Annotated in this window: 49 protein-coding genes (2 of these 49 cut by a window edge); 15 read left to right on the top strand and 34 right to left on the bottom strand. The window is 65.4% G+C overall.

Going from position 1 to position 57671, the window contains the following annotated elements:
* From rpe to ACZ5Z2_RS15435, 4 genes are all read left to right on the top strand, one after another.
* Positions 1–607, top strand: partial view of a ribulose-phosphate 3-epimerase gene (gene rpe / locus ACZ5Z2_RS15450; protein WP_464759449.1) — the 3' portion only. The gene continues 62 nt to the left of window position 1, outside the view; the window shows 607 of its 669 coding nt (coding positions 63–669); its start codon lies beyond the left edge, outside the window; the stop codon is at positions 605–607.
* 909 nt (positions 608–1516) lie between these two features.
* A complete protein-coding gene (gene pdsR, locus ACZ5Z2_RS15445) occupies positions 1517–2206 on the top strand; it encodes a proteobacterial dedicated sortase system response regulator (protein ID WP_464759448.1) in 690 nt (229 codons plus the stop codon).
* Entirely contained in the window at positions 2203–2775 is a 573-nt protein-coding gene (locus ACZ5Z2_RS15440; RefSeq protein WP_464759447.1) for a hypothetical protein, read from the top strand. The genes pdsR and ACZ5Z2_RS15440 overlap by 4 nt, the downstream gene beginning before the upstream one ends.
* Positions 2772–4799 (top strand): ATP-binding protein, encoded by a 2028-nt coding sequence (locus tag ACZ5Z2_RS15435; RefSeq protein ID WP_464759446.1) that lies wholly within the window; start codon positions 2772–2774, stop codon positions 4797–4799. The genes ACZ5Z2_RS15440 and ACZ5Z2_RS15435 overlap by 4 nt, the downstream gene beginning before the upstream one ends.
* A gap of 127 nt (positions 4800–4926) precedes the next feature.
* Here the strand turns inward: ACZ5Z2_RS15435 and ACZ5Z2_RS15430 are convergent, their stop codons facing one another.
* Both ACZ5Z2_RS15430 and ACZ5Z2_RS15425 read right to left on the bottom strand, forming a co-directional pair.
* Positions 4927–7854: a TonB-dependent receptor domain-containing protein gene (locus tag ACZ5Z2_RS15430; RefSeq protein WP_464759445.1), complete on the bottom strand. Its 2928-nt coding sequence runs from the start codon at positions 7852–7854 to the stop codon at positions 4927–4929.
* Between the two features lie 257 nt (positions 7855–8111).
* Positions 8112–10154 carry an alpha/beta hydrolase family protein gene (locus ACZ5Z2_RS15425; RefSeq protein ID WP_464759444.1) on the bottom strand — a complete coding sequence of 681 codons (2043 nt, stop codon included), beginning with the start codon at positions 10152–10154 and terminating at the stop codon, positions 8112–8114.
* A 366-nt stretch (positions 10155–10520) separates the two neighbouring features.
* On the opposite strand from ACZ5Z2_RS15425, the gene trpE reads away from it, so the two are divergent.
* Positions 10521–11996 carry an anthranilate synthase component I gene (trpE, locus tag ACZ5Z2_RS15420; protein WP_464759443.1) on the top strand — a complete coding sequence of 492 codons (1476 nt, stop codon included), beginning with the start codon at positions 10521–10523 and terminating at the stop codon, positions 11994–11996.
* Between the two features lie 4 nt (positions 11997–12000).
* Complete coding sequence (locus tag ACZ5Z2_RS15415) at positions 12001–12657, top strand: hypothetical protein (RefSeq protein ID WP_464759442.1); 657 nt, start codon at positions 12001–12003, stop codon at positions 12655–12657.
* 19 nt (positions 12658–12676) lie between these two features.
* On the opposite strand, the gene ACZ5Z2_RS15410 is transcribed toward ACZ5Z2_RS15415, so the two are convergent.
* The 6 genes from ACZ5Z2_RS15410 to ACZ5Z2_RS15385 form a co-directional block, all read right to left on the bottom strand.
* Entirely contained in the window at positions 12677–14239 is a 1563-nt protein-coding gene (locus tag ACZ5Z2_RS15410) for a PepSY-associated TM helix domain-containing protein (protein ID WP_464759441.1), read from the bottom strand.
* Positions 14240–14251: 12 nt separating this feature from the next.
* Positions 14252–14506 (bottom strand): hypothetical protein, encoded by a 255-nt coding sequence (locus ACZ5Z2_RS15405; protein WP_464759440.1) that lies wholly within the window; start codon positions 14504–14506, stop codon positions 14252–14254.
* Entirely contained in the window at positions 14503–14769 is a 267-nt protein-coding gene (locus tag ACZ5Z2_RS15400; RefSeq protein ID WP_464759439.1) for a hypothetical protein, read from the bottom strand. Before ACZ5Z2_RS15400 ends, ACZ5Z2_RS15405 begins: the two co-directional genes overlap by 4 nt.
* On the bottom strand, positions 14766–14933 hold the full coding sequence (locus tag ACZ5Z2_RS15395; protein WP_464759438.1) for a hypothetical protein: 168 nt from the start codon (positions 14931–14933) through the stop codon (positions 14766–14768). The genes ACZ5Z2_RS15400 and ACZ5Z2_RS15395 overlap by 4 nt, the downstream gene beginning before the upstream one ends.
* Before the next feature lie 207 nt (positions 14934–15140).
* A complete protein-coding gene (locus ACZ5Z2_RS15390) occupies positions 15141–16880 on the bottom strand; it encodes a hypothetical protein (RefSeq protein WP_464759437.1) in 1740 nt (579 codons plus the stop codon).
* Positions 16881–16897: 17 nt separating this feature from the next.
* The gene (locus ACZ5Z2_RS15385; RefSeq protein WP_464759436.1) at positions 16898–19228 is read right to left on the bottom strand and encodes a TonB-dependent hemoglobin/transferrin/lactoferrin family receptor; all 2331 of its coding nucleotides are present in this window, start codon (positions 19226–19228) and stop codon (positions 16898–16900) included.
* Between the two features lie 376 nt (positions 19229–19604).
* Here ACZ5Z2_RS15385 and ACZ5Z2_RS15380 point away from each other — a divergent pair, with 376 nt between their 5' ends.
* From ACZ5Z2_RS15380 to ACZ5Z2_RS15355, 6 genes are all read left to right on the top strand, one after another.
* On the top strand, positions 19605–20579 hold the full coding sequence (locus ACZ5Z2_RS15380; protein WP_464759435.1) for a PA3715 family protein: 975 nt from the start codon (positions 19605–19607) through the stop codon (positions 20577–20579).
* A 360-nt stretch (positions 20580–20939) separates the two neighbouring features.
* Entirely contained in the window at positions 20940–22175 is a 1236-nt protein-coding gene (locus ACZ5Z2_RS15375; RefSeq protein WP_336806208.1) for a tyrosine-type recombinase/integrase, read from the top strand.
* 307 nt (positions 22176–22482) lie between these two features.
* Positions 22483–22974, top strand: coding sequence for a hypothetical protein (locus tag ACZ5Z2_RS15370; RefSeq protein ID WP_336806209.1), 492 nt, complete (start codon positions 22483–22485; stop codon positions 22972–22974).
* Positions 22955–25951, top strand: coding sequence for an HsdM family class I SAM-dependent methyltransferase (locus tag ACZ5Z2_RS15365; RefSeq protein WP_336806210.1), 2997 nt, complete (start codon positions 22955–22957; stop codon positions 25949–25951). The genes ACZ5Z2_RS15370 and ACZ5Z2_RS15365 overlap by 20 nt, the downstream gene beginning before the upstream one ends.
* A gap of 13 nt (positions 25952–25964) precedes the next feature.
* The gene (locus ACZ5Z2_RS15360; protein WP_336806211.1) at positions 25965–26699 is read left to right on the top strand and encodes a hypothetical protein; all 735 of its coding nucleotides are present in this window, start codon (positions 25965–25967) and stop codon (positions 26697–26699) included.
* A gap of 441 nt (positions 26700–27140) precedes the next feature.
* Positions 27141–27761 carry a cation efflux transmembrane domain-containing protein gene (locus ACZ5Z2_RS15355; RefSeq protein ID WP_336806212.1) on the top strand — a complete coding sequence of 207 codons (621 nt, stop codon included), beginning with the start codon at positions 27141–27143 and terminating at the stop codon, positions 27759–27761.
* A gap of 107 nt (positions 27762–27868) precedes the next feature.
* Here the strand turns inward: ACZ5Z2_RS15355 and ACZ5Z2_RS15350 are convergent, their stop codons facing one another.
* On the bottom strand, positions 27869–28747 hold the full coding sequence (locus tag ACZ5Z2_RS15350; RefSeq protein WP_464761725.1) for a cation diffusion facilitator family transporter: 879 nt from the start codon (positions 28745–28747) through the stop codon (positions 27869–27871).
* On the opposite strand from ACZ5Z2_RS15350, the gene ACZ5Z2_RS15345 reads away from it, so the two are divergent.
* Entirely contained in the window at positions 28649–28867 is a 219-nt protein-coding gene (locus tag ACZ5Z2_RS15345) for a hypothetical protein (RefSeq protein WP_464759434.1), read from the top strand. The genes ACZ5Z2_RS15350 and ACZ5Z2_RS15345 overlap by 99 nt on opposite strands.
* Before the next feature lie 63 nt (positions 28868–28930).
* On the opposite strand, the gene ACZ5Z2_RS15340 is transcribed toward ACZ5Z2_RS15345, so the two are convergent.
* The 9 genes from ACZ5Z2_RS15340 to merT all read right to left on the bottom strand — a co-directional run bounded on the left by ACZ5Z2_RS15340 (position 28931) and on the right by merT (position 37386).
* The gene (locus ACZ5Z2_RS15340; RefSeq protein ID WP_336806214.1) at positions 28931–29254 is read right to left on the bottom strand and encodes a P-II family nitrogen regulator; all 324 of its coding nucleotides are present in this window, start codon (positions 29252–29254) and stop codon (positions 28931–28933) included.
* On the bottom strand, positions 29251–32385 hold the full coding sequence (locus ACZ5Z2_RS15335) for an efflux RND transporter permease subunit (protein WP_336806215.1): 3135 nt from the start codon (positions 32383–32385) through the stop codon (positions 29251–29253). Before ACZ5Z2_RS15335 ends, ACZ5Z2_RS15340 begins: the two co-directional genes overlap by 4 nt.
* A complete protein-coding gene (locus tag ACZ5Z2_RS15330; protein ID WP_336806216.1) occupies positions 32385–33482 on the bottom strand; it encodes an efflux RND transporter periplasmic adaptor subunit in 1098 nt (365 codons plus the stop codon). Before ACZ5Z2_RS15330 ends, ACZ5Z2_RS15335 begins: the two co-directional genes overlap by 1 nt.
* Positions 33479–34654, bottom strand: coding sequence for a TolC family protein (locus ACZ5Z2_RS15325; protein ID WP_464761724.1), 1176 nt, complete (start codon positions 34652–34654; stop codon positions 33479–33481). Before ACZ5Z2_RS15325 ends, ACZ5Z2_RS15330 begins: the two co-directional genes overlap by 4 nt.
* A gap of 209 nt (positions 34655–34863) precedes the next feature.
* A complete protein-coding gene (locus ACZ5Z2_RS15320) occupies positions 34864–35178 on the bottom strand; it encodes a hypothetical protein (RefSeq protein ID WP_336806218.1) in 315 nt (104 codons plus the stop codon).
* Between the two features lie 277 nt (positions 35179–35455).
* Positions 35456–36169: a ZIP family metal transporter gene (locus ACZ5Z2_RS15315; RefSeq protein ID WP_336806219.1), complete on the bottom strand. Its 714-nt coding sequence runs from the start codon at positions 36167–36169 to the stop codon at positions 35456–35458.
* A gap of 189 nt (positions 36170–36358) precedes the next feature.
* Entirely contained in the window at positions 36359–36733 is a 375-nt protein-coding gene (locus ACZ5Z2_RS15310; RefSeq protein ID WP_336806220.1) for a carboxymuconolactone decarboxylase family protein, read from the bottom strand.
* Positions 36734–36746: 13 nt separating this feature from the next.
* On the bottom strand, positions 36747–37025 hold the full coding sequence (gene merP, locus ACZ5Z2_RS15305; protein WP_336806221.1) for a mercury resistance system periplasmic binding protein MerP: 279 nt from the start codon (positions 37023–37025) through the stop codon (positions 36747–36749).
* Between the two features lie 10 nt (positions 37026–37035).
* Complete coding sequence (gene merT, locus ACZ5Z2_RS15300; protein ID WP_336806222.1) at positions 37036–37386, bottom strand: mercuric ion transporter MerT; 351 nt, start codon at positions 37384–37386, stop codon at positions 37036–37038.
* Positions 37387–37453: 67 nt separating this feature from the next.
* On the opposite strand from merT, the gene ACZ5Z2_RS15295 reads away from it, so the two are divergent.
* Complete coding sequence (locus ACZ5Z2_RS15295; RefSeq protein WP_336806223.1) at positions 37454–37885, top strand: MerR family transcriptional regulator; 432 nt, start codon at positions 37454–37456, stop codon at positions 37883–37885.
* Between the two features lie 17 nt (positions 37886–37902).
* Here ACZ5Z2_RS15295 and ACZ5Z2_RS15290 read toward each other — a convergent pair whose 3' ends face one another.
* The 7 genes from ACZ5Z2_RS15290 to ACZ5Z2_RS15260 all read right to left on the bottom strand — a co-directional run bounded on the left by ACZ5Z2_RS15290 (position 37903) and on the right by ACZ5Z2_RS15260 (position 46689).
* Positions 37903–38247: a copper-binding protein gene (locus tag ACZ5Z2_RS15290; RefSeq protein ID WP_336806224.1), complete on the bottom strand. Its 345-nt coding sequence runs from the start codon at positions 38245–38247 to the stop codon at positions 37903–37905.
* Positions 38248–38251: 4 nt separating this feature from the next.
* The gene (locus ACZ5Z2_RS15285) at positions 38252–41422 is read right to left on the bottom strand and encodes an efflux RND transporter permease subunit (protein ID WP_336806225.1); all 3171 of its coding nucleotides are present in this window, start codon (positions 41420–41422) and stop codon (positions 38252–38254) included.
* Entirely contained in the window at positions 41419–42747 is a 1329-nt protein-coding gene (locus tag ACZ5Z2_RS15280; RefSeq protein WP_336806226.1) for an efflux RND transporter periplasmic adaptor subunit, read from the bottom strand. The genes ACZ5Z2_RS15285 and ACZ5Z2_RS15280 overlap by 4 nt, the downstream gene beginning before the upstream one ends.
* The gene (locus ACZ5Z2_RS15275; RefSeq protein WP_336806227.1) at positions 42744–44021 is read right to left on the bottom strand and encodes a TolC family protein; all 1278 of its coding nucleotides are present in this window, start codon (positions 44019–44021) and stop codon (positions 42744–42746) included. Before ACZ5Z2_RS15275 ends, ACZ5Z2_RS15280 begins: the two co-directional genes overlap by 4 nt.
* 740 nt (positions 44022–44761) lie before the next feature.
* Positions 44762–45835 (bottom strand): ACR3 family arsenite efflux transporter, encoded by a 1074-nt coding sequence (gene arsB / locus ACZ5Z2_RS15270; protein WP_336806228.1) that lies wholly within the window; start codon positions 45833–45835, stop codon positions 44762–44764.
* Entirely contained in the window at positions 45832–46350 is a 519-nt protein-coding gene (locus ACZ5Z2_RS15265) for an arsenate reductase ArsC (protein ID WP_336806229.1), read from the bottom strand. Before ACZ5Z2_RS15265 ends, arsB begins: the two co-directional genes overlap by 4 nt.
* Positions 46351–46374: 24 nt before the next feature.
* Positions 46375–46689, bottom strand: coding sequence for an ArsR/SmtB family transcription factor (locus ACZ5Z2_RS15260; protein ID WP_336806230.1), 315 nt, complete (start codon positions 46687–46689; stop codon positions 46375–46377).
* Between the two features lie 49 nt (positions 46690–46738).
* On the opposite strand from ACZ5Z2_RS15260, the gene arsH reads away from it, so the two are divergent.
* Positions 46739–47542, top strand: coding sequence for an arsenical resistance protein ArsH (gene arsH, locus ACZ5Z2_RS15255; RefSeq protein ID WP_336806231.1), 804 nt, complete (start codon positions 46739–46741; stop codon positions 47540–47542).
* Between the two features lie 49 nt (positions 47543–47591).
* Here the strand turns inward: arsH and ACZ5Z2_RS15250 are convergent, their stop codons facing one another.
* The 9 genes from ACZ5Z2_RS15250 to ACZ5Z2_RS15210 form a co-directional block, all read right to left on the bottom strand.
* Positions 47592–48053, bottom strand: coding sequence for an undecaprenyl-diphosphatase (locus tag ACZ5Z2_RS15250; RefSeq protein ID WP_464761723.1), 462 nt, complete (start codon positions 48051–48053; stop codon positions 47592–47594).
* 167 nt (positions 48054–48220) lie between these two features.
* On the bottom strand, positions 48221–48838 hold the full coding sequence (locus tag ACZ5Z2_RS15245) for a cation efflux transmembrane domain-containing protein (protein WP_336806233.1): 618 nt from the start codon (positions 48836–48838) through the stop codon (positions 48221–48223).
* Positions 48835–50694 (bottom strand): FTR1 family protein, encoded by a 1860-nt coding sequence (locus ACZ5Z2_RS15240; protein WP_336806234.1) that lies wholly within the window; start codon positions 50692–50694, stop codon positions 48835–48837. The genes ACZ5Z2_RS15245 and ACZ5Z2_RS15240 overlap by 4 nt, the downstream gene beginning before the upstream one ends.
* Positions 50695–51052: 358 nt before the next feature.
* Positions 51053–52462: an NADH-quinone oxidoreductase subunit N gene (locus ACZ5Z2_RS15235; RefSeq protein WP_464759433.1), complete on the bottom strand. Its 1410-nt coding sequence runs from the start codon at positions 52460–52462 to the stop codon at positions 51053–51055.
* A 2-nt stretch (positions 52463–52464) separates the two neighbouring features.
* Entirely contained in the window at positions 52465–53952 is a 1488-nt protein-coding gene (locus tag ACZ5Z2_RS15230) for a complex I subunit 4 family protein (RefSeq protein WP_181303085.1), read from the bottom strand.
* Between the two features lies 1 nt (position 53953).
* Positions 53954–55849: an NADH-quinone oxidoreductase subunit 5 family protein gene (locus tag ACZ5Z2_RS15225; protein WP_464759432.1), complete on the bottom strand. Its 1896-nt coding sequence runs from the start codon at positions 55847–55849 to the stop codon at positions 53954–53956.
* Between the two features lie 8 nt (positions 55850–55857).
* On the bottom strand, positions 55858–56163 hold the full coding sequence (nuoK, locus tag ACZ5Z2_RS15220; RefSeq protein WP_336806238.1) for an NADH-quinone oxidoreductase subunit NuoK: 306 nt from the start codon (positions 56161–56163) through the stop codon (positions 55858–55860).
* Complete coding sequence (locus ACZ5Z2_RS15215) at positions 56160–56858, bottom strand: NADH-quinone oxidoreductase subunit J family protein (protein ID WP_464759431.1); 699 nt, start codon at positions 56856–56858, stop codon at positions 56160–56162. The genes nuoK and ACZ5Z2_RS15215 overlap by 4 nt, the downstream gene beginning before the upstream one ends.
* Positions 56852–57671 carry the 3' portion of an NADH-quinone oxidoreductase subunit H gene (locus ACZ5Z2_RS15210; RefSeq protein WP_464759430.1) on the bottom strand. 110 nt of this gene lie beyond the right edge of the window, so 820 of the gene's 930 nt are visible here — the last part of the coding sequence; its start codon lies beyond the right edge, outside the window; the stop codon is at positions 56852–56854. Before ACZ5Z2_RS15210 ends, ACZ5Z2_RS15215 begins: the two co-directional genes overlap by 7 nt.

Here is a 57671-nt window from a genome sequence, read left to right as displayed (position 1 = left end):
CGAGGACACCGCCGCGGCGCTGGCCGCGGGCGCGGACTGGGTGCACTTCGACGTGATGGACAACCATTACGTGCCCAACCTCACCATCGGCCCGATGGTGCTGCAGTCGCTGCGCAAGTACGGCATCGCCGCGCCCATCGACGTGCACCTGATGGTGAAGCCGGTGGATCGCATCGTGCCCGACTTCGCCAAGGCCGGCGCCACGCTGATCAGCTTCCACCCCGAGGCCAGCGAGCACGTCGACCGCACCATCGGCCTGATCAGGGATTCCGGCTGCAAGGCCGGTTTGGTGTTCAACCCGGCCACCTCGCTGGACTGCCTGGACTACGTGCTGGACAAGCTCGACCTGGTGCTCATCATGTCGGTGAACCCCGGCTTCGGCGGGCAGAAGTTCATCCCGATGGCGCTGGAGAAGCTGCGCCGCGTGCGCCGGATGATCGACGAGTGCGGCCTGCCGGTGCGGCTGGAGGTGGACGGCGGCGTTACCGCGGAGAACATCGGCGCCATCGCCGCCGCGGGCGCGGACACCTTCGTCGCCGGCTCGGCGATCTTCCACGCGAAGGATTACCGCGCCGAGATCGCCGCGATGCGCGCGGCCATAGGCTGAGTTCACCGCAGGCAAAAAGCCCCGGCACAGGAGGGCTGCGCCGGGGCAAACGTCATTGCATGACGTGCGAGGAGACACCATTGACCGGCGCCTTGGCGCGGATGCGGCCACTGGGGAGGGGAAGCGCCGTATCCGCGCCATCCACGGCAATGGATGGGCGCCAGTCGGTAGATCAGACAGGCCTCCGCCGGAATGGTTCCCGGGGAAGTCGCATGGGGTGATGCTGGGTTCTTGTCGCCATCCTGGCGAAAGCGCGGGATCCAGCACCTATTGATCCGGCTCGCAAACACGATACATCCACCGTTCGTCCTGAGCGTAGCGAAGCGGAGTCGAAGGACATCGGCGGAAGCGATTTGCGGGCCGGATCAAGAAGGTCTCTTACTGGAGGATCTGCTTGGCCGTGGTGAGGTGCCGCCGGCTCCGTGCCGGAATCACGAAGCGGGAGGATCGCGCGCAAAAAAATCCCCTCGCGTGGAGGGGATCGAAGGAACCACCAGCATGAAGGAAAGGTGGGGGAACCGGCCGTCGCATGGGGCTTGCCTGCCCCGCGACCGGCGCGCCTCCCTGCGCACCGGCCGCACTCCGGCCTTCCACGGGATGGTGTCAGTGCAACCCCAGCAGCAGGCCGAGCAGCAGCGCCCCCAGCGCCAGCGTCACGCGCAGCGGCTCGAAGCCGCGCAGTTCGGCGTTGGGGTCGCGGTCGGCGGCATCGTTGCGGGTCATGGCGGCATTCCGGCGGGCGTTGGATGCATTCCACGCCCGGGCGCGGCCGTACGAGCGGCGGACTCGGGGCCGCTTGCCGCCCATTCGTGGCAAAACGCGGGCAGTGCAGGCATGCGGCTTGCGCCATCGGCGCGCACATAGCACGCTGCGCCCATCGCATCGCAACATCGAAACAGGGAGCCGCCCATGGGCCGCAGCATTGCCATCGTCGAGGACGAACCGCTGATCCGCGCCAACTACGTCGAGGCGCTCAACCGCTTCGGCTACGACACCCGCGGCTACGGCTCGCGGCAGGAGGCGTCGAACGCGTTCGCGATCAGGCTGCCCGAGCTGGTGATCATCGACATCGGCCTGGGCGACGAGCCGGAGGGCGGCTTCGACCTGTGCCGCGAGCTACGCGCGAAATCCGCCACGCTGCCGATCATCTTCCTCACCGCGCGCGATTCGGATTTCGACGTGATCTCCGGCCTGCGCCTCGGTGCCGACGACTACCTCAGCAAGGACACCAGCCTGCACCAGCTCGCCGCGCGCATCGCCGCGCTGTTCCGGCGTATCGAGTCGCTGAAGGCGCCGATGGCCAGCGAGACGGTGATCGAGCACGGCCCGCTGAAGATGGAATCCGAGCGCATGCGCATCACCTGGAACGGTGCGGAGGTGCCGCTCACCGTCACCGAGTTCTGGATGGTGCACACGCTGATCCGCTTCCCCGGCCACGTGAAGAACCGAGACCAGTTGATGCGCGAGGCCGAGCTGGTGGTGGACGACGCCACCATCACCTCGCACATCAAGCGCATCCGCAAGAAGTTCATCGCAGTGGCACCGGAGTTCGACGCCATCGAGACGGTGCATGGCGTGGGCTATCGGTGGAGGCCGTGAGCGCGCGCCGCTGGCTGGCGCTGGCCTTGTCCGTTTCCTGCGTATCCGCCGCGGCGGCGCAAGCCAGCGACGACGTGCTGGCCCGCGGCGTGCGCGACGGCGATGCGCCGGCATGGGCCGTCGCGGTGGCGAGTCCGCCGGGCTGGACACGCGATTGCTGCATGTACGCCAAGGCCATCGGCGTCGACGCTGTGCTCTACCAGGGCGAATGGACGGGCAAGCCCGAGCGCGTGATGGTGCTCAACACCTGGCCGCGCAAGCTGGCCACGCTGGCCGATGAAGTCGCCGCCGACCGCAAGCAGTACCTGCAACGCGACGCCGGCGGCAAGGCCACCGACCTGCGCATCGGCAATCCGCACATGGCCTGCGCGGGCGTGCTCTACCAGGGCAGCGACCGCATCGACGACGTGGTGGTGTTCTGCGACCCGGGCCGGGCCAGCGGCATCCGTCTGAGCTGGTCGATGAGCTTCGCCGACGGCGACGCCGCGCGGCGCCCGCTGCTCGACGCCTTCATGCAGGTGGCGACCGGTGCGCGCTACGAGCGTGACGTCGAACCGAACAAGCGATGAACCTTCGCCGCAAGCTGCTGCTCGTCGCGCTGTGCACGCTGGCGTTGCCGGTGGCCGGATGGCTGTACGTGCGGCAGATGGAGGCGCTGCTGCGCGAGGGGCAGGCGCAGGCGCTGGTCGCCTCGGCGCGCGCGGTGGCGCGCAGCCTGGTGGTGACGCACGCCCCGCTGCCGCAGGGCGATGCGGCGTGGTACGTGGAGCAGGCGGTCGATCCGATCACCGTGGACGGCTACGGCGACGACTGGGCGCCGCTGACGCCATGGAGCCAACCGTTCGGCATGCGCGGCAAGCTGTTGCTGGCCGAGGATGCGAACAACCTTTACCTCTATGCCGAGGTGCGCGACACCCGGCGCACCCGCGCCGACACGATGGATGGCGCGAATGCGCTGGCTGCCGACCACCTCAACCTGGCGCTCGGCAATGCGTCCGGCATGCAGCATTACCTGCTGGAAAGCGACGCGCCCGGTGCGATCGTGGCCAGGGCGATGGGCGCACCCGTAGCCGGCCTGCCCGCGGAATTCCCCGCGCAATGGCAAGAGGACGGCAGCGGCTTCCGCGTCGAGCTGCGCCTGCCGCGCAGCCTGCAATTGCAGGCGCTGGGCATCGGCGCCTACGTGGCGGCGGACGGCGGCGACAGCATGGCGGCGGAAACGCGGCCGCTGCTGGATTATTCGGCCGCGCTCTCCGGCGAACTCGCCAACCTCGCGCCGGATCGCACGCAGGCGCGCGTGCTGTCGCCGCAGGGCTGGCTGCTGGCGCGCAGCGGCAGGCTCTACACGGCGCCTGGCGCGCAGGGGCAGCCGGGCTGGTTCGCATCCCTGGTCTACCGCTCATTGCTGGCGACGCGACTGGAAGACGCCAACCTGTGGGCGCAGGACGTGCCGCGGCTGGATACGCCGGAAGTGCTGCACGCGCGCGCCGGCCAGCCGGTGAGCGTGTGGCGCAGCGGTGAGGAACGCGGCAGCGTGGTGCTCTCCGCTGCCGTGCCCATCGAGCAGGACGGCAAACCTGCCGGCGTGCTGCTGCTCGAGCAGGCCAGTCGCGCGGTGCCGCTGCTGGCCAACCGCGCGCTGTTCGGCCTGCTGCTCACCAGCTTCGGGGTGCTGCTGGTGGCAGGCGCGATCCTGCTGTTCTTCGCCACCCGCCTGAGCCTGCGGCTGGGCCGGCTGCGCAACGCGGCCGAGCGCGCGCAACTGTCGGATGGACGTCTGGACGGCCTGTTCGCGCGCGGTCGCTTCCCGATGAGCGACGCGCCGGACGAGATCGGCGACCTCGCGCGCAGCTTCGAGAAACTGTTCGAGGCGGTGGGCGGCTATACCGACTACCTGCGCACGCTGGCCTCCAAGCTTTCGCACGAATTGAATACGCCGCTGGCCATCGTGAAGTCTTCGCTGGACAACCTGGAACACATTCTGCTGGAGCAGGGCCACCTGCCGCCGGACGCCCAGCCTTACCTCGCGCGAGCGCGCGACGGCGTGGCGCGGCTGGGCGCGCTAGTGCGCGCGATGAGTGAAGCCAGCCGGATGGAGCGCGCGATCGCCGCCGCCGAGCCCGAAGACGTGGATCTGCGCGAAGTGGTGCGCGGTTGTGCCGAGGCTTACCGTCCGCTGGTGGGAGCGCGGCGACTGGACTGCGTGCTGCCCGATGCGCCGTTGCGCCTGCACTGCGCACCCGAGCCCATCGCGCAGGCGCTGGACAAGCTGTTCGACAATGCGCTCTCGTTCACCCCGCTCGACGGCTGGCTGCGACTGGGCCTGTACGCCGTCGATGGCGGCGCCGAGATCGAGCTGGCGAACCAAGGCCCGCCACTGCCCGCGGCCATGCAAGGGCGCCTGTTCGATTCGCTGGTCAGCTTGCGCGACAAGGCCACCCCGGGCGATGCCCCGCACCTGGGCCTGGGCCTGTACGTGGTGCGGCTGGTGGCCGAGCGCCACGGCGGCATCGCCAGCGCGCGCAACCTCGACGACGGCAGCGGCGTGGCTTTCAGCCTGCGCTTGCATGGGATGCCGCGGCAAAGGCTCTGATTCTTTGCTTTTCGACCGGTGACATGATCGTCGGGACGGGACGGGATGAGCCGCCGCCGATGAGGATTCATGAAAAAGGGGGCGACATCATGTCGCCCCCTTCGCTTTCCGCAATGTTCGTTTGCCGTCAGAACTTGTAGTTCAGGCGGGCAAAGAACGTGCGGCCATACCAGTCGTACTGCGAGGCATACAGCGGCGTGTTGCCGACGGTGGTGCCTGCGCTGGGCGAGATGAGATCCGGCTGCTTGTCGAACAGGTTGCGGATGCCGAACAACGCACTCCAATTGCCATGCTCCCAGCCTACCGAGACGTTATGGCGGAGTTGCCAGCCAGCCTTGATGTCTCGCACGGCACCGGTGTAGCCGGCGTATGTGTAGACTCTGGCGTAGTCGTTTTGCGTGCTGCTGACGTACTCACCCTGCCAGCTGTAGATCCAGTCGCCACGCTTCAGGCTGAGGTCGGCGATCCCCACGGTTTTTGGTCGACCAATGAAGCCGACCTGATCCGACTTGCTGAAGCCACTGGCTTCGGAGGTATCGAACAGCTTGTAGGTATCTTCGATGGTGTAGGTTACCTGCGCATCGGCGCTCAGTTTGCCAAATGACGTATCTTGGTCGTAATTCACCTGCAAGTCGTAGCCGCGGGTGCGTTCCTGATTGATGTTGGTGTAGACGCTGTAGACATTGGTGATGTTGTAGGCATTTGCCGGGGCGTTGCCTGGGTTGCGGGTAAACATGGAACAGAACTGGTTCGGGTACACTGCTGACGCGTAGCAACCGTCTAGGATGTCGCTCGCATCGAGATCGGTGATTTCACCGCGCACGTCGTAGTCGAAATAGTCCACGGCGATGTTGATGTTGGCGAACGAAGGCGTCCAAACGAAGCCCAAGGTCTTGGCGCGGGAAGTTTCCGGTTTCAGATAACCCTTGCCGCCACCAGAATGGATTGTGGCGGATGCTGAGCCTTGCGCGTTGTAGTTTTGTGGGATGCCGGCTGCCGCGCAGTTGGCGCGAATACGGTCGTTGGTGCTCTCGCCCCATTGGTAGCAGGGGTCGATAGAGGCTTGATCTTGGAAACCAGTCTGGTCGCCCAGATACAGCTCGTACAGACCTGGTGCGCGGTAGGACGTACCCATGGTGCTACGTACGCGGAAGGTGGGTGTAATTTGCCAGTTCAGGCCTGCTTTCCACACGCTGTCGCGGCGTTCCACACTGCCGTACTTGAACATCCGGCCCGAAACGTTGGCCGACAACGACTCGATGACAGGGATACCCTTCAGCAGCGGGATGTCGATCTCGCCGAAGATTTCCTTGACGTTGTCAGTGCCTTTGGTGGTGTTGGCTGAGCTCTGGCCCCACAGACCACCCGACTTGGAGAGTTCATCAGGTTGATCGTTGATGGAGTAGTGGCGATATTCCATGCCGAACGCCGAAGCGACGTCGCCCGCCGGAAGAGTGAACAGATTGCCGGTTAACACCGCATTGATCGTGCCTTGGGTGTACACAGTGTTGCCCTTGGTCCAGGCGCCCACTGCGTCTATCAACTGGCTCATCTTGGCGCCGCTCAACACCCCCGGATCGAAATAGTCAACGCTGGATGGCGGCGGAGTGTCGACGTAAGCCAAGTCCCCGGTTTTGTCGGCAACGATCACGTTGCTACGGTAGTCACCGCTGGAGCGGCTGTAGCCTGCGTTGACTTCCCATGCCCAGCTATCGGTGGAAGTGAAGAGGCCTTCCAGCTTGGTGGTGCCGTAGAGATAGTTCACCGTTTGCTTGCTGTCGCTAAGATATGGCATGACAGGGCGATAGATTTTGCCATCGTCCCCGAAAACGTAAGGGAAGAATTGGCGGTAGCCGTGCACATTGGTTTCGCGACGGTTGTACAGGAACTGGGTCTTCCAGTTCACGCTGCCAAAACTGAAATCAGTTGCGGCGTATAGGCTCTCGCGCTGGCGCTTGTTGATGGCGTAGCTGCTGCCGTAAAACGGGAAGTTGTTTACCGATTCGTAGTACGCCTCACCGTCATCATGGTAGTTAGGGGAGGAGCTATAGCGTCCCGGCGTCGGATTGTATGGTTGTGGGTGGTAACCGGGAAACGGCCCGATGGTGCTGCCATCCTTCGAAGGCACGTAGCGAATATTCGGATTCGCATACGACATGATGGTATTGGCGTACAGGTTGTTGCAGCCAGCCAACGACGTACCCTGTAGGACTGAACGGTCTTCCGAGTCGATGAACTTGCCGTCTTTGCCCCATACACGATCCCGCTTGCAGTCAAGATAGCTACGATCACCCACCTTGAGAGGATCCAACTTGTCGACTTGGGCAGCAACGATGGCGCTGCCCTTGCTGAAATTCCAACCATCACCAAAGGAAACACTGTACTGATTGCCTCCACCGTGCTGGGTCTGGCTGGTGGCGAAGTTGATCTCCGGGCGATCCATGCTCTTCTTGGTGATCAGGTTGACCACACCAGAGAGCGCATCTGAGCCGTAGATTGAGGAGGAGCCGTCCTTGACGATCTCGATGCGCGAGAGTACGACCTGAGGAATCACATTGAGATCGAATGCGCCCACCTGGCCACGTGTGCCTGCCGGACCGGGACGCTGGCCGTCGAGAAGTACCAAGGTGCGGTTGGCACCCAGGCCGCGCAAGTTAACCGTTTGCACGCCGGTTCCGCCCTCCACAACGTAGCCGCCGAACTGGCCGTTGATCTGCGTGGAGCCAGCTGCGGCGGATGTGGTTTGCAGAATGCTGGCAGTGTCGATTAGGCCGGCGGCAACACTGGTCTTGATGTCGATCACCTGCACCGGCGAGGTCGTTTCGTATTCCGGGCGTTTCAGCAGGGAGCCAGTCACTGTGACCGCTTCGAGCTGCTTGGCCTTGTCGGTGTTCTTGTCGGCCGGTTTGGCGGCGTCGGTGGTGCTGGCGGCCTGGCTCGCGGGCGTGGCGGTGGACGATTGATCTTGTGCGAAGGCTGGTGCGACCTGCAGCGCGGCGATGACTGCGATGGCGAGCGGCAGACGCTGGATTCCCTTGTGGACAAGCTTGGACATGCTGGATTCACTCCCCTATGAGTGCAAAATGTTGCAACCGCATTATGTTGCGGTTAAGTGAATGTAGCTGCGCGCAATAGCTTGCGCAACCCGCCGTGAAAAGATGCGGATCATTGCGGTGCCGCTCGCCGCCATACGGCCGCGGACGGAACGTCACAGCAGACGCCTCGCCGGTTCCGGCAACACAAAAAGCGAACCCGGCGATGTGCCGGGTTCGCTTACCTTCAATTGCCACGCAGGTGGTTCCGGAATCCCTCTCAGGAATTGAGCGAACCGCAATCCTTGTCGAGATAGTTCACGATCAGGTTGAGGGTTTCGCGTTGCTGGCGCGGGTACCAGGGCATGCTGTGCGGCATGTCCGGGATCACGTGGTACTGCGCGGGTACCTTGCCTTTGACTGCTTCGTAGTAGTCATGTGGATGAAAGGGCGGAACGCGCACGTCGCGGTCGCCGCCGAACAGCATGATCGGCAGGTGCGCCTTGTCCGTGTTCTGCATGGGATCCATGCCTTTCACCGTGCGTCCCTGCATGATGCGCTGCAGGCGGTTGTCGCTCCACGAGGTGCCAAGGCGCCCGAGGTTGGCTACCGGGGCGCCGGCGATGGCGCACTGGAAGGGCGATGGCGAGCGCACGTCGGCGGCGATGGCCGCGAACCCGCCGTAGGAGTAGCCGAAGATCGCGATGCGGTTCTTGGCGGCGATGCCTTGCGACACCAGCCAGGCGGCGCCGTCGTCGAGGTCGTCGGACATCTTCAGGCCCCACTGGGCATCGCCAGCCAGCCACAGGCCGCGGCCCAAGCCCTCGGAGCCGCGGTACTGCGGACGCAGCACGGCATAGCCGCGCGAAGTGAGCAGCGGTACCCAGCCCGAGACATCCCAGCCAATGTAGTCGCGCGCCCAGGGGCCGCCATGCGGCAGCACGATGGCGCGGGTGGCGGCATCGCCTTGTTTCCATCCGGCGGGCAGGTCGAGAATGGCGGGGATTTCACGGCCATCGCGTGCCTTGTAGTTCACCCAGCTCTCGGCGCCGGTCTGATCGGCCGCGATGCCGCTGCGCGTGCTGCCCAGGTTCACCACTTGCTTTTTGTCCAGCAGCAGATGGTAGGCCGGCGGCACGTTGGCGCTCTCGGTAACGAACAGCACCCTGGAGAAATCGTCGGTATAGTCGACCAGGCTCACCTGCTGGCCTGGGAAGGCTTGCTTGATGCTGGCTTGGATAGACTTCAGCGCAGGATCGACGTAGACCGTTTCACGCTGCGGGCCGTCGATGACGAAACCCGTTACCTGGTTGAAGTTCGCCGGGCGCGCACTGAACAGCAGGCGGGCAATGGAATAGTTGGCGTCTGCGACCACGGGCTCGGGGTCGTATTGGTGCTTGACCGCGTCGTACAGACGTACCTGCACCATGTCGGAGAACTGGTCGGTGAGCACGTAGTACTTGCCGGTGGCGTCGTCGATGCCGACCGGATCCACGGTGTAGCGGTCGGACAGCTTGGTGGTCAGCGCCGGTTGCGGCTGAAACTGGCCGGATTTGGGATCGAGGAACAGGATCCTGCGCTCGTAGTCGCCGTCCTTGGGCTCGATCTCGGCCCGGGCCAGCACCTTGCCGGTGCGCGAATCGAACAGCGACGGCGAGGCGCGCATGTTGTCGCGGAACAGCAGCTCGGATTCGCCGGTCTTCAGGCTGTAGAGGTAATAGTTCGACGTGAGGCTGACGCCGCTGAGCTGCCTGATGATGACCTTGTCCGGATCCAGCGGCAGCATGTCGACGAGGGATGCGGTGCCGGCGAGCTCCAGGCATTCCTGGGTCTGCTTGCTGATGCCTGTCGCGTGGGTGTCCTTCGCGAAGGCTTCCTCGAAGCCTTTCTGGTCGTCACCGGTCATGTAGGCCTTGGTGATGAAGGTTCTGGTGGCGCCGGTGACTTTGCCTTCGCCGCAGCCGCCGAGCTGGCCGGTCCACTCCTGTCGCGCAATGGCGAGGATCTTGCCCGCTTTGAGCGCCGAGGCGGCGATGAACTTCATGTGCTCGCCGGACGGCGTGACCACCGTTGGCCCCTTGGCCAGCGCACTGGTGTCCCAGGTCGCCAGCGCGGTTTCGTCCGGATTCTTGGGCGAAGGGATGAGGGCCACGAGGTGCTTGCCGTCCGGACTCATGGAAACCGACTGCAAGGCCGGCAAGTGCGCCAGCGCCTCGATGGGAATGGGTTGGATGGCCGTCGGCTGGGCCGCCAGGGTCAAGCCTGGCGCCAAGCCGGCCATCAGCATGGCCGCCAAAAGAGACCGATAGAATGTGTTGCGCATGTGTCCGTTACCTCCCCTTGAGTCCATGGCCCGGCTTGTTTGCGCTTTGTGCGGGTTTGCCGGGTCGATTGCAATAATTTGCGAAATTAGCAGAAATTTGCGTCGAGCAAGAGGGCTGGCGCATGCTGCAGCGCGTTGTTTGAGACTTGCGGATGCGAGTGGGGCCGTCATGCGAGGCATGCCATTTCCGTCGGCGGCTCCCCTCCGAGGGAAAGGTGAAGCCCTTGTCGCCGGCCGAAAGCCGGACGCTGGTCGAAACTTCCCCAAAGCGCGCATGCGGCGCGTGTCGAGGTTTTGGACGTCCATACGGAAACAAGCGCCGCCCTGCTATCGTGTGCGGCCCATCCCCTGTGAAATGGTCAATCCGTGATCTCCCGTAGCGACTTCGACGCGCTGGCTGCGCAGGGCCACACCCGCATCCCGCTGGTGCGCGAGGTGTTCTCCGACCTCGACACGCCGCTGTCGGTGTACCTGAAGCTGGCCGATGGCCCGTACACCTTCCTGTTCGAGTCGGTCGAGGGCGGCGCCACGTGGGGTCGCTACTCCATCATCGGTCTGCCGGCGAAGCGCGTGTACCGCCTGCGCGGGCATGAACTCGAGGTCGAGGATTCAGGCGAAATCACCGAGCGCCGCCATCTCGACGATCCGCTGGGCGAGATCGAGAAGCTGCGCGCGCAGTACGACGTGCCGCGCCTGCCGCAGCTGCCGGCGTTCAGCGGCGGCTTGGTCGGCTACTTCGGTTTCGAGACCATCGGCTACATCGAGCCGCGCCTCGCGCAGTGGGATCGCGCCGATGAGCTGGGCACGGCCGACGTGCTGCTGATGCTGGCCGAGGAAGTCGCGGTGTTTGACAACCTCAAGGGCCGGCTGTACCTGATCGTACATGCCGACCCGTCGCAGCCGCAGGCCTACGCCGCCGCGCAACGCCGGCTCGACGCGCTGGTGCACCGCCTGCGCCAGGGCGGCGCGGCGTATCCGCAGCTCACCCAGTCGGTCGCGCTGGACGAGGGCGACTTCAAGTCCTCGTTCACCAAGGCCGAGTTCGAGGCGATGGTGGAAAAGGCCAAGGAATACATCCGCGCCGGCGACATCTTCCAGGTGGTGCCCTCGCAGCGGCTCAGCGTGGGCTTCAATGCGCGGCCGGTGGACGTGTACCGCGCGCTGCGCGCGCTGAATCCCTCGCCGTACATGTACTTCGTCGACCTGGGCCGCACGCAGATCGTCGGCTCCTCGCCGGAGATCCTGGCGCGCCTGAAGGACGGCAAGGTGGTGGTGCGCCCGCTCGCCGGCACGCGCAAGCGCGGTGCCACCGAAGAAGAAGACAAGGCGCTGGAGGCCGAGCTGCTGGCCGATCCCAAGGAGCGCGCCGAGCACGTGATGCTGATCGACCTGGGCCGCAACGACATCGGCCGCATCAGCGAGACGGGCAGCGTGGAGGTCAGCGATTCGTTCGCCATCGAGCGCTACTCGCACGTGATGCACATCGTCTCGCAGGTCGAGGGCAAGGTGCGGCCGGAAGCGAGCTACATGGACGTGCTCAAGGCCACCTTCCCCGCCGGCACGCTCAGCGGCGCGCCGAAGATCCGCGCGCTGGAGATCATCCAGGAGCTGGAGCCGTACAAGCGCAACATCTACGCCGGCGCGATCGGCTGGATCGGCTGGTGGGGCGACGCCGACACCGCCATCGCGATCCGCACCGCGGTGATCCAGGACGGCCGCCTGCACGTGCAGGCCGGCGCCGGCATCGTCTACGACTCCGACCCCGCCGCCGAGTGGGAGGAGACGATGAACAAGGGTCGCGCGCTGTTCCGCGCGGTGGCACAGGCGGCGCAGGGGCTGTAAGCACATGCGCCTGCGGAATCTTGCGGCGTGTGTCGTGGTGGCGCTGGCGGCTGCGCAGGCCGTTTCCGCGCGCGACGGCTGGCCGGACACGCCGCTCGCCCGCACGCAGGCGCTGGCCGAATTGCAGACGCTCAACGCCGAACTGCTGAGCCATCCCAGCGCCACGCTGACGCTGGAGCGCTGGTGTGGCGAGCATCACCTGGCTGCACAGGCGAAAATCGTGGCGCATCGCGTGCAGGGTGCGGACAAGCCGCTGCCGCCGGACGGCCGCGCCCTGCTCGGCATCGGCTCGGATGAAGCGGTGCGCTACCGCCGTGTGCAGCTGGCCTGCGGTAGCACGGTGCTTTCCGACGCCGACAACTGGTATGTGCCGTCGCGGCTGACGGCGGCGATGAACCGGCAGCTCGACACCACCGACGTGCCGTTCGGCAAGGTGGTGCAGCCGCTGCATTTCCGGCGCCAGACGCTTTCCGCCGAGCTGCTGTGGCTCTCCTTGCCGCAAGGCTGGGACAACGGTGCCGCGCTGCCGCCGGCAGGCAACCGGCCATTGGCGATCCCGCCCCACGTGCTGCAACACCGCGCCGTGCTGTATACGCAGGGCAACCAGCCTTTCAGCCTGGTGGTGGAGAGCTACACCGCCGCCGTGCTGGCCCGGCCCTGATCCCTTCCCCTGCCGCGAATCAGATCGTGTCCGGCGCGGGCAGCGCCCACACGCTGTGCGGATCGCCGTCGCGGCCGCGCCGCAGCGCTGCGCGCGCGAGTCCGGCGAAGGCGATGGCCAGCACGATGCCGGTGAGATCGACGCCCAGCACGGCACGCGTCGCCGGCGTCCACGGCTGCATCCAGTGGCCGGCGTTGCCGACCAGGTCGGCGATGGCGACGGCGGCGGTCAGCACGGCGGTGGCGCCCAGCAGCTCGGCGGCGGCACGCGCCACCGGTCGCGCGCAGGCCCAGGCGCAGGCGGCGAGGAACAGGCCGTAGCAGGCCACCCGCTGCGGCACCGCCGCGTCGATGCCGAGCTGCGAGCAGGCCAGCGCCGCGCCGAACGCGCCGGAGATGCCGAGGCAGCTGCCGATGCACACGCCCACCGTGGCGCGCGCCATCACCCGCGTGCGCAGCGGCTGGTCGGCGTGGCGCCGCTTGCGCCGCGACTCGACCCACAGCAGGTTGCCGGAATAGAACAGGAACGCGCCGGCCAGGCCCAGCACGAAATACAGCCAGCGCACGGTGTCGCCGCCGAAGTTGCCGAAATGCAGCGCATACAGCGCGGACCAGCTGAGCTGGTTGGCGTCCTGCGCGTCGCCGACGTGCATGGCGAGCACGCTGCCGTCGCGCGCCGACAACGCCACCGTGCCGTAGGTGCCCAGCGTGTGCTGCGACAGCCCGAGCACCTCGACCACCGCGTTGCGGTCTCCGTAGTGCGTGTAGTGCAGGTAGCTGGGGTCGAAGCGGGTGACGCCTTCGGCCAGCGCGGCGATGCGCGCGCGGGCGCGCAACTGTTCCGGCGGCAGCATCGCGCTGGCGACGCCGCTGGCGTGTGTCGCCGGTGCGGTGGCGGTGGCCTGCGCGAACAGGCCGAACAGCTTGCCGTCGAACGAGATCGTATTTAGCGCGAAGAGGGTGATGGCTGACAGGCAGAAGATCGCGCCGGTCAGCGCGAAGATCACGTGGAACGGCAGGCTGAGCACGCCGATGGCGTTGTGCGCGTCCTGCCACAGCCGCTTGAGGTTGCGCCCGGCGCGCAGCGCGAACAGGTCGCCCAGCAGTTGCGGCAGGTGGATCAGGAAGCCCGACACCAGCGCCAGGCCGTACAGCACGCTGACGAGGCCCATCAGGTACAGGCCGACCACCGGCAGGCCCAGCGAATCGTGCAGCGCGTACACGAAATCGGCGAGATTGCCGTCGCCCGCCTCGGCGGCGGGCGCGTCCATCTGGCTCGCGGTGGCGAAGCGCGCAGCGCCCTTGTCCAGCCAATAGGCGTAAGCGGAGCCGCCGCCGTCGGGCAGCACGATGCCGAAATCGCCGCGGGTTTCCGGATGGTGCGCGAGCAGGCTTTCGATCAGCGCGTCCGTCGACACGCGGGCATCCGGTGCGGCGCGCCACGGCGGGTTCTGCCACGCGACGATCTCGTCGTGGAACACGGTCAGCGCGCCGGCGTAGAACGCCACGAACAGCGCGAAGCCGGCGAGCAGGCCGGTCCAGGTGTGCACGGTCTGGAAGCGGCGGATGGTGGCGGCTTTCATCGTGCCGCTCCCTCAGGCGCCGGCATGCGGCAGCAGCCACAACGCGAGAAAGGCGAGCGCGTTCGCGCCGCCCAGCGACAGCCATGCGCGCGTGCCGCTGCGTGCGGCATACGCGCCGGCCATGAAGGCGATCCACAGCGGGAAGAACAGGATCAGCAGCGGGATCAGCCACGCTTCGCCGTGGGGCAGGATGCGCAACAGCAGGGCGGGCAGCGCCGCCGCGAGCGTGAAGCCGAGCAGGGTGCCGGCAAGGCAGCGCGCGATCATCGCGGGCGCGCCTTCGCGCTGCGCCACCATGCGAGATAGGGCAGCAGCACCCAGCCCAGCATCCAGCACGTGAGCGCCGCGCTGATGCCGGCGCCCGTGCCGGCGGCCTTGATCCACGCCGCCGCGCCAAGCACGAGCAGTACCGCGGCCACGCCGCGCATCGCGGCGGGCAGCGGCCGCACGAGCAGGCTTTGCCGGGCGCTGGCCAGATAGGCCAGCACGGCGCCGGCGATGCTGAGCAGCAGTGCGCAGAGATCCATCACGGCCGGTCTTCCGCCATGGCGAGCGGATGGCTGCGATGAAACCGGCTGGCCGCCGTGCCCTGGAAGCGCCCATCCCGGATGTCGCGATGCGCGTCGTCGGCGAAAGCGGGAACGGCGAGCGAAGCCTTGGCCGGAAGCGCGTTTCCGGAGAGGAGGGTGGGCATGCCTGCAACCTTGTGGAGAGTGCCGTGGCGTGTCGCCGCGTGGCACCGAGTATCTGACATGATAATTATTCTCATTTGACAGTCAACGCTCCGCGTCGCCCTGCGCCGGCGTGCCTCGCGACTGCGGCGCCTGCCGGCACATGCGTGGCGGGAGTTTGCCGGCGCAAAGCGGGACGGCCCGGTGGTGGCCTGGCCGTCCTGCCGGTTTCAGTGTGCTTGATGCGGCGCGTGATCCAGCTCGGCGATGCCCGCCTGTACTTGCTGCTCCACCCAATCGGCGAACAGCGGGCTTTGCGCGAAGCCCTCGCCCCAGCCGAAGTCCAGCCCGGCCAGGTAGCGGTCGGCGGCGCCGCGGCCGTTGACGCGCGCGGGGATCACCAGCGCGCGACCGCCGTCGCGTTGCGCCGCCTTCACCATGTCGCGTACCTGGGCGATGGCGGGCTTGCTCTTGGCAGGCCAGTCCTCGCGCCAAGTGGCGACGCGGATCGCGCGGAAATCGCTGCCGCCGTCGGCGCGCATCTGCTTGGCCAGGCTGCCCAGCAGGTCGAGCCAGCGCTGGTTGGCGGCATCATCGCCCTCGCCGTGCGCCACCAGGATCACGGTCTCGCGCGACGGAGCCTTCGACAGCTTGCGCGCCTGTTCCAGCAGGGCGCGGGCGAACAGCGGGTCGTCGTCCACGCCGCCGACGGTCACCATGGGCACGGCGCTGCGGATGCGCGGTGCGGCGGCGAGGCTCGATGCGCCCATGTCCATGTGGCCCATCGCCATCTCCATGCCGTGGGCATGCATGGCATGCGGAGCCTGCCCGCCACCTGCCACGTCGGCGCCGATCATGCGCTCCACGCTGCCGCGGAAGGAACTGGCCATACCGAACACGCGGACTACCACGATGGCGCGCACCCCCTGCGCCTCGAGCTGGCGCACCGCGCGTTCCACCACCACGGGGTCGGCCATCGAGAAGGCCCAGGCCACCTTGTGCCTGGCGACGACCGGCGCCAGCGCCTGCATGAGGTCGCGGTTCCAGAACCAGTCGGCGCCGTGCGCCAGCACGATCACGCCCACGTCATCGATCCCGGCCGGCTGCCGGGCGAGGTCGAGCTGGGTGGTGGCGCGGGCCATCCACTGGCTGAGCGCGTCGGTGCTGGCGATGGGCGAGCTTGCGGCCAGGGCATCGTCGGGCAGGTCGTCGGCATACCAGTTGGCGAAGTCCATCATGCTGTCGTCGCGCGGCGCGAAGGCCACCGGCAGCACCAGCGCGCCGTGCGCCGCGTGCAGGGCCTTCACCGCCTCCTCGCGCAGGGACTTGGCCTGGGCGTCGCGGCCGGCGGGATAGACCACGGTGCCGATGGCGTCGGCATCCAGTGTGCTGGCGAAGCTGGCCATGCGCGCCAGATCGGCGCGCATGGCGCGGCTTTCGTCGGCGTTGCGGGCGCCGTAGCCCACCAGCAGCAGGCGCCGCTTGTCGGTGTGCGCCTCGCGCAGGCGCTGGGCCAGATCCTCCACCGCTAGATAGGACTCGCCGTAGACCGGCGCGATGGCGAGCTGCGTGCCGCGCGCCTTGCGTGCCTTGAGCCAGCCTTCGGCCTGCCGCCAGCGCGGGTCGGCGGCGGAGATCACCAGCGGCAGCACGTCGACGTGCCGCGCGCCGCGCCTGGCCAGCGCGGCCAGCGCCTCGTCCAGCACCGCTTCGCTGCGCGCGTCGGTGAGGAATAGCACTTCGGCGTTGCGGCCCTTGGCGTAGGCGTCGAAAGCGTCGCGCACTTCCTCGTTGCCGAGGAAGCCGCGGTCGGGGGTGACCAGCAGCACGCCGGTCTTGCCGTCGTCGCGCGCGGCGGGCGCGACCGCTGCCGCCGCGCCGGCGAGGCAGAACAGGGCGAGCGCGGCGAGCAGCCGCAGGAGCCGGTGCGTCGGCGGTTTCCGCGATGGCAGGGTTGCTTCGTCCAGCATGGCGTTCTCCTCCGTCCTCAGTAGGTGATGCGCGCGGAGACGCTGAAGGTGCGGCCCGGCATGGTGAGGCGATCCGCGGGCAGGCCGCCGGTGCCGGTGTCGTTGAGGCCGTTGCCGCTGACCAGGTTGCCGAGCGCGCCGCCGTTGAGGTTGCCCCAGTCCCAGTACTTGCGGTCGGCGAGGTTGTTCACGCCGGCATACAGTTCCAGCCAGTCGCTGGGTGTGTAGTGCGCGAAGAAGGCCAGCATGCCGTAGCCCGCCGGGCGGAAGGCGGCGGGATCGCTCAGCCGCGTGTGGCGGTGCACCGCGGTGCCCACCAGCTCGGCGCCCCAGTGCTCGGCGTCGTAGCTGATCCCGGCCACCAGCTTGGCCGGATCGACGGTGTTGAGCGGCGAGTAGCCGCTGTCGCCCGGCTGGATCAGCCGGCCGGTGGCGATCGCCGCGCTGCCCTTCAGCGACCAGCCTTGCAGCGCGTCGCTGAGGTAGCCGAGCCGCAGCGTGCCCATGGCTTCCGCGCCTTTGATGTAGGCCTTGCGCGCGTTCACCGACTGGAAGAACGCGTTGTAGAACGCGCCCTGCGAGATCCGGTACGCCCAGGCCGGCACCGCGTCCGGCGACAGCGCGTAGCCCGACCAGATGAAGTTGCGGTAGCGGTTGTAGTAGCCGTCCACGTTGAACCAGCCGGCGTCGCCGCGGCCGCGCAGGCCGAATTCCGCGCCGCGGCTGGTTTCGGCCTTCAGGTTCGGGTTGGGCAGGAAGGCGATGTTGATGCCCGGTATCGGCTGCTCGTTCCACGAGCCGGCGATCTCGCTGTAGAGCGGCGGCCGGTAGCCGTAATCGAGGTTGGCGTAGGCGCCGAGCGCGTCGGTGAGGCGCCAGATCACGCCGAGCTTGGGCGAGACGTGGTTCTTGTCGTAGTCGCCCTGCACGTAGCCGTTGTTGTACTTCAGGTACAGCGGGTCGTTGCCGGGCCGGTACTCGTAGCGATCCGCGCGCAGGCCCGGCGTGATGGTCAGGCGCTCGTCCAGCAGGGCGATCTCGTCCTGGGCGAACACGGCGTAGCGCCGCGTGGTGCTGTCGGGGATCAGGTGCAGCGGGTAGTCGGCCGGCAGGAAGGCGCTGCTGCTGCCGCTCGCGCCCGTCGCGGTGTCGACGCCGTAGCCGTCCACGTAGGAACGGTCGCGGCTGCGCGAAAGCTCCATGCCGTAGCTGATCGTCTGGGCGGCCTTGCCCGCGTCGCCGAGGTGCTTGACTGCCAGCAGCTTGCCGCCCGCCGTCAGTTCCTGCAGGGGCAGGTTGTCGAAGTAGCGGTCGATCGCGCCGGCGGTGGTCTGGGTGCGCGTGCGGGTCACGCTCTTCTGCGCGTAGACGTTCCAGTCCAGCGTGTCGGCCAGCGCGCCGTTCAACTGCGGGAACCATTGGCCGACGCCGAGGCGCACGCGCATGTTCTCGTCCTGCGAGTCGTAGTACGCCGGCAGCGCGCCGGTGTGCGCGTCGGGCACCAGCTCGGACAGGCCATCGGTGCGCGTACGCAGCTGCGATCCGTCGACGACCACGCGATCCGTGCGCCCGCTGTCGGCGGTGTGCACGTACTTGCCGAGGAAACTGTCCAGGTTGTAGGTCTGCGGATCGGGGCGCGTGCGCGTGTTGCCCACGCCGCCCACGTCGCCCATGTCGCCGGTCTCGTGCCCGGCGCGGTGGTTCATCACGAACAGCACGCCGTTGCGCCGGTCGCCGCCGGCCAGCGTCGCGGTGCTGGAGAGGCTGCGGTCGGTGCCGTCGTACTGCTCCTTGAACGAGGCGTGGACGTCCTTGCCGGGGCGCAGGTAGTCGGCCGGATCCTTGGTGGTCAGGCTCACCACGCCGCCCAGCGCGTCCGAGGGATACAGCGCCGACGACGGCCCGCGCACGATCTCCACCTGCTTGATCTCGTCCAGGTCGACGAAGTTGCGTCCCGCGCGGAAACTGCCGCCCGCCACGTCCGCGCCGAACGAGCTCGGCAGCGACACGCCGTCGATCTCGATGCGGGTGCGGTTGCCGGAAAGGCCGCGGATGTTGAAGCTGTCCAGCCCGAAGCGCCCGGCCGTGCCGATCGCCGACACGCCCGGCTCGAACTGCACCAGCTCGCGGATGTTGGTCACCAGATGGCGATCCATCTGCTGGCGCCCGATCAGCGAGATGGTGCCCGGCACGTTCAACTGGATGGACGGCGCCGACGCCGTGACCTGGATGCGCGGGAGCTGGGTGGCGTCCGACGCGGACGCCGCGGTCGGCGCACTGTCGGCGGCCTGCGCGGAAAACGACAGGGCCACGCCGATCAGGGCGGCCAGTGGGGTGAAGCGCAACATGGTTGTGTTCCTTTGCCGATGCGTGAATACACGCGGCGTGGCTGGCAAAGGCGGCGCGGACGATGCGCCCGGTGCTGGCGGCCGGGGAGAGGGGATGTGCAACGAATCATCGCAGGCGTGGCTGCGGCACAAATGAGAATTTATCTCATTTGTGGAAATCCGTGCAAGCAAGATGCGGCGGTTGTCCGCAGCGCGTTCGACCGGCAACAGCGGGATACGTGCCAGAATACCGGCTTGGCGACGATTGGCCGTCCAAATGGAAGCCCGTCGCACGAATGCTGGAATCCAGTGTCTAGCGCTTTTCGGGCCTGAAGCCGCCGGATCCTGGCGTTCGCAGGGATGATACTGTCGCAAAGTTCGGAGCATTGGGGGCAGGATGATCGGCAAGCTGTGCTTTGTCGCTGGACTGGTGGTTGTTTGCGCTGCCATGTCGGGACGCGTTGTAGCGGCAGACCAGGCAAATGCCGCTGTCGAGTTCCCGTTCATGCAGAACGGATACGGGGGCGAGGGTACACAGCCATGCCGGGTCGCCACGATTCGGGCCGTATTGCGCCATCTGCAAGCTTCGGTTCCCCCGCTTCGCAATCACACGGGCTATGCGCCGACGGCCAAGGATGTGCTCAATGCAGTGTGCAAGCCTGACCCGGTGAACTCCCGGCAGGTCATTATTGCCGTGGTATACACCGACCGGATTGCCGAAGGCAGGTACGGCGCCGCAGTCGATAACGACTACGACGTGGACGTTGGCGGCGACCCGACTCCCGTCGAGCTGGCCATCGTGGATCGCCGACGCGGCACGGTGGTCGCAAGCGGTGATTCGCACATCGAGAGCATGAGCCCCAACCCCGAAATCGATGACTCGAGCGTGCGTCTTGATACGGCACGTTACGACCTGGCGCATGGTGTGCGCGCCTTCGGAGTGGATGCGAGCGACGGCTACAGCCCGAATTGCGGGGATGGAATTATCGGCCCAAGCCGCAGCCTGTATGTGCGCGAGGGCTCGCGCATACGTCCGGTATTGCGGAATCTCACGCTGACGCATGACTGGGTGATGCAGCAGGGAAGTCCTGATCGTTGTCACCAGGATCGGCCTGATTTACCGGATGTCGTCGAGCATTCGTCCATTACCATCGGCGTCGCCGAGACACTCGCGCATGGCTGGCACGATCTGTGGGTCACCAAGGTATTCTGGATCAACGATGAGGAGCCCGGCGGTCACTGTCGAGTCAAGCTTCACTACGACGGACGACGATACTCCACGGGCGCGGTCGATAACTCCACGTCATGCGATGCCGTTGAGGAGAAAGTTGTGAAGGACGCGACCCGGCGGTTCCATATAAAAGCCCGGTAGACGTCAGCTTCCCGCCGCCGGGTGGGAGGTGGCCATGAACAAGGGTCGCGCCCTGCTCCGCGTGGTGGCGCAGGGCTTGTAACGGTTCCGGAGGCAGGCATTTAGCCGTCCATACGGTAAGCGTACAAGGTCGCAGCCGAGCGGCTATCATGCGTGTCCCCATCAAAGTCGTGCGGCGCCCCATGCTCCTGATGATCGACAACTGGCATCGGCGTCCATGGGGATCCATGGCAGTCTACGGTTTGCTTCCAATGTGGCTACAGGACTAGGTTTGAAGTCTCTTGGTGTCCACGGGAGTCCGTTGTAAGCCAGAGAAAGTGCGGGTACCTTTGCGGGTACCGAAGACCCGATACCCGCACCATGCCACTCACAGACGCGAAGATCCGCAACACCAAGCCCGGCCCGAAACCGGCGAAGCTGGCTGATGGCGGCGGTCTCTATCTTGAAGTGCGTCCTACGGGGGCGAAGCTGTGGCGCTACCGCTATCGCATCGCGGGCAAGGAGAACCTGTTCGCCATTGGTGAGTACCCCAGCATCGCCCTCGCAGAAGCGCGTGCTGAGCACGGCAAGGCGCGGGCGTTGGTGAAACAGGGAGTCCATCCTTCTCACAATCGGCAGGCCGAACGCCTTTCGAATCAGGCGGCAAGTGCGAACACCTTCGAGGCTGTCGCGAAGGAGTGGATCTCGAAAAAGTCTCCGAGGTGGACCGCGTACTACTCGCGACAAGTGACGCGGTTCATGCAGTCCGACGTGTTTCCTTACGTCGGGAAGCTACCGATCCGTAGCGTGACATCCGCACATTTGCTGGAAATAGTTCGCCGCATCGAGGGACGCGGAGCCGAGACGGTCGCCTTGTTGGTTCGCCAATGGTCTTCGGCCATCTTTAGATATGCGGTCGCAACGCTGCGCGCTGACGGCGATCCTGCTGCTGCGTTGAAGGGAGCTATTCATCGCCCCAAGGTCGAGCACCACAAGCCGCTTTCTCGCTCCGAGATCGTCACCTTCCTGGAAGCAGTGGACAAGTACGGCGGCTATCGCACGACAGTAATCGCACTGCGGTTGATGCTGCTGACGTTCGTTCGCACTGTCGAGCTTCGAAAGGGCGAATGGTCCGAATTCAACCTGCAGGACGCTGAATGGCGGATACCGGCAGAGCGTATGAAGATGCGAGAGCCGCACATAGTGCCGCTATCCGAGCAGGCCGTGGTGTTACTGCGAGAGCTGCAAACCTATACGGGCGGCCGTGGGCTTCTATTTCCGAACTACAGAAACCCAAAGGAGTGCATGACCGCGACCACTTTGAACCGTGCGCTTGAGCGTATGGGATTCAACGGAAAGGGCAGTATCGGCTTCTCGGCGCACGGATTTCGCGCGACGGCCTCCACTCTCCTCAATGAGATGGGCTATCGATCGGATGTGATTGAGCGTCAGTTGGCACACTCCGAACGTAACAAGGTCCGCGCCAGCTACAACCACGCCGAGTACATGGAAGAGCGGAGGTCCATGATGCAGGATTGGGCCGATTTCCTAGAAGACCCGATGCGTAACAAGGGTAAGAGTACCGGCGTTACCACGCGGGCACGCCGGCCCGGTTAGAGAGGCGGAGTGTCCTGGGCCGCTAGTCGACGGACGGAAGCAAACTTATCGAGCGCGTGGCTTGATGCTCAGCCTGACCCGTGTCCTGGGCGGTGCGCTCTGTTGCTGGCTCCGAACTATCGCCATGGGTGCGTCCAAGCGCATGAGACTAGGGCGGAACACCCTTCGTGCGTGCACCGGCAAGTGCGGCTAAGAGCAAGCCGCTGAAGAGTGCCATTGGAGGGACGTTGTGGTTTTTAGACTACGTCTCGACCTCAGCCCAGATCTGCTTCAAATTTGAAGCAGATCTGCCATACTTGGTTCCACGATGGCCGGAATTCACTACACCGCAGTGCATGTGCGTGAGCTGCTCGGGCTCAGTCGCACCGATCTGCAACGGTGGCTGTCTGCCCTACCTCCATTTAATCAAGTCAAAGCCAAACCCCGGACCGCGCGCCAGTTCACGATCGCCGATCTGGCCTTCTTTCGTGCCGTTGCGGAACTGCATCAGCGCTTGGGCCTGTCCCTGCATTCGATTGCCGCATTCTCCGCGCCACTCCGCGCTCGCCTCGACATGCGGGCTGCGCTGACCGGCGGCACCGTCCGCCTGTACATCAACCAAGTTGGCGATGGTGCGTGGGCCGTTGGCAGCGAGGCGCAGGGAGCCCTGTCGGTAGCACTGGACCTGGAGCCGATCTGGCTCGCTGTCTATGCGTTCGTTGGTGTGGCCATGCCGGCTCAGCGTGAACTCGCGCTTGGCTTGGTATCCCTGTCGGGGCCTTCACATCAGGAGGACCGTCGTGGTCGCCAAGCCCGCTGAGATCGCTGACCGGCTTGGCGTGCCGCGTGATGCCTACGTCGACCTGCGCGGAACTCCGACCGCGCGCCATTTGCGCTACATGGACTTGATGGCCCCCGCGCGTCGGCCTGGCGCGGACACGCAGGAACTGCCCGATGGTGTGATCCAGGTGGCGGGCAAGGCCGCCCTTTATGTGCTCCAGGCACCGGCAATTGCAGGCTCTCCGCCTAAGGAGCAGTTGATCCAGCTGATACGCACGCTGGCATGCCGCGCTGATGCGGCCTATCTGGCAGTGTCTAGCCCGGCGTCGACGAGCATCTATCCGATCGGGTTCTACCGGGCCGATGAACTTCCCGCCATCGACAGGGAGATTCTTTCCGACAACGCTGTCGGGCTTCGCACTCTGCTTAATGGGAATACGGAAGGATCCACGCAGAAGCGTGCCGATCAACTTTGGCTAGACGATCTGCTGTTCAAGCTCTTGACGGATGCCGCCGACGGATTGCGAGCGGCGTTTCCGTCGGAGCTGCTCTCTGACGGCGATGTGGTCTCGCTGATCGGTCGGGCGCTCTTCACCCGGTTTTTGGTGGACCGAAACATCGTGGCGGGAGACGACATCACGGCCCTCTTCCCGGGTATCGAGCGGCCCGAGGAACTGTTTGCCACTCCGGCTGCGCTGATAGCGACGTTCCAATGGTTGGATCTCACCTTCAATGGCGATCTGCTCGAGCTGGGAACTAAAGACTATGTCGACTTCATGGCGCGACTTGGTTCCTCAGTGGACCTGCTGTGCACTGTGTTGTCCAACGTCATGTCGCGAGCGCCGGGTGGCCAACTGTCGTTGGACTGGAATGGGTTGCGCTTTCAACACATCCCGGTGGATGTACTGAGCCAGGTCTACGAGCACTTTGCGCACCGTTTCATGCCCGAGACGGCGCGCCAGACCAGCATCCATTTCACTCCCCGAAACATCGCCGAATTGCTCGTCGACGGTGCCTTTGGCGCCGTGCCGGCGGAACAGCGTCACTGTGCACGGGTGCTTGATCCAGCCGTAGGGGCCGGGGTTTTCCTGGTTTTAGCCTATCGCCGGCTGGCGGCCGAATACTGGCTGCATCATGGCAAGCGCCCACGTCGGTTGGCGTTGCGGCGCATTCTCACGCAGCAGCTGTGCGGCCTGGACATCAATCCAACATCGATAAAAATGGCCGCCCTGAGCTTGTATCTAGCGGCACTGGAGCTCGATCCACAGCCGCAGCCGCTCAGCGATCTGCGCTTTGAGCGGTTGTTCGATGGAACGCTGCGTTGTGTCGATCAGGCTCATTTGGGAACAAGCGAGGACGCGGCACTCGGAAGTCTGAGCTCGTCATTGCGTAAGTTAGGGCCCTTCGACATCGTGCTGGCCAACCCGCCATGGACACGCCTCCCGGGACGCTTCAAAAAGCTCCTGGACCAAGTTCCTTGGGATGCGGATGGCGCCTCACCGGTTCGCGCCAAGAGCCTGGTTCCCAATCAGTGGCCGGATCTGGCTTTTCTTTGGCGCGCTCAGCAATGGTGCAAGCCCTCAGGGGTGATTGGCCTGTTAGTGCATGCGCGCTTGCTCTTCAGCGAAGAGGCCGCCGCCGCCCGGACCCATTGGTTCGAGCGCACTCGGGTCACGGGCATCCTCAACGGCGTGTTCCTACGAAAGGATCGCCGGATATGGCCGTCCAACACACAGCCATTTTGCGCGCTGGTGTCTATAAACGAGCCTGCCGGGCCGGAGGACTCGTTTTACTTCCTTGTGCCGCGCCACGAACCGGCACTGGCCCGTCGGCGCGAGTTTCGTCTTGACCCACGGTCGGCGATCCCGGTCCCCGTCGCCATGGCGGCAAGCGTGCCGCACGTATTCAAGACGCTAGCGCGAGGCTCGGCGCTGGATCTGGAATTGATCTCGCGCTTGGGTGCAGAACCGCGCATCTCGATGCGACAGTACTTTTCGCAAGAAAGGCTGGAAATTGCTCAGGGCTTTATTGCTGGGACGCAGAACGCCCTAGATGCCACATCGCTGCGTGGCCTTCCGGTGCTAGAAGGTACCGATAAACCGCTGTTCACCGTCAAGACGCGTGCTCTCAGCCGTATCGAGCACCGTTATCCCGCACTAGCCTTGCAGTGGCCTCGCAACCCTAGCATTTACAAGGGGCCCCATCTCCTGTTCCGCGAAGCGCCCAAACAGGACATCGCGCACCGTGGTGCACTTTGGACGGACGGTGACGTGGCTTTTAGCCGCTCGTTCTATGGCGTGCACATCCCTGAGGGCAGGTCCGCCATCGGTGACTATCTCTACGTACTGTCCTACGCAGACTTGCTGATGTATTGGGTGCTCATGACGAGCTCTAAATTCGGCGTGGAGCGCGACATCTTCAACAAGGATGACTACGGCAACTTCCCTGTTGTTCCTTGGACATCGCTTTCGACATCCATAAAGCGGAACGTGGCAGAGCTGGCAGTGGCGATCCGTGGCGGGAAATCTCCCTGGTGTGACATCAACGCATTAGTGGCCAAGATCTATGGCTTGACCGTTCATGATCAAGCCTTAGTCGCCGACGCGCTGCGTTATGAAAGTCCGTTTCCTAAGAGCCAGTCGCTGAGCGTCGCCGAAATTTCGCGGGACGATCCACGGATTCCCGCATTCGCATCTTCCTTGAGGGCGCTGCTTTCAGAAGCCGAGGGCGGTGATGTCGATGTCATGCCCATTACGCTTTCCAAGGATGATGGCCTGTGGCAGTTCTTGCGCGTCACGTCTGGAGCGTCATTGGTATTCGATGCTGAGGGCATCCGTGACGTACTCAGGCGCGTAGGCGATCCTTTGATGACTTCGGAGATCCGCCTACAACTGGCGGAAGGCGATTGGTTGATCGGACGTCTCAGGCATGCACGCTATTGGAGCAAGAGCCAAGCGCATCTGTTAGCGCTCGACGTTTTGCAGCGCGGCATGTGCTCTGGTTTGGCCTCGTACTGAGGCCGCGCCGCCCATGTTCCTGCACCTCGGTTCTCCTCCCAAAGGCCCGCCACCGCCCTTTGAGGCATGGTCGGTCAGGCAGCTAAAAGTATTGGACCGGGCAATTGCGCTCGCTTGGGGACGCTCGATGGCACTACCGCTCGGACGAGCGTTGCTGGCCAGCGGCACAGAAGTCCAGATCACGGCGATGCTCCAGGATGCCCTTACCGCGTTGCTCAACAGCGGTACCTTGCCGGGCTTTTCGACATCACTATACGGCCCACCGATACGGGGCCAAGAGATGGAGGACTATTCGGGCGTTCGGCTGGAGAAGCGACCGGATTTGACGATCTCACGTCTTTCGGCACGTCCGGTGATGAATCACAACGCCATGTTCTACGAGTGCAAGATCCTGGGAAGGGGGCGCACGATAGATCACTATATTGCCCAAGGCGTTGCGCGTTTCGAGAAAGGTCAGTACGCATGGGCTATGCGACATGCAGGCATGATCGGCTATCTGGTAACCGACAGTAACCAGGATGCCAGATCCGCCTTGGTCGAACGGTGGATGCATCCGACGTCGCCAGCCTCCTGTGTCCCTCTAGCTGAAGTGCAGGAGGATGGATCTGCCCCGCTGACAATAGCGATCAGCACCCATGCGCGTAACTTTGTGCTTCGGAACGGAGAGTTGCCTGGCCCCATCGCTCTGCGACATCTATGGTTGGGCGAGAAACTGGCGGTGGTCCCTCCGAAGAAGGAGTCGGTGTAAGAGGCGCTGAGGCGCCAGTACTTGAGCTCAAGTGGGAGCGCAGCCTGATCGAGACCTAGATGTGGGGCTTCCATATATTGTTTTGACAGAGCATCAGTCGAGACACGGCTGATCACCGAGCGCGCTCGTGGACAGTGCAGTCGCAGTGGTGGAGCCTCTGCAGCGACTCGCGCCGCTGCCGTGACGTGGCATAGCTGGCAGTAAGCATTCACGCAGGGCTACCGGGAGAAGCGGTTAGCCTGGGCTACCTCTGAGAGGCGATCCTGCGCCATGCCCTGCCACTACACGGGCAAGGCAAGCAGAACAGCAAGGTTTGGGCGAGACTGTTCACAAAGGCAATAGCAAGTTTGTCTAACAGCCGAGCGCTAGTCTAGGATTCAGGCCAATGACCATACAAGTGCTTGATTCATCAGGGTCGGGCGCTTGAAGGAGACAGGCGGGATGGCGCGCGATTGCTGCGGTTGTGGCCGTGACGTGCAAGCCCTGCACGCCGAGCAACGGCGGGTGCTGATCATCGTTCTGGTGATCAATGCGCTGACGTTCATGATGATGCTGGCTGCATCGCTTTACTCCGGGTCGACTTCGCTCCTGTCAGGTAGCTTGGACAATCTGGGGGATGCCTTGGCCTACGGTCTCAGCTTGGCGGTCATTGGGCGTAGCGCGCAGGCCCACGCGTGGGTATCGTTGGTGAAGGCGCTCCTGATCCTGTCCGCGGCAGTCGTAGTCGCGGTCCAGATCGGTTGGCATCTGACGCATCCCAGCGTGCCGATCCTGAATGCCATGAGCGTGGCCGCCGTCGCCAACCTAGGCGCAAATGCCCTGTGCCTCTACCTCCTGACACCGTTCCGCCGTGGCGATATCAACATGGCTTCGGTGTGGGAGTGCTCGCGAAACGACGTCATTGAGGGCGTGGCGGTTCTGGTCGCTGCTGCGGGCGTGGGTTGGTTTGACTCGGGCTGGCCTGATCTCCTTATCGCTGCAGCGCTCTGGGTCGTGTTCCTGCGGTCATCGGTCCGGGTGGCCTGGGCTGCAATCAGCGCGTTGCGTGGGCAAGGGGGCTGACCCGGCCATAACCCGCTGCGGATATGTCACCCATGCGGCCATGCCGATCATAAACATGCTCGAACCGAGCGAGGAACATTGCCATTACAAGGGCACCTCGAGCATCTTCAGTTGGCGAGGCCTTTCTTGCGGGATTCAAGCACGCAGTTGGCCGATTCAGCCTCGCCGAACGCCGCGTGATCGGTCTGCAGTGTGGTGTGCGTGATATCGAATCGATCGTGCAACATCGCCTCAATGGCGCGCCTCACATCGTGGCAATCGACCTCTCTGCTTACAAAGACGTGTCCCGACAGCGATGGCATGCCCGAAGTAACTTCCCAAATATGTAGATCCTTAAGTGCGGTTACGGCCGGCATGGCGAGAATCGACTGACCGATTTTTTCAGGATCCAAACCGCGCGGCGCTGCCTGCAGAAAGACGCGCCCCGATTCGCGCACCAGTCCGATACCGGCTTTGAGCATTAACCCGGCGACCACCAGTGCGGCGATCGAATCTACGCGATTCCAGCCCGTCCACCAGATGATGCCTCCAGCAATCGCCGTGGCGATGAAGGCATAGAGATCGGTAAGAATGTGCTGGAAGCTGCCTTCCACGTTCAGACTTTGCCGGTTGGCCTTGCTCATCGCCCACACGGCCAGCAGATTGACGCCGATGCCCACCACGGCAATCACCGTGACCAGCAAGCCCTGCACCTGCGGGGGATCAACCAAGCGGCGAATCGCCTCGACAATGAACCAGACTGACAGAAGCAGCAGGGTCAGCCCGTTCGCCTGTGCGCTCAGAATTTCCACGCGTTTGAGCCCGAACGTGTAGCTGCCGCTGGCCGGGCGCTTGGCCAGGCGCATCGCCACCAGGGCCAACCCGATCGAGCCGACGTCGGTAAGCATGTGGCCAGCGTCGGAAATCAACGCCAGCGACCTGGCCAGAATGCCGACCACCACCTCGACGACCATGAAACCGAGCAGCAAAAGCAGCGCCACGGTCAGGTACTTCTTGTCCGCATCGGGCGCCACGCCATGGGCATGGTCGTGGTGATGATCGTGATCGTGCTTGTGTGGCTTTGTCGTGTCCATCGAACCCTCCGTTGCAGTGATTACTCTAGGTAAGCACCGCGGTGTTATGACATGACACCCGGCAAAGCGGGCGGGGCTGAACCCCGCCCGTCCGCATCAGTCCGTTTTACCGTCGATAGGCCACGCCCGATCCACCGTGCTCTGGTAGACCCATCCGGCCACGCTCTGGCCGGTGCGTCCGTGCAGGCGAATCAGTTGTACGGCTCGATCCACCTGGTCGTCTTCGCAGAACACCTCCAGCTTGATCTGTCGGGTCACGCGTTCGCCCAGTTCCATCGAATAGACCTGTTCCTGTGCACTGAGCGCCGTCAACAAGCCCTTGACGTCACTGACGGACAGGTAGCCGAACCCAGCCTCCTCCAAGGCGTGAATGACGTCGACGACGCGGCCGCGGTGGATGAATGCCTTCACTTCTTTCATGGGGTGGTCTCCTTGGCCAGGCGCCGTGCGGCGCGTTCTTCGATCCAGTCATACAGCACCGGCAGCAGTACCAGGGTCAGCAGGGTCGAGGTGATCAGGCCGCCCACTACCACGGTGGCGAGTGGACGCTGGGTTTCTGCACCGACACCACTGGAGAGCAGCATCGGCACCAGGCCCAGGATCGCCACGCTGGCGGTCATCATCACCGGGCGCATGCGCAACGCCGTGCCGCGAACCACGGCCTCCCGAACTGGAAGCCCTTTCTCGCGTTGCTCGTTCAGGAAGCTCACCAGCACGATGCCGTTCAACATCGCCACGCCGAACACAGCGATGAATCCGATGGCAGAGGGCACCGACAGGTATTGCCCGGTGATGGCCAGCCCGACGATGCCGCCGATGGTGGCGAACGGTACGTTGGCCAGGATCAGCGCGGCGTACTTCACCGAGTTGAAGGCGGTATAGAGCAACACGAAGATGAAGAAGATCGTCGCCGGCACGATCAACGACAGCCGCTTCAAGGCCCGTTGCTGGTTTTCGAACGCGCCACCCCATTCGCTGTAGTAGCCCGTCGGCAACTTCACCTGCCTGGCGATGGTGGCATTCGCCTCCTTGACGAAGCCGTCGATGTCGCGACCACGCACGTCCATCTGGATCACGGCGTAGCGTTGCAACTGCTCACGACGGATGAACGAGTAACCCTCGGCGTCACTGACCTCGGCCACCTGCGACAGCTGTACCAGGGCGCCACTGGCGGTGCGGATCGGGATGCGCTGGATCGCCGGCAAGGACGCCTTGTCGGCATCGTCCAGGCGGACCGTGATGTCAAAGCGTTTCACGCCATCGAGCTGCGTGGTCACGGGCTCGCCGCCGATGCCGTTCTTCACCACGGTCAGCACGTCGTCGGCGTTGAGGCCGTAGCGGGCCAGCGCGTCGCGATCCACCTTGATGCGGATCTGCGGCTTGCCGATGTTTGCCTCCAACGCCAGGTCTGCTACACCAGGCACCCCGGACAGCGCGTCCTTGATGCGGCTGCTGAGCCGGTCCAGCTCGCCCAGGTCCTCGCCGTAGATCTTCAGGGCCAGGGTGGCACGCACGCCGGAGATCAATTCCTCGATGCGCATCTGGATGGGTTGGGTATAGCTCACCACGGCAGTGGGCAAGGCCGCCGACAATTCCTTCTGCATCGCCTCCTCGATGCTGTCCAGCGTTTCGCCTTTGCGCCATTGATCCTTCGGCTTCAGCGGCGTGTATACCTCCATGTAGTTCACGTCGGCGGTCTCGCCCTTTTCAGCGCGCCCGATCATCGCCAGAGTGGTGTCCACCTCCGGGAATTTCTGCTTGATCAGCGCCGACACCTGTTTGGAGATATTGATCGACTCATCCAGCGAGGCCGAGGGAATCGAGGTGATGCGCCACATGATGGCGCCCTCTTTCAGGTTGGGCATGAACTCCTTGCCCAGGAACGGGAACAGCGCGAGGCTGCCGATCAAGGCGCCGGCGGCGATGCCCAGCACCAGCTTGCGCCGTCCCAGTGCCCACGCCAGCACCGTGGCGTAGTGCCGTTTCAGGAACGCGACCAAGCGCGTGTCCTTTTCCTCCTTGGGCTTCAACACCAACGCCGCCAGGACCGGAATCAGCGTCAGCGCCAAGATCAGCGAGCCGGCCATGGCGAAGCTGATGTTGAACGCCATCGGCTTGAACATCTTGCCTTCCAGCCCCTGCAGGCTGAACAGCGGCAGGAATACCACGATGATGATCAGAATCGCGAACGCCATCGGATTGGCGACCTCGCGGGCAGCGGCCAGCACGGCCGAGGTGCGGTCCACCGGCCCGCCATGGGCCTTGCGCTCGGCCATGATGCGATAGGCGTTCTCCACCATCACCACCGCGCCATCGACCATCATGCCGATGCCGATCGCCAGGCCTGCCAACGACATCAGGTTGGCTGACAGACCGGCCTGATTCATGCAGATGAAGGCGATCAGCATCGCCAGCGGCAAGGCCACGACCACCACCAGCGCGCTGCGAAATTCGCCCAGGAACAGGAACAGGATGATCGCCACCAGGATCGAGCCCTCGACCAGGGCCCGCACCGCGGTTTCTACGGCCGCGTTGACCAGCTCGGTACGCTCGTACACCGGTTTGACCGCCACGCCGGGTGGCAGCGCCTGCTTGACCGTATCGAGCTTGGCCTTGACCGCATCGACGACGCTCTTGGCGTTCTCGCCGATACGGGCCAGCGCCATGCCAAGAACCACTTCCTTGCCATCGCGCGTCACTGCACCGGTGCGTGGTGCGCCCGCTTCGGTGACGGTGGCCACGTCACGCACATAGACCGGGGTGCCGTCTTCCGTTTTCAGCACGATGTTGCCCAGGTCCTTCGCGTTCTGGATCAGCCCCAGGCCGCGCACCAGGTATTGCTCGCGTCCCACGTCGACGAAGTTGCCGCCGACCTGCGCGTTGTTCGCCTGCAACGCTTCGATCACCTCCTTGAAGCCGAGCTTGTGCGCAATGAGCTTCATCGGGTCGATGCGCACCTGGAACTGCTTTTCCTGGCCACCCCACGACGTGACGTCGTCGACGCCGGGGGCGGTGCGCAGGATCAGGCGGATGGTCCAGTCCTGCAGCGTGCGCAGGTCCATGTCGTTCGGGGCAGTGCCTGCCGTCGCGCCTTTCAATTTGTCGTCGGCGCGTTCGACGGTGTACCAGAACACCTGACCCAGACCTGACGTATTCGGGCCCATCTCCGGTTTGCCGTACCCGGCCGGCAGGCGATCGCCCACCTGTTGCAGCCGTTCATTGACCAGCTGGCGGGCAAAGTAGATGTCCATGCTGTCGTCGAAATAGACCGACACATAAGACAAACCGAACAGGCTCACCGAGCGGATCTGTTCCACCTTGGGCAGGCCGGCCAGCGCCGATTCCACCGGGGTGGTGAGCAGCTGTTCCACATCTTCGGCGGCCAGTCCCGACGCCTCGGTGTAGACGTTGACCTGCACGGGTGTGACATCGGGGAACGCGTCGATGGGCAGCTGGCGTACGGCCTGGAAGCCGAGAAAGCCGATCACCACGAAGGCGATCAGCACCAGCACCTTGTAGCGCAGGGAGAATGCAACCAGACGTTCCAGCATCATTCTTCTCCCAACTGCGAGCGCAGCAGTCGCGCCTTCAGCGCGAAGGCACCCTTACGCACGTAGGTGGCGCCGGCCTTGAGCCCTTGCGTGACGACTGTCCAGCCATCGCGCGTGTCACCGACCATCACCGGTGCCGGGTCGAACGCCCCGTTGCCCTTGGCAAGGAACACGGTGGGCTGGTTCTGCAGCAGCACGATGGCATCGGCCGGTACCGCGAGCTTCTGCACGGCGCTGCCGGTAGCAATACGCGCTTCGACCAGCTCACCGGGATGCAGAAGATCCTTGCGGTTATCGACCTCGATGCGCACCGGCACGGTGCGGGTGCGCTCATCGGTCTGATGGGAACGCTGCACCACCTTGCCGGGTATGGCGGTGTCGTGGACGAGGATGCGGGCGTCCGCGTCGGGTTCGACCCGTTCGGCATCGGCCGGTGACAACTGCGCGACGACCCACACCGAATCTTCCTTGACCAGGGTGAACAGCGTGCGACCCGGTTCCACCCGCTCGCCGACCAGAAATTCATCGGTAGTGACACGACCAGCAGCGGGAGCGAGCAGCTCAAAGCTGCCGTCGGCCGCGGCCGAGCCCTTGCGCAGCAAGCCCCCGATCTGGCCCTCGGACAAGCCGTATGCACGCAGCTTGGCGCGGGCCTGGTCGCGCTGCACTTTCGCCTCGTTGTAGCGGCGTGCCGACACCGCCTGGGGCCCCAGCGACGCGATCCGTTGCCAATCCTGTTCGGCGACGATCAACGCACCTTGCGTGGCGGCCACCTCGACGCTGGAGAGCACCACCAACGGCGCGCCGGCTTTCACGACGTCGCCCAGCCGGGCCTTGCGAGCCAGCACCTGCGACTCCACGCGCGGCGACACCAGCACGGTGGAATACGCATCGGCCTTCACTTCGCCGGGAGCCTTCAATTCATCGGTCAGCGCACGTGGCGCCACCTTGTCGAGCACGATGCCGGCGGTCTTGATCGCCTTGGTATCCAGGGCGAGCGGGTTGGCGGGCGGAGCGTCTTGTGCCATCGCCGGTCCGGCCAAGGCGGCCAACAAGGCCATGCCCAGCAGGCCGCGCTTCAATAGAGATTCATTCATCGGGAGATGTCCTGATTGGGGCCGTCCTGAGTGCGGCCATCGAGCCAGTCGTTCAGACGGCCAGCGGCGGTGAGGTAATCGAACCAGGCCTGCCAGGTCTGGTTTTCCAGCTCCTGGCCCGACAGCGCGGTATCGAGGCTTTGCTTGAGCTGTACGAGGTAATCGGACGTGCTGATTTCACCGGCACGCCAGAGCTTTTCCAGCAACGTGGTGCGGTCCTCGAACGCGGCGGCGCGGCCGGTGCGAAACGCCTCGGCGGCACCGCGCAAGGCGGCATAGCGGGCTTGCGCTTCCTGCAGCCCCGCACGCAGGACAAACTGGCGCGAGCGCACGCCCGCAGCGGCCGCATCGGCTTCCGCCCGGGCGGCATCCACTTCGGCACGTCCGGTATTGAGCACGGGCAAGGGAATGGACACGCTCAAACCGATCACCTGATCGGTACGCGGCCCACTGCGTACCTGTCCACCGGTCAGGCTGAGCGTGGGATCAGGAATGCGCGCACGACGCGCGACCTGCACGCCGGCGTCGGCGCTTGCCTGCTGAGCGCGGGCCTGACGCAGTTCGGGTAACTCGTCGACGGCCAAGGGCGTCACACGGTCGGCCGCCGGTGATAGCCCCTCGGGTAACGGCGGCAAGGTCGTGAGCTGGTCACCGCTGATGGCCAACAAAGCGGCACGCGCGGCCGCCTCATTGCCGGCGAGCGTGGCCTGCTGCACTTGCGCCTCACCGAGTGCCAGGCCGGCCAGGTCGCGTTCGGGACTGCTGATGTCGCCCACCTTGAGCCGCTGTGCGGCCAAGTCGTCAAAGCGTTGCATCAGTGCGAGGCGACGGCGACCCAATTCACTTTGTCGCGCCGCGAGTGTCGCTGTCGACCAGGCCTTCAACCAGCGGGCGGCGACGTTGCGACGCAGAAGGTCGTAGGTCGCCTCGGCGGCGAGCACCTCGGCATCACCCTGGCTGGCCCGGGCGCGACGCTTTCCGGATAGATCCAGCGCCAGACTGAGGCCAGCCGTGCGTCGGTTGACGTCGGCGTTTTCCGCATCGAGCGACAGCGAGGGGTTGTACAGCGGCTGTGCAGCGGCACGCGCACGGGCACGAGCGGCGTCGAGATCCGCCCGCGCTGCCTGGACTTCGGGGCTGGCTTGCCAGATGCGGCGTACCGCGTCCTGCAATGGAGACGAGAGCAACGAGGGTGCTCGGGTCCCTGCCGCTGGGGGAGGATCGGATAATGGGGGTACGGGGGCAGCACTGAGCAGCGCCGCATACAACAGGCACGCGGCGCCAATAGGCACCGAACGGAACACAGACATGAAGCCATCTCCTGAAATCGATCACGAAGCGACGCATCGCCTGGGCGAATGCGTCGCGAAACGGAGCGGTTTCAGGCGATTGGAGGGCGCAACAGGGAGCCGGTCGTCGCCGGCGTGAATCCGGAACGGATAGTGAAGTTGTCGAAACGAGACTCCACCCTGGCGACAGCAAGCGGGGCGGTCGTCGGCAGCGTCACCGTGTGCGCGCACGCGCAATGGCAATCCGCTTCACCAAGGAGGCAGGCGCTCGCGTCATCAGCCGACACGTTGGCGATCGCTGTATCTGCCGGCATGCTGACGGCGGAGACCGTGGTGGTCGAAACCAATCGCTTATCTGGCGCATCGGCCAGACAGACCGTGCCGGCGACCAGCTTGATCAGCAACACGGCCACCGCCAACACCCAAAGGCCGCGGTGGCGGCGCAGGCGGGTCAGTAGAGGCGGTCGGGGGCGAGTCATCCGAATATGGTAAGCAGTGAGCAATGGGTTAGACAATTACATCGGCACATTTGTTGCTCGCGTGAGGCCAGAAGGGCGAGATGGCAGGGGTTGGAATACCCCGGACATCGGCAGACGCTGGGCGCGAGGGCATGGTGCGGGCCGAATCCGCCATGCAACTTTTGCGGTCCCGTTCGTGGCATCTGTGGGTCGCGCACTGTGCGCTCTAGCCAGTTGGGGCGACCATGTCCAGCAGAAGCAAGCCAATAAAGCCTGCGAAGAACAGCGCCGTCATCCATGGCGCCTCGCGCACTTCGTGAGCCTCCTTGAGCAACTCTTCAGTGACTAGATAGAGGAAGCTCGCCGCGGCGAACGCCAGCACCGCCTCCATCCAGCCGCCTTTCAGTCCACCGAGCAAAAGGTTCCCTGCCAGTGCCCCGGCGAAGGGCATGATGGCAAGGACGAGGATGCTGACGATGATGCGGGTGCGGGACGCATCCGCACGGGCCAGGGAGGCTGCCGTTGCCAGCCCAAGCGAGAGCATTTCCACCGCCAGGGCAATCGTGACAAACAAACCCTCGCGCGCGCCAGCACCAAACGCGACACCGATCAACACGCCGTCGATCAGGACATCCGCGCCCACGATGAGTGTCATGCCCAATGGGCTGCTGCTTGTCTTCTCGATGCGGCATCCCGCCTGGCGCAGGCCAAGCATCAGCAACACGCCTGCCGTAAAGCCGGCCAGGGCCGCAAGCGGCGCATCCTGATGCAGGATGTCCGGCAGTATTTCCACCGCAAGGGCCGAGAACACCACGCCTGCCGCAAAGTGCTGCACGGCACTTCCCAACTTGGGCGAAGGCGGCTTGAAGGCGGCAATCAACCCCCCGGTGCCCATGGCAAGCAGGGGTGCCAACGCATACAGCAGCACGGTACCTAACATGAGCCCCTCCTTCCCAGTGAGGCTCACAGAGTGGCCGTCTGCGTAACGTCAGCGGCGCGAAAAAACAATCTTTCGCCGTAGCGCGCCGGATCCAGGGCGAAGTCGCAAGCAGAGCGAATGTCGCCACGGTTCAAGCGGCGCCTCCAGGTTTCAAGCGAATGCGTTGGTATGGCTGCGCCTCGGGTCGAGTTACGAGCAGCAACTTGGCTGAGCCTGCGGCATCGCCTGGCCGCTGCTGAAGTCCTTGTAGGCCTTGTAAGCCTTCAAAGACCACATCTCGCCCACGCACCCACCCATCGTCGTGGCCACCGCAAGTATTTCGCCAAGCTCGCTTTCGGTGGCCCCCAGGGTCGCAGCCTGTTGCACGTAGTAGACGATGCATGGTTCACATCGGGCGGAGATGGACCACAGCATCGCGCCCAGCGCCTTGTGCCGCGCTGGCAACGCTCCTTCGGTAAAGATGGCGGCCTGACGCATCTGCTGGATATGGCGGGAAACACCGTGCGTGACCTTGGCGAAGTCATCAAGCAGACCAAGCGCGGGGTCGATTGCTTCAAGCGACATGGTTAACTCGCCCTCAGTGGTGAATGGTGGCCGGATAGCCGGCGTCGGCGCTGGCGCGGGCCAGTTCGGCAGGCTCGGTCTTGCTGTCGTCGTACTTCACCGTGACCGTCTTCTGCTTCACATCCCAAGCGACGGCATTGACGCCCGGCACTTTCTCAAGGGACTTCCGGATGGTGATCGGGCAGGTGGGGCAAGTCATGCCGGGCACGTCAAGTGTGGTCGTGCGCGTGGCAGCCATGGAGGCCACCGGCATGGCGGCCAGCAGCAGAGCAAAGGCAAGGTTGGTTTTCATTGGCAAGTCCTCAGTAGAACCACGGGGCCGCGTAAGGGAAGGCGAAGGCGACCGCTGTCAGGGCCACCACAAGCCAGAACAGCGCCTTGTACACGCGGCGGATGGCAGGGGAGGCACACATCTCGCCGGGTAGGCACGCAGGAGGGCGGCGATAGATCCGCCAGTAGGCAGAACCCAACGCGATAAGCGAGACCAGGAGGAACCATGGTCGCAGCGGTTCAAGACGCGTCAACTGGCCGATCCAGGCGCCGCTCAATCCAATGCTGACCAGGATGAGTGGCCCCAGGCAGCAGGCCGACGCCAGCATGGCCGCCAGACCACCGATGGCCAGGGTGCTCTTCTCGGCGCTGGGTTTCTGCATCGGTCTGATTCCCGACAGGGTGAAGAAGATCTACCTTACGTCCGTAGTCAACTACGGAGTCAACGGCATGGCCTACACGATCGGTAGCCTGTCCAAAGTCACCGGCGTCCATATCGAAACCATCCGCTACTACCAGCGACGTGGCCTGATCGGCGAACCGACCAGGCCCCCGGGTGGCATCCGGCGATACCACGAGGCGCACGCGCGTCGCCTGCGCTTCATCAAGCATGCCCAGGCGCTCGGCTTCAGTCTGGACGAGGTGGCGGAACTGCTCGCCCTGGAGGACGGGCAGCACTGCCGGGAAGCGGCGCGACTGGGCGCAGACAAGCTGGCGGCGGTGCGTGCACGCATCACCCGGTTACGTCAGGTCGAACAGGCGCTTGCGAGCCTGGTCAAGCAGTGCGGTTCCCATCGCGGACAGGTGCGTTGTCCGCTGATCGCTTCCCTGGAGCTGGGTAGTGACGTGCCGATCCAAAGCATGGGAGAAGACGCCTCCTAGCGTGGAGGCGCCCTCCGTTACTGTACTGGCTTCAGTGCCGTCACTTCGCTGCGCGTGCCATCCGGGTGCAGCGTGAAATGCACCTTCTGGCCGATCTTGGCCTGCTTGAGGATCTCGGAAGAGGCATGGAAGGGCATGGTCATCGCCGGCCAGCCAATCGCCGGGATCGCCTCGTGCTGGAGCGTGATGGTGCCTGCGTGGGTATCGACGGCTCTGACGACGCCGACCGCCTGCGCCTCGGCCGGTTCGGCCGCGTCGTGCTGCATACCGGGCATGTTGGGGTTCGTCTGCAGTGGACCGGCGAAGGCCGGCGCGATGGCGAACGTGCCCACCAGGCACAGGGTCATCAGGGTGAGTTTCATGTGTTCAGTCTCCTTGCGGGTTGGAAGAGGCGCGCGTGCCGGGCTTCCGGTGCAGGCGGTGCAGGACGAGCAGGCGGAAGGCGGCCGGCAGCGCCACCATCGAGAGCAGGGGTGCGGTGAGCATGCCGCCGATCATCGGTGCGGCGATGCGTTGCATGACTTCGGAACCGGCGCCATGGCCGAGCAGGATGGGAAACAGGCCGGCGAGGATCACGGCAACCGTCATGGCCTTGGGCCGCACCCGCTGCACGGCGCCTTCGCGGATGGCGTCGTCCAGGGCCGCGGGGCCTGCCTGTGGATCGAGCGCGAGCTGGCGATCCCATGCCTGGCGCAGGTACAGCAGCATCACTACCCCGAACTCGGCCGCCACGCCGGCCAGCGCGATGAAGCCGATGATGGTCGCCACCGACACGGCATGGCCCAGCAGCCAGATCAGCCACAGGCCGCCGACCAGCGCCAGCGGCACGCTCAGCATGATGAGCGCTGCCTCGCTGGCGCGCCGGAACACCATGTAGATCAGCCCGAAGATGATCGCCAGTGCGATCGGCACCACCAGCTTGAGCCGTTGCAGGGCGCTGGCAAGAAATTCGAACTGGCCCGACCAGGCCACAGTGACGCCCGGCGGCAGCGCGATCTTCTGCGCGACCGCCTGCTGCAGGCGGTCCACCACGGTGCCCAGGTCTGTGCCGTCGGTGTCGACGTAGACGTAGGTTGCCAGCTGGCCATCCTCGCTCTTGAGCATCGAGGGGCCGGGCGTGAGCGTGACATCAGCCACCTGGCCGAGCGTGAGCTGCGCGCCATTGGCCGCCACGATCGGCAGCTGGCGAAGTGCGGCCACTGAATCGCGCTCAGCCCGCGGATAGCGCACGACGATGGGGTAGCGCTCGCGTCCCTCGATCGTCTGGCCGACCGGATCGCCACCGACCACCGTGGCCACCAACTGCTGCACGCGTGCCTGGGTCAGGCCGTAGCGTGCCGCGTCGACGGGTCGCACGTGCACGTTCACATAGCGGCCGCTGGTGGGCCGCTCGGCGATGGCCGAGCTGACGCCTGGCACATCTCCGGCCAGCGTTTCGATCTGGTCGGCCACCTGCTGCAAGGTCGCCAGGTCGGTGCCCAGCACCTTGATGCCGATTGGGCTCTTGATGCCCGTGGAGAGCATATCGATCCGATTACGGATTGGCGGCACGAACAGGTTGGTCAGGCCGGGCACGCGCACCGCCTGGTTGAGCTCGTCCTTGATCTTCGCCATGGTCATGCCCGGGCGCCATTGGTCCTTCGGTTTGAAGATGATGGTGGTCTCGAACATCTCCAGTGGCGCCGGGTCGGTGGCCGTCTCGGCGCGGCCGGCCTTGCCGAAGACATGCGCCACTTCCGGGACGGTCTTGATCATGCGATCGGTCAGCTGCAGCAACTGCGCCGCCTTGCCCGCCGACAGGCCGGGCAGGGCGGTGGGCATGTAGAGGAGGGTGCCCTCGTCCATCGCCGGCATGAACTCACTGCCGAGCTGCGTGAGCGGCACGAACGCGCTGATGAGCAGCACCCCCGCCAGCGCGAGCGTGGCCTTGGGCCAGCGCAGCACCGCTTCGAGCACCGGCCGGTAGCCGCGGACAAGCAGGCGGTTGAGTGGGTTCTCATGTTCGGCGCGGATGCGTCCGCGTACCAGGTAGCCCATCAGCACCGGCACCAGCGTCACCGCCAGGCCGGCGGCGGCTGCCATCGCATAGGTCTTGGTGAAGGCCAGCGGCGAGAACAGCTTGCCTTCCTGGCCCTGCAGGGCAAACACCGGCACGAACGACAGCGCAATGATCAGCAGGCTAACGAACAGCGCCGGGCCGACCTCAGCGCTGGCCGCGGCCACCAGCGACCAACGCTCGCCACCCCGCGGTTCGCTCCCTTCATGGGTGGCGCCCCACTGCTCCAGGTGCTTGTGGACGTTCTCGATCATCACGATCGCCGCATCGACCATGGCGCCAATGGCGATGGCGATCCCGCCCAGCGACATGAGGTTGGCCGACACGCCCTGCAGGTCCATCACGATGAAAGCGGCCAGCACCCCCAGCGGCAGGGTCACCACCGCCACCAGCGCCGAACGCAGGTGCCCCAGGAACAAGGCGCAGACCAGCGCGACCACCAGGAACTCTTCCAGCAGCTTGCCCCACACGTTTTCTACCGCCGCATCGATCAGCTGCGAACGGTCGTAGGTAGGCACGATTTCCACGCCCGCCGGCAGGCTGCGTTTCAACGTGGCGAGCTTGGCCTTCACGGCTGCGATAGCCACCTTGGCGTTCTTGCCCGAACGCAACACAACCACGCCGCCGGCCACTTCGCCCTGGCCGTCCAGCTCGGCGATGCCGCGACGGAACGTCGGTCCCCGGCGCACGGTGGCCACCTCGCGCAGCAGTACCGGGACGCCGTTGGCATTGGCGGTGATCGGCACGTTCTCGAACGCCTCCCGGGTCGTGAGGTAGCCCTCGCTGCGGACCATCAACTCGGCTTCGCCCTGTTCGATCACCGAACCGCCATTGGCGCCATTGGCTGTGGTGATGGCATCGACCAGTTGCTGCACAGTGATGCCGCGTGCCGCCAACGCCTGTGGATCGGGCACGACCTGCCAGGCGCGCTCCATGCCGCCCAGGCTCGCCACTTCGGCTACATCCGGCACCGTCTTCAGCTGGTAGCGCAGGAACCAGTCCTGCAAGGCACGCAACTGGCCCAGGTCGTGCCGCCCGGTCCGATCGACCAACGCGTACTCGTAAATCCAGCCCAGGCCGGTGGCGTCCGGGCCGAGCGCCGGATTGACGTCCGACGGCAGGCTAGTGCGCACCTGGCTCAGGTATTCGAGCACGCGCGAGCGCGCCCAATACAGGTCCGTCTTGTCGTTGAACAGCACGTAGACGTAGGAGTCGCCGAAGAACGAGTAGCCGCGCACCGTCCGGGCACCGGGCACCGAGAGCATGGTGGTCGCCAATGGGTAGGTAACCTGGTCCTCGACCACTTGTGGGGATTGCCCGGCCCACGGTGTGCGGATGATCACCTGCGTGTCGGACAGGTCGGGCAGCGCGTCGATTGGCGTGTGCAGTGCAGCGAACACGCCGGCCAGCGCCAGCGCCAGCGCAGCAAGCAGGACGAACAGGCGATGCCTGATTGCTGCGCGGATCAACGCGCCGATCATGGATGGTCTCCCATCGGCATGCCGGACATCGCGGCACTGGTGGCGGGTGCCGGCTTCGCTTCGCCATCCAGCCGCTCCAGCGCACCGGACAGGCTCGCTTCGGAATCGATCAGGAATTGCCCCGAGACAACCACCTGCTCGCCGCCGTGCAGGCCGGCGACGATCTCGGTGAGACCGCCTGCCGAACGCCCGGTACGCACGGGCATGGCGCGGAAACGCCCGTTCCCTTCCGCCAGGATGACCCGGTTGTCGATGCCGGCGGCGATCAAGGCCTCGTCCGGCACCACCGGGTGTGCTTCACCCTCGGCGGGCTTGAGGTGCACCGTGGCGAACATGCCAGGGCTTAATGCGTCATCGGCGTTGTCGATCACGATGCGTGCCCGCTGCGTGCGGGTGGCGTTGTCCACGTCCGGCAGCAGCGTTTCCACTTCGCCGTCGAAGCTGCGTCCGGGCACCGCATCCAGGGTGACGGTGACTGGCGTGCCGGCTCGCACGGTGCCGGCCACGCCTTGTGGCAGGGCCGCCTCGATCCACACGGTGGCCAGGCCATTGAGCGTCATCAGCGTCTGGCCGGCGCCCACACGCTGGCCCTCGCGCACGTCCAGGGTGGCGACGACGCCGTCCTGCGGCGCGTGCAGCGTGATCGTCCCATCGTTGCCATGCAAGGCCGAACGTACATCCGCATCGCTCAAGCCCAGTACGCGCAGCCGGGCGCGCGCGGCATCGCGTAGCGCCCTGGCGTCGGCCGATGTCGCCTGTTGCAAAGCGCGGTACTCGGCAAGGGCGCTGTTCCACTGAGGCGCGAGCAGCTCGGCCAGTGGCTCACCCTTGGTTACGCGCGTGTAGGGGGCCTTGATGTGTAGCTTCTGCACGACGGCATCGACACGAGCGCTCAGCGTTGTAGCCTGGCGCAGGTCCCAACTGACCGTGCCGGGTACCTCGATGGCATCGGCCAGCGTGCGCCGTTCTACCTTAGCGGTGCGCACCCCGAGGTTTTGCACGGTGGCCGGGTCGATGTGCACTACGCCCTTGTCGGTGCTCCCCTCATCGGCGTACTTGGGCACCATCTGCATGCCCATCGGCGAGAGCCCTGGGTGGTCGAAATGCTGCTGCGGCACCATGGTGTCGTACCAGTACAGGATCTTGCGGTCCTCCTTGGCCGGCTTTTTCGTAAATGCCTTCGTCATTGCCTGGTGTGTCGTCTGCGAACGACCGCTCAGGTAGCCGATCGCAACCAGCGCGGCCCCGACTGCGATCAGTGCCAAGACAAGCAGGAGGTGCTTTGCGCGCGACCGCGGCACGGGATTCGTATTCACGGGCGTCATGGAGAAACCTCCTGGCGGGGCAACAGATAGGCAAGCGATGCCCACAGCTGGGCGCGTTGGGCCAATGCCCGGACGTAGGTAAGCCGCAACTCGATTTCGTCGCGACGCGCGTCCAGCCACGGCTGCAAAGCGCCGCCACCGCGGTAGGAAGCCAACGCCGTGCGCGCACGATCGCGCGCCAACGGGAGCAGGCTTTCGTCATCGCGGACGATCTGTTGGCTCCATCCCTGCCAAGCGGCGAGTGTCCGTGCCAGGGTCTCGCGCTGCACCCGCCGCGCATCTTCATGCTGGAACTGCACGGCATCCGATTGCGCCTGTTTGGCGCTGATGCCGCGATCTTGCCGGTTGCGGGTGAACAGCGGCAGGCTCACGCCAACCTGCAGCGACACCATGTCCGAAAGGTAGGGCGCGCGCTTGCCGTACATCAGGCTCACGCTCCAGTCCGGGTGTTTCGCTGCGCGCGCCTGTTCCAGGTCGGCCTGGGCGACCCGTTCGCGGGTCGCCCATTGCTGCATGGGCGCCTGCCGGTCGATGGTCTGGTACAGCAGCCGTTGATCGAACGGCAATGTGCCGAAGTCGGGCGCATCGGCGAGCGTTACCTCAGCGGCATCCGGTAGCCACCGAAGCAGCCCGGCCTGGGCGGAAGCAAGATCGGCGGATGCCTGTTCAAGCTGGTTGTCGAGCGTGTCGACCGCCGCGCGCGCTGCCAGCGCGTCGGCGGCGCTGCCTTCGCCGCCGCGCAAGCGGGCCTGCGTCAGTTGCACGGCCAATTCGCCTTCCTGGCGCAGATCGCGTAGCAGCGCCATTTCTTGTTCGGCCGCCCACAAACCGATCCACGCGTCGGCGACGCCTTCCTGCACCCTCTGCACCGTCGCAGCGTGTTCGGCCATCGCGTCGCTCTCGCGCGCCTGGGCCAGCGCGCGTTCGGCATCGCGTGCGGCATGCGAGGGAATGGCCTGGGTGATGCCAATCGTGCGCATGGTCATCGTGTCCGAGTGAAGGCTGAAGGCGCCCGGATCGGTGACCGGATAGTTCGATAGCCCAACGCTCAGCGTCGGATCGGGCAAGCGCCCTGCGCGCGCCAGTTCCTCCTGCATGGCCGTGATGTGTGCATGGTGGGCATCGAGCAGCGGTGCCTGCTGGAGGCCGCGAGCAATCGCGTCTTCCAGTGAAAGCGGGCGTTCGGCGGCATATGCAGCCGAGACCGTCGCCCACGCAAGGGCAACGGCCAGACCCGACGCAACCGTGCGTCGGGCAAGGGATAGGGGAAGCATGGAGAAGCACTCCTTGGGATCGAGGATGTCTCGCGCACACGGCACGAGCACGCAGCACGGGTCAGCTGCGGCCTAGATCAGGAGCGAACAGAACAGGAGGGAAACCGGTGGTGGCGGCGCTCGCAAGCGTTCGAGTCGCTCGGGCGCTCTGGTAGTGACTTGCACCAGGCGTAGCGATGGCGAGACTGCTGGCAAGGCTGCAAACAGACTTGGCGGGACCGTGCCTGCTCGCGCATCCGGCTGGGTGGTACGGTCAGGTTGGCAATGCGCCTGGCAGAGGGGGTGCTTGGTTGATGGCGCTTGCACCATCCCCTGCGCACAGGTGTCGTCCATGCCCATGCCCGTCCCCTTGGAGACGGATACGGCAGTCGCCGCATGCTCTGGCGGCGCGATCCCACAGGCATACGCCGCCAGTGCTACCTGTTGCCACAGGAGTGCCAGCATCACCAGCCAGGTGAGGCGGCGACGAAGACGGGGGTGGAAGGTATGCGTGCGGCGCATACGTCAAATGCTATCACGTCGACATCGCACCGATTGACGCAGCCAGGCCGCAGATGCCTGAACCTGAAAAGCAAGCGCATGCCACCCATTCATGGCACACGTCGCTTGTTGTCCAGTCGCGTTCCTGGGATCAACCAGCACGAGAATTCACGGCTTGATCCCGGCATGCTGAGCCCTCACGGGAGCGCGTGATGAAGGCCGCCTTCGATTCTGCCGGCGGCGCCACCTCCCCCACCCGGTCAGCCCCGGGCCTCGTACCAGCCGCGCGATCGATTGACGATGCGCACGACGGAAAGCATGACCGGCACTTCGATCAGCACGCCGACGACGGTAGCCAGGGCGGCCCCGGAATGCACGCCAAACAGGCCCACGGCCGCGGCCACGGCCAGCTCGAAGAAGTTACTGGCGCCGATCAGTGCAGAGGGACCGCCCACGCAGTGCGGCACGCCGAGCTGCCGGTTGAGCCAGTACGCCAGGCCGGCGTTGAAATACACCTGGATCAGGATGGGGACCGCCAACATCGCGATGACCGCTGGCTGCGCCAGGATTTGTTGTCCTTGGAAACCGAACAACAGCACCAGCGTGGCCAGCAGTGCGAGCAGCGACACCGGACCGAGACGGCGCAGCACCGCCTGCAATCTAGCCATGCCGCCACGGGCCAGCAGAGTCCGCCGCAAGGCGAGGCTGATCGCCACCGGCACCACGATGTAGAGCAAGACCGACAGCAACAGCGTGTTCCATGGCACGGTGATCGAGGAGAGGCCCAGCAGCAGCGCCACGATGGGCGCGAACGCGACCACCATGATGGCGTCGTTGAGCGCGACCTGGCTCAGCGTGAAGTTGGGCTCGCCGTTGCACAGGTTGCTCCAGACGAAAACCATGGCGGTGCATGGCGCAGCCGCCAACAGGATCAGGCCGGCGATGTAGGAGTCGAGCTGCCCGGCCGGCAGATAGGCGGCGAACACGTGGCGCACGAAAATCCAGCCCAGCAGGGCCATCGAAAACGGCTTCACCGCCCAGTTGACGAACAGCGTCACGCCGATGCCCTTCCATTGACGACGCACGTCCGCCAGGGCGCCGAAGTCGATCTTCAGAAGCATTGGGATGATCATCAACCAGATGAGGCCGGCTACGGGCAGGTTGACCTGGGCGATTTCCATGTGCCCGATGGCCTCGAACGTGCCAGGCAGCAGATGGCCGAGAAGGGTGCCCGTAATGATGCACGAGGCCACCCACAGTGTGAGGTAGCGCTCGAAGAAGCCGATCCCCGGTGCCTCGGCCGGCGCCTGGTCGATCGTGGCAACCTGGCTCATGCCGCAGCCTCGCTGCCGCCGTCACCCGTCAGCGCCCCGATACCATCCAGCGCAGACTTCAGCTCTTTGGGGCTCAGGGTTTCGACCGGCAGGTTGAGCAGCGCCATGATCCGGCGGGTGATCACCGCGTGCGCCTGGTGAAATGCTGCGCGAATCGCGGCAGGGCTGCCTTCGGCTGCAGCCGGATCGGGCAAACCCCAATGGGTGCGCACGAAATCGCCAAAGAGCACCGGGCACGGCTCGCTGGCCGCGGCGTCGCACACCGTGATGGCGATATCCAACGGTGGCGCCTGCTCGCCCACGAACTCGTCCCAGGACTTGCTCGACAGGCCATCGATGGGCATGCCAGCGCCGGCCAGCTGCTCCAGTGCATAGGGATTCACCTGGCCGGTGGGCTTGCTGCCGGCGCTAAGGGCAACGAACCGGCCCTTGCCCAGGTGGTTGAGGGTGGCTTCCGACAGGATGCTCCGGGCGGAATTGCCGGTGCAGATGAAGAGGACGCGACACGGGTGCATGGCGAAGTCTCGTGAGGAAAAGGATCAGGCACGCACGAGACCGCACTGGGCCGGCTGTCCCGCACAGCAGTGAGCGGTGAGGTAGTCGATCAGGTGCTGCATGGTTTCGAAGTCGGCGCGGTAGCGGACGTAGCGGCCTTCCGAAAAAGATTCGGCCAGACCCGCATGCACCAGCCCTTTGAGGTGGAACGACAGGGTCGAGCCACCGAGTCCCACGTGCTCGCCAATGGCGCCGACCACGGCCCCGTCCGGTCCGCAGGTGACTAGATAGCGAAAGATGCTCAACCGGCTCTCCTGGGCTAGGCCGGCTAGCAGAACCACGGCAGACTTGGTTTCCATAATTCGATATTGCTAGAATTGTTGAACAAACACAATCGGATCTTTGTCCATGTCGCTTGAGGATCTGCCCCACGTCACCGCCGAGGCGCTGGATTACCCCACGCTGGAGAAGCTGGCCTTGCCATCCGGGGCGGACCATGCGCCGCGCATCCTAATCCTCTACGGGTCGCTGCGGCCGCAATCCTTCAGCCGCAAGCTCGCGCTTGAGGCCGAACGCATCCTGCGTCAGCTGGGTGCCGAGACCCGCGTCTTCGACCCCCATGAACTGCCGGTGCTGGACGGCGTGCCCGCGTCGCATCCCAAGGTGCAGGAACTGCGCGCGCTTTCGCTCTGGTCCGAGGGCCAGGTTTGGGTCAGCCCCGAACGGCACGGCACCGTCACCGGCGTGTTCAAGAACCAGATCGACTGGCTGCCGCTGGAGGACGGGAGCGTGCGCCCGACCCAAGGCCGCACGCTGGCCGTGATGCAGGTCTGTGGTGGCTCGCAGTCGTTCAACGTGGTCAACACCTTGCGGGTGCTCGGCCGCTGGATGCGCATGGTGGCCATCCCCAACCAATCATCGGTCGCCAAGGCATGGCAGGAGTTCGACGAAAGCGGCCGCATGAAGCCGTCGCCGTACTACGACCGCGTCGTCGATGTAATGGAGGAGCTGTTCAAGTTCACGTTGATGGTGCGCGACCGTTCCGATTACCTGGTGAGCCGCTATAGCGAGCGCAAGGGAGCCGTCCAAGCCAAGGCATTGGCCGCGGCCGCAGCGGTCGTCGAGGTGCCGACAGTCAACGTCGTCATGCCCACAAACGAGGCGCCCGAGTCGGCCGTGGCGTGCTGCGGCTCCGCAGGGCGCTGCGCATGATTACCAGCGGCCGGTGATTTGTCGATTCTGGCGCCAGGGGTTCATCTGCTCATTCACCTGGTCTGGTTATTGCCTTCGCACATGTCTCTTGCCTTGCCTGCGATCTGTCCGAAGCCCATGGAGCTACGCCCATGCTTCGTTGTGAGCGCAGCAACGTCAAGGTCAGCGTGGCCATTGTGCTGACCCATAGTGCACCGAGCATGTCCCCGGGATAGTGCACTCCAAGGTAGATTCTTGCCCAGGCCATGGGCAAGCCAAGCAGGGCCACGGCCACGCCCCATCGATACGTAGAGCGCTGCAGTAACAAAATCCCGGCCAATGTCCATTGAGCGGTCAAGTGGTCGCTGGGAAAGCTTCCCGTGGCTGCATGCGTCATCCATGCTTGTCCGACTCCCGCAACGAACGGGCGGGCGCGTGGCCACAGCAAGGCCAGCCCAAGGTTCATTACCAGCGCTCCGGCGATGGCAAGCGTCGCGTCGACGACTATCCGGCGAGGCCACCGACGCGGCATCGCCCCCATCAAACCTAAGAGTGCCATGCCAGCCAGCAAGGGAGCATCGGCCAGGACGCGCGCGAACCGGGCCATGGTCATAGACGGCCTCTGAGCAGGATGGATATGCCGGAAGAGCCACACGTCCGCCCCATAAGCGGCAGCGGCTAAGTCATGCAACGAAGGCGTCATTGCGGAAGCTGCTCAGCGTGTGAAGCCGCCTCACGTGCCTCTCGCAGGATGCCGACCGCCTCCTTGAGGATGAATACCGCGATGCCGGCGCCGATCAGCAAGTCGGGAACCGCGCTGTGCAGAATCAGGACAAGCACGCCCGACGCGATCACCGCCAGGTTGGCAATCACGTCCACCCGGGTGAACAGCCAGGTGGCCCGGAGGTGGACTTCGCCACGGCGAAACCGTCCCAGCAGCCGCAGGACCGTGGTGTTGACCACCAGCGCCACCAACGCGATCGCCATCATCCAAAGGCCTTCCGGTGCGCTACCCGCCATGAAGCGCCATGCCACTCCTGCCAGGGCGCCCAGCCCCAGAAGCAAAAGCAGCGTACCGCTTGATCGCGCGGCAATGGCCTTGAAGCGGGCGTCACGGGTCCAGGCGAGCAGTCCTATCGCATAGGCACAGGCATCGGCCAGCATGTCCAGCGAGTCGGCAATCAACCCCATCGACTGCGCCGCCAGCCCGGCGATCAATCCAACGACGAACATCGTGGCATTGAGCGCAAGTGCAATACGCAGAATGCGGCGCTCTGCTTCGTTGGTGGCCTCGGCGTGGCATCCACAATCACTCATTGGTCGACCTCCGGTTTTTCGACAAGCACGTTGCCGGCTTGCGTCGTGGGCATACGGCTACGCCACGCGTTGATTGCAAAACCCAAACCCAGAATCAGGACGATGGCGACCTGAGACAGCACCGACTGCCACGTTGGAAAAATACCCAGGAGCTCCACATGCGGTACCGGCGCCGGGCTCACCGCCAGCCAGCCCGCTTCCTGCAATGCAGCAACCCCTTTGCCCGTGAGTACGATGGCCAGTATCGCGATCAGTGCGGAACTCGCGGTAAAAAAGTGCGCCAGTGGCAGGCGCCGACTGGTGCGGAGCAAGACCCAAGCGATCACAACTAGGACGCCAGCGCCCGCAGCAATGCCGCCGAGCAGCCAGGCTTCCTGGCCCTCACTCCATAGAGCGGCATAAAACAGGATCGTCTCGAAGACCTCCCGATACACCGAGATGAACGCCAAGCCGAACAGGAACCACGCCGATCGCTGGTTGAGCGCTGCGGCCATTTTCTCCTTCAGGTAGCTCTGCCATCGTCCGCCGATACTCTTCTGGTGCATCCAGAGGCCGACACTGAGCAGGACGACGGCAGCGAACAAGGACGACAGCCCCTCGGTCAACTCACGGCCCGCGCCGCTGATCGAGATCGCATAGCTCGCCAGCGCCCATGTGATGCCGCCAGCCACCAGGGCCAGTGCCCAGCCTGCATGTACGTACCGGACTGCCTGAAGCCGCTCGGCCTTGCGCAGAAAGGCCAGCAAGGCCACCACGACCAGCATCGCCTCCAGTCCCTCGCGGACCAGAATCGTGAAGGCGCCGAGGAAGGTGGCGACGGGGTCGTCGGCCGTGGTGCTGATAGCTGCTTGAGCTTTGACCAGCAATGCGTCGATCTGATCGGCCTGCTGGGCTATCTCCGTCTGAGGCTTGCCGCTGGTCAGGGCGGTCCGGTAGGCCCCCATCGCCGTTTCAAGCGTTGCGCGCAGCGCGTTGTCACGTGCATTGAGCTGCGGCTCGACCGGTTCCACGCCATCGAGGTAGGCCGAGAGCGCCAGTTTGGCGGCCTCTGAGCGCTCCCCCGAGCGATAGGCCGTGACGCTTGCCGCCAGCCGCCCACGCGCCAGTGCGAGGCCTTGCGGCGCCTCTTCGATGCCCGCCGGGTGGGAGCGCAGGTAACCGAGGATGGCGCGAGCACGCTCGGTTCCAAGGGCCGGCGTCAACGCGGCAACCCGCGCCTGCGTCAGATCCTGCAGGCTCGCAATCTGCATGCGTGCTGCAGCGTCCTGCTGCCAGGCGTGCGCACCGGTCGTCGCTTCGGCGCCGTAGGCAAGGGAGCCTACGTAGTAGGCCAACGCCCATCGATCAGCCAGGGATAGTTGCTTCGCATAGCTGGCCATGGGTGTGCCGGCAACCCCTTGGCTGATGACCTCGTATAGCGACAGCGCACTTCGTTGATCGGCCCGGGCCTGGTTGGTGAAGTCCACCGGGCGTGGATCAAGCGAAAGCCCTGCCGGGCCGTCTCCTCGTCCCGTTGAGCCATGGCAAGCAGCGCAGTTTTGTTGGTACAGCGCCGCGCCGCGCGCCAGGTCCGGAGCCTGTGTCGGCGCTGTGGGGATGGGATAAGCCTGCAACAATCCGTCGGCAAGAGCATGAGCTTGCTGGGCGACGGTAGTCGGCGTGGCTTTCGCGTCGATGGCGGCCACCAGGTGGTTCGCCTGCTCGGCCAGCGATGATGAGGTGACGGTGGGTGGGAGTGCTTGAATGCGCTTACGCGCCGTGGCCGCGAACTCACGCATCTCGGCGTACTCGGAGGCGCTTATCACTGCGCCATCGCGTACCGCACCGGCGTAATCGATCGCGAGGTAGTCGAGCATCTGCCACGTCTGGGGCACGCTCGCCGGCGCGTCTTGGGCGAACGAGGAGAAGCCCCAAAGTAGAGCAACCGCAAGGCCCGCATTGCGCAAGAAATTGTAAATGCGACTCGTTATCATTTTTTCAGTATAGCCATTTCTCCTCTCACAGTAAGCCAACCGAGGTGTGGGCAGCGACAAGGCTCGTCGACTTGCTGGGGCAAGGGCATCCGATGCGGGGCGCATCAACGGTAGTGCCAGCCAGTGCTAAACGCGCCGTGACTGTTGAGCGCTGAGTAAACCAGCGCCGAGGTTAGTCTTCGCAAAACAACGTCCCGTGCGATCAGCGCGACTCATGCGTGATCAGGTAGGTCTGGCCACTTCACCATGGCAGCGCCATAGGCTCCCAGTGTCCTAGTAGCGCCTGCGCGAGCAGCCCCAGGACCAGTACCGCCACAACACCAGCGATGACCCCGCTGCCTGCCCAGTTGCCAAGAAGCTGGGGCGCGGCTTTCCTTTCATGGAAGTAAATCGGTGCAATCGCGCGAAGGTAGTAGAACAACGACACCACCGTGTTGAGGATCGCCACGACGGCCAGCCAGGCATAGCCCGCATCGATGGTGGCAAGAAACAGCGTGAGCTTGCCGACGAAGCCGGCCAGCGGCGGGATGCCGACGAGCGAGAGCAGGCTCAAGGTCAATCCTGCCGCCAGCAGCGGGCGATGATGCGCAAGCCCACTGTAGTCCGCCAGCTCCGTGCGCCCGCGCAACTGCACCACTACGGCGAAAGCGGTCAGGTTCGCGGCGGCGTAGCCGGCCAGGAAGAAAAGCAAGGCGGGCATCGCTTGCCCGCTTGCACCGATCACGGTGACCGCCATCAGTGCATAGCCGGCCTGCGACACCGACGACCAGCCGAGCAGCCGGCGCAAATCGGTTTGCCACAGCGCAGCCAGGTTGCCCAGCGTCATCGTCGCCACCGCTATCGCCGCCAGAAGCGGGCGCCAGCCGATGGCATCGGTCGGAAACACATGCAGCAGCCGCGCCAGCGCCAGTGCGGCGCCGATCTTCGGCACCACGGTGAGAAACGCCGCTGCCGGTGCCGGCGCGCCTTCGGCCACGTCGGGCAGCCAGGTATGCACCGGCACCGCGCCGAGCTCGAAGGCCACGCCGATCACCACCAAGGCCAGCGCGAGCAGCAACAGCGGCGATGCCGCCGCGTGCGTCAACGCCACTGCCATGTCCTGATAACCGGTGCGCCCCAGCAGCCCGAACAGCAGCGCGACGCCGAGCATCAGGAGCGTGTTGGCGAACGCGCCGATCAGGAAATACTTCATGCCGGCCTCCACCGACAACGCCCAGTCGCGATGCCAGGCGGCCAGCGTGTAGCCGGTCACCGACGACAGCAGCACGCCCATTACCAGCTGCAGCGTATCGGCGGCGCCGGCCATCGCCATCGCGCCCAGCGCGGACAGCAGCAGCATCGAGTAGTACTCGCCGTGCCGGCGTTCGTGGCGGAACCATTCTGGAGCAAGCAATACGGCGATGGCGGTCGCCGCCAGAATGATCAGGCGCGCCGCGATGCTGGCGCCGTCCAGCGCCCAGGTGCCAGAAAAGGTCAGCCGTGGCTGGCCGCTCCATTGCATCGCACACAGCGAGCCGGCCAGCGCCAGTCCAATCAGGGCCAGCGGCGCGCCCAGCCACTGCCGCCGCATCGGCGCGAAAGAGGCCAGAAGCAGGCCGATCACCGCCGTCACCAGCACGGCGATTTCGGGCAGGACGTCGCCGAGCGGCATCGTCAGCGACTCCGCACCAGCGTCGCCGACGCACTGTCGATGACCGCCAGCAGCGCATGCGGATAGACGCCGATCGCCACCACCAGCAGCAGCAATACTCCCAGCAGCAGGGTTTCGCGCATGCACAGGTCGGCGAAGCTAGCCCGGCGCGACTGCATCTCGCCGAAGAACAATCGCTGCAGCAGCTGCAGGAAGAGCGCCGCCGTGATCAGGATGCCCAGCAAGCCGATCCCGGCCAGCCACGGGTAGGTGGCAAAGGTGCCGGCAAAGATCTGGAACTCGGCCACAAAGCCCGCCAACCCGGGCAGGCCGAGGCTGGCGAACGCCGCTACCGTCGCCGCGGCGGTCAATCGCGGCGCGACCTGCGCCAGCCCGCCGTAGGCCTGCATGTCGTACTCGCGTGCGCGTTGCCAGAAGACCGCGGTGATCAGAAACAGGGCGCCGGTGGTCAGCCCGTGCGCGACCATTTCCACCACCGCGCCGGTCAGTGCGAGCTGGCGCCCCGATTCGCTGGCGACCATCGCACCCGCCGCGGCTACGCCGAGCACGGCGTAGCCCATGTGATTGACCGAGGTGTAGGCAATGCGCCGTTTCAGGTCTTGCTGGCCCAGCGCCACCAGCGATCCCCACAGGATCGAAATCACCGCCAGGATGCCCAGCGGCAGCGCGTAGCGGGCGAACGTGGCGCTCATCATCGAGAACGGAATGCGGATCAGACCGTACACGCCCATCTTCAGCAGCACGCCGGCCAGGATCGCCGACACCGGCCCGGGCGCATTGACGTGCGCGGGCGGCAGCCAGGTGTGCAGCGGAAACAGCGGCGTCTTGATGCCGAAGCCGAACACGAAGCCGAGCAGCACCAGTGCGCTGCGCACATCCATACCGGCCAGCGGCTGCCGCGCGATCAGCTCGCGCATGTCGAAGGTCAGCGATCCGCTGCCGAGGGACAGGCCCAGGATCGCCAGCAGGATCGCCAGCGATCCGGCGAACGTGTAGACGAAGAACTTGAGCGCCGCGCGCGGGGCGTCGTCATGGCCCCAGCGGCCAATCAGGAAATACATGCCGACCAGGCTCAGGTCAAAAAATACGTAGAACAGAAGCAGGTCCAGCGCCATAAACACCCCCAGCGAGACCGCCTCGAGAAACAGGAACCACGCGTAATAGGCGCGCGCCCGCTGCTTGGTTTCGGCCGGCCAGGCAATCGCCGCCAGAAACAGCACGGCGCTCATCGCCGAAATCGCCAGTGCGATGCCGTCAACACCGACCCGCCACGCCACGCCCAGCGACGGAATCCACGGCACCGTGGCGACCTGCTGGAACGCCGCTGCGCCGGCGCCGGTGTCGAAGCGGGCCCACACGATCAGCAACAGCACCAGCGGCACCGCGGCCACGCCGATGGCAATCCGCCGCGTCGTTTGCTCGCAGGCGTTCGGCAGGAACAGCAGCGCGAAAGCGCCTAGCAGCGGAACGAGGATGGCCAAAGTCAGCATGTCAGCTCCCCAGCAGAAGGATCACGGTCAACAGCGCGCCGCCGATCGCGAGCATCGCCACGTAGTGCTGCGACAACCCGGTTTGCAACCGCCGCGCGTCGAGGCCGCCGAGGCTCACCAGCGCGGCGGCACCCTCCGGCAGGCCGTCGGCAATGCGCTCGCCAAGGCGACGACCGAACACCGCCAGCGCCGTCGTGAATGTTTCGGTCGCGCGCACGCCACGATCGACGACGGCATCGTCGTCACGCGCGATACGTGTCGCCGTGCGGCGCCCGAGCCAGGCGACAGCACGCGGTGCGGCGTCGATCAGCGCGTCGTCCGCGCGCGCGGCGGCGCTGGCCAGCAGCAGCACCGGCATGGATACGCTCATGCGCAGCAGCGTCGGCAGGCCCCACCAGTCAGCCACGGCAGCCGGCGCTCCAGCCTGGCCTAGCATCGGATGACGCCGGACCAGCAGGTACCCGGTCGCCAGACCCAGCGCCGCCAGCAGCAGCGATGCGGCCAGCGCCAGCGCATCCGATGCCGGCCACACCACACCCAGCAGCTCGCCCAGCGCGGCCCGTATGCGCGGTAGCCACAGCAGCGACAGCACGAGCGTGACCAGCGCAAGGAGGCCGATCGCCATGCGCTCGATGCGATGCGGTGGCTCTGCCTGCACCGGCGGATCGCCGAAACCGAAGGCCAAGCCCTGGAAGCGCGCCGCGTACACCGCGCTCAAGCCGCCGGCCAGCAATACTGCAGCCGCCAGCCACGGGCTGATCTGTCCGCCGGCCGCGGCAATCGCCTCCTTGGTCCAGGCCGCGCCCAGCGGCGGCACGCCGGCCAGCGCCAGCGCGGCCACGCCGCTCATCGTCGCCACCCACGGCAACGCGTGACCCAGCCGCATGCGCGCCAGCGTATAGCCGTCTATCCGTTGGCCGGCGATGCCGGCGGCGAGAAACAGCGGCGCCTTGAAGCAGGCATGCGCGACCAGATGCGCCACGGCAACCGCGGGGTAGCCTGCGCCCACCGCGATGAACATCAGGCCGAAGTGGGCCGAGGTGGAAGCAGCCAGCAATTTCTTGGCGTGGCTCTGCACGATGGCTACCACACCGCCGGCGAGCGCGGTGGTCAGGCCGATCGCGATCGTTGCCGGGGCAAACCACGCCACACGGCTCAACTCCGGTTGCAGCCGCGCGAGGAGGTAGGCGCCAGCGGCGACCATGGTGGCCGCATGCAGCAGGGCCGAGACCGAGGTAGGCCCAGCCATGGCGCGAAACAGCCACGGCGAGAACGGCAGTTGGCCGGATTTCGACGCCGCCGACAGCAGCAGCCCGAACGTCAGCAGCGCCAGCGGCAAACCGTGCAACTGCGCCAGGTCGGCGTAGGCGAACGATCCGCTGCCGGCAAACGCGGCCATTGCCGCCAGGAACATGCCCAGATCGCCCAAGCGCGTCATCACGAACGCGTACAGGCCCGAAGCGGGGCGGCTGGCATCGCGCCACTGGTGCGCGATCAGCGCCCACGAGCAGGCGCCGACCAGTTCCCAGCCGATCAGCAGGGTCAGCAGATCGGCGGCGATCACCAGCAACTCCATCGCGCCGACGAACAACAGCAGCAGCGCCAGCAGCCGGCGCAAACCAGGACGCTCTTCGTGGAACGCCGCGTACGCCAGTACCGGCAGGGCGACGGCCGGCACCAGCAGCGCCACCGCCGCCGACAACGGCGTCAGCGCGACATGCAGAACGAGCAGCGGGCTCCACAACAGCTTGCCCTGCCAGCTTCCGGCCGCGGCAAACGTGACCAGCAACACCATCGCCGCCATGGTGGCGCCGGCCACCAGCGCCAGCCAGCCGCGCCGTTCCGAGCCGGCTGCGAACAGCGCGGCCCCCGCGAGCATCGGCAGCAGAGCCAGCATCCAAAGCATCAGTGCTTCATCGTCGTTAGGCCCTCGATCACGTCGACCTGACGCTTGCGGTAGACCGCCGTCACCAGCGCGAAACCGATCGCCATGTCGACCGCCATCACCGCCATCACGATGATCGCCAGCAACTGGCCCTTGGGGTCGCCGCCGGCACTGTCCGACCAGCAGCCGACCACGATCAACAGCACGCCGTTGAGCATCAGCTCCAGCCCCATCAGCAGCATCACGAAGGATTTTTGCGACAGCGCGCCGTACAGGCCCAGGCCGATCAGCGCAGCAGCGACCAGGAGGATCGCTTGGAGGCTCATGCGTGATGCTCCGGTGGTTGGTGCGGGTGGTCGTTTGCATGCCCGTGCGCCGGCTCGCCGGCCGTTACAGGCGCCGCCGCAGGTGCGTGCCCGCCGTGCCCGCCATGGCCGCCGCTGCGTTTCTCCGGCATGCGCCCCGCCGGTACCCCGTCGGGCGTCAGTGGCGGCGGCAGCGAGCCGGCATCAGCCGGGCCGAAACGGCCGCTGCGGCTGGACAGCACCACCGTGCCGATCATCGTCGCCAGCAGCGTCACCCCGGCGGTCTCGAAGATCAACATCGAGCGGCCGAGCAGTTCCATCCCCAGCTCGCGGATCACCGGCCGGCCAGCGGCGAGCGGGTGCTGCGGCAGATCGGTCAGCCACACCGCTGCCGCCAGCCCGGCAAACGCGAGCACCCCGGCGACGACCGCGAAACGTTCCTGATGCACCATGTTCATCGGGTTGAGCCCGGCCGGGTTCATCATGAACATCACCATGAACAGCGCCATCACCATCATCTCCACGCCCATCATGAAGATCGTGGCCACGCCCAGATACGGCGCGCGCAGCAGCAGCATGATCAGCCCGACGGCGATGAAGGAGATCAGCAGCAGGAACGCCGAGCGCACCATCGAGTCGGTGCGGAACACGCGCCAGCCGCTGACGATGGCGATCGCCGCCAGCGTCCAGAACGCCAGGTCGGTGCCGCTCACCACAACGCCACCACGCCGGCCAGCGCCAGGTCCAGGAAGGACAGCGGCAGCAGTACCGTCCACAGCACGGTGAGCATGCGCGACGGTGGCAGCCGCGCTAGGCTGTGGCCGGCACCGACCAGCAGCGTGATCAGCACCAGCATCTTCAGCGCCAGCCACCACGGGCCGGCCCGCACGGGACCCAGATAGCCGCCCAGAAATGCGGAGCTCGCCATCGCCGCGAACGCCACCAGCATCGCGTGGCGCGCCAGCTGCCAGGTCAGCCGCGCGGCGCCGGAAACTTCGCCGGCGGTACCGCCGGCCAGGTCCGCCGAGTCGGCGTAGTCGAATGGTCCGCGCAGGCTCAGCGACAGCCCGAGCAAGAGAAACAGAAACAACCCCAGCGGCTGGCGCAACACGTTCCACACGTCGTGCTGGGACGCCACGATATCTACCACCGATAGCGACTGCGCCGGCAGCGCGGTGCCAATCAGCACGAACATTGACAGCAGCATGATCGGCAGGCCCATCGCGGCATAGCGATACGCGCCGATCAGCGGCAGCGGCGCGTTGGCCGACCAGCCGTGCAGGAACACCGCGATCACCGTCAGCGTCTCCACCGCGCCCCACAGCACCACGGTGGTAGGCGCATCGATCACCGCGACGCCCGGCGCCAGCGGCACCACCGCCAGCCCGATACCGGCCAGCGCCAGGTACAACGCCGGCGCGAGCGCCCAGTTGAGGCGATCCGGATGCTCGGTGCGGTTTTGCTGGCGCACGAGGCTCACGGCGACGGCGCGCCATGGTGCCAGCAGCGCGTCGCGCATGAGGTTGACC

This window comes from Rhodanobacter sp. G1, from assembly GCF_055397855.1.
This window is presented reverse-complemented; position numbering and strand designations above follow the sequence as displayed.

What these genes read in the sequence shown, in the direction of transcription:
- ACZ5Z2_RS15240 (WP_336806234.1), bottom strand. Translation starts at nt 50,694, where the DNA reads ATGCTCGACTACCTCGCGATCGATTACGCCGGTGCGGTACGCGATGGC.
- ACZ5Z2_RS15310 (WP_336806220.1), bottom strand. Translation starts at nt 36,733, where the DNA reads ATGTCGCTTGAAGCAATCGACCCCGCGCTTGGTCTGCTTGATGACTTC.
- ACZ5Z2_RS15395 (WP_464759438.1), bottom strand. Translation starts at nt 14,933, where the DNA reads ATGCCCACCCTCCTCTCCGGAAACGCGCTTCCGGCCAAGGCTTCGCTC.
- ACZ5Z2_RS15375 (WP_336806208.1), top strand. Translation starts at nt 20,940, where the DNA reads ATGCCACTCACAGACGCGAAGATCCGCAACACCAAGCCCGGCCCGAAA.
- arsB (WP_336806228.1), bottom strand. Translation starts at nt 45,835, where the DNA reads ATGAGCCAGGTTGCCACGATCGACCAGGCGCCGGCCGAGGCACCGGGG.
- ACZ5Z2_RS15355 (WP_336806212.1), top strand. Translation starts at nt 27,141, where the DNA reads ATGGCGCGCGATTGCTGCGGTTGTGGCCGTGACGTGCAAGCCCTGCAC.
- pdsR (WP_464759448.1), top strand. Translation starts at nt 1,517, where the DNA reads ATGGGCCGCAGCATTGCCATCGTCGAGGACGAACCGCTGATCCGCGCC.
- ACZ5Z2_RS15315 (WP_336806219.1), bottom strand. Translation starts at nt 36,169, where the DNA reads ATGTTAGGTACCGTGCTGCTGTATGCGTTGGCACCCCTGCTTGCCATG.
- ACZ5Z2_RS15405 (WP_464759440.1), bottom strand. Translation starts at nt 14,506, where the DNA reads ATGATCGCGCGCTGCCTTGCCGGCACCCTGCTCGGCTTCACGCTCGCG.
- ACZ5Z2_RS15250 (WP_464761723.1), bottom strand. Translation starts at nt 48,053, where the DNA reads ATGCCGCGTCGGTGGCCTCGCCGGATAGTCGTCGACGCGACGCTTGCC.
- ACZ5Z2_RS15290 (WP_336806224.1), bottom strand. Translation starts at nt 38,247, where the DNA reads ATGAAACTCACCCTGATGACCCTGTGCCTGGTGGGCACGTTCGCCATC.
- merP (WP_336806221.1), bottom strand. Translation starts at nt 37,025, where the DNA reads ATGAAAACCAACCTTGCCTTTGCTCTGCTGCTGGCCGCCATGCCGGTG.
- ACZ5Z2_RS15360 (WP_336806211.1), top strand. Translation starts at nt 25,965, where the DNA reads ATGTTCCTGCACCTCGGTTCTCCTCCCAAAGGCCCGCCACCGCCCTTT.
- ACZ5Z2_RS15425 (WP_464759444.1), bottom strand. Translation starts at nt 10,154, where the DNA reads ATGCGCAACACATTCTATCGGTCTCTTTTGGCGGCCATGCTGATGGCC.
- ACZ5Z2_RS15380 (WP_464759435.1), top strand. Translation starts at nt 19,605, where the DNA reads ATGATCGGCAAGCTGTGCTTTGTCGCTGGACTGGTGGTTGTTTGCGCT.
- ACZ5Z2_RS15385 (WP_464759436.1), bottom strand. Translation starts at nt 19,228, where the DNA reads ATGTTGCGCTTCACCCCACTGGCCGCCCTGATCGGCGTGGCCCTGTCG.
- ACZ5Z2_RS15415 (WP_464759442.1), top strand. Translation starts at nt 12,001, where the DNA reads ATGCGCCTGCGGAATCTTGCGGCGTGTGTCGTGGTGGCGCTGGCGGCT.
- ACZ5Z2_RS15245 (WP_336806233.1), bottom strand. Translation starts at nt 48,838, where the DNA reads ATGAGTGATTGTGGATGCCACGCCGAGGCCACCAACGAAGCAGAGCGC.
- ACZ5Z2_RS15390 (WP_464759437.1), bottom strand. Translation starts at nt 16,880, where the DNA reads ATGCTGGACGAAGCAACCCTGCCATCGCGGAAACCGCCGACGCACCGG.
- ACZ5Z2_RS15285 (WP_336806225.1), bottom strand. Translation starts at nt 41,422, where the DNA reads ATGATCGGCGCGTTGATCCGCGCAGCAATCAGGCATCGCCTGTTCGTC.
- ACZ5Z2_RS15430 (WP_464759445.1), bottom strand. Translation starts at nt 7,854, where the DNA reads ATGTCCAAGCTTGTCCACAAGGGAATCCAGCGTCTGCCGCTCGCCATC.
- ACZ5Z2_RS15280 (WP_336806226.1), bottom strand. Translation starts at nt 42,747, where the DNA reads ATGACGCCCGTGAATACGAATCCCGTGCCGCGGTCGCGCGCAAAGCAC.
- ACZ5Z2_RS15330 (WP_336806216.1), bottom strand. Translation starts at nt 33,482, where the DNA reads ATGAATGAATCTCTATTGAAGCGCGGCCTGCTGGGCATGGCCTTGTTG.
- ACZ5Z2_RS15225 (WP_464759432.1), bottom strand. Translation starts at nt 55,849, where the DNA reads ATGCTGGCTCTGCTGCCGATGCTCGCGGGGGCCGCGCTGTTCGCAGCC.
- ACZ5Z2_RS15335 (WP_336806215.1), bottom strand. Translation starts at nt 32,385, where the DNA reads ATGCTGGAACGTCTGGTTGCATTCTCCCTGCGCTACAAGGTGCTGGTG.
- ACZ5Z2_RS15370 (WP_336806209.1), top strand. Translation starts at nt 22,483, where the DNA reads ATGGCCGGAATTCACTACACCGCAGTGCATGTGCGTGAGCTGCTCGGG.
- ACZ5Z2_RS15230 (WP_181303085.1), bottom strand. Translation starts at nt 53,952, where the DNA reads ATGCTGACTTTGGCCATCCTCGTTCCGCTGCTAGGCGCTTTCGCGCTG.
- ACZ5Z2_RS15275 (WP_336806227.1), bottom strand. Translation starts at nt 44,021, where the DNA reads ATGCTTCCCCTATCCCTTGCCCGACGCACGGTTGCGTCGGGTCTGGCC.
- arsH (WP_336806231.1), top strand. Translation starts at nt 46,739, where the DNA reads ATGTCGCTTGAGGATCTGCCCCACGTCACCGCCGAGGCGCTGGATTAC.
- ACZ5Z2_RS15265 (WP_336806229.1), bottom strand. Translation starts at nt 46,350, where the DNA reads ATGCACCCGTGTCGCGTCCTCTTCATCTGCACCGGCAATTCCGCCCGG.
- ACZ5Z2_RS15235 (WP_464759433.1), bottom strand. Translation starts at nt 52,462, where the DNA reads ATGCCGCTCGGCGACGTCCTGCCCGAAATCGCCGTGCTGGTGACGGCG.
- ACZ5Z2_RS15260 (WP_336806230.1), bottom strand. Translation starts at nt 46,689, where the DNA reads ATGGAAACCAAGTCTGCCGTGGTTCTGCTAGCCGGCCTAGCCCAGGAG.
- ACZ5Z2_RS15340 (WP_336806214.1), bottom strand. Translation starts at nt 29,254, where the DNA reads ATGAAAGAAGTGAAGGCATTCATCCACCGCGGCCGCGTCGTCGACGTC.
- ACZ5Z2_RS15295 (WP_336806223.1), top strand. Translation starts at nt 37,454, where the DNA reads ATGGCCTACACGATCGGTAGCCTGTCCAAAGTCACCGGCGTCCATATC.
- nuoK (WP_336806238.1), bottom strand. Translation starts at nt 56,163, where the DNA reads ATGAGCCTCCAAGCGATCCTCCTGGTCGCTGCTGCGCTGATCGGCCTG.
- merT (WP_336806222.1), bottom strand. Translation starts at nt 37,386, where the DNA reads ATGCAGAAACCCAGCGCCGAGAAGAGCACCCTGGCCATCGGTGGTCTG.
- ACZ5Z2_RS15410 (WP_464759441.1), bottom strand. Translation starts at nt 14,239, where the DNA reads ATGAAAGCCGCCACCATCCGCCGCTTCCAGACCGTGCACACCTGGACC.
- ACZ5Z2_RS15435 (WP_464759446.1), top strand. Translation starts at nt 2,772, where the DNA reads ATGAACCTTCGCCGCAAGCTGCTGCTCGTCGCGCTGTGCACGCTGGCG.